Here is a 57,671-nt window from a genome sequence, read left to right as displayed (position 1 = left end):
ACACCACTGACCGCGACGGCAAACTGCGCGTTGCTCTCGACCTGCGCGCCACGCACCATCGCTTCGACAACTTCCTGGCTGACGGCGCCGACTGTGGTGAACAGCTCGTTTGGCACTCCAAGCTGCCAAAGCTTCTGCCGATTGGAATAAGTGACATAACCCGCTTCAAACCAGGCGGAGCTCCCGGAAATCCGCGTAATGGCCTCGGCGATGCCGCCTCCGGTGCAGGATTCAGCGGTGGTCACCTGGGCATCCAGCGCTTTCAGATGTTTGCCGAGGTTTGCGGCAAGCTGAGTGATCTCGTCCAACACATTTCTCCTTCATTGCTCGCGCCTTGAATGGGAACGGCTGCGCAGACAACCGTTCCTTCGTAATCCATCAAGATTCTTTCTTTTTCGGGCACGCTGGTTTTTTGATGGTTTCAACCGTGGTTTCCCTCGGCCGACGCTTGGCTTCCTCAATGGGAATGAAGCGCCCGCTACCTGAATCCCTTCCACGCTTATCAGCCATATAAAATTCCTTTTTATAAGAGCCAGCACTCTGTTGGCTGGCAACGCTACGAAGTCTATACAGCGATTTCGCTTCTGTGATCGCCCGGAAACGCAAAGTCACGAATCAGCCGCCACGCAGCGGGCCTGCGTGGCTGGAGCGCCCGTGGTAACCTTACGCCCATCGCAAATACCCGGACTGACCGGCCTCATGACCCCGACGGGGCTTCAGGTCATGCTCTTTGATTTGCCCCACATTCCCTAACGAACTTGCCTAACTATCTGATGAATAAAGCAATTTCCGACCTGTCCGCGCACACCCCCATGATGCAGCAATACTGGAGGCTGAAGAATCAGCATCCCGATCAGCTGATGTTCTATCGCATGGGCGACTTCTACGAAATTTTCTACGAGGACGCCAAGAAGGCGTCCAAGTTGCTGGATATTACCCTCACCGCACGTGGGCAATCGGCCGGCCAGGGCATCCCCATGTGCGGGATCCCCTACCACGCCGCCGAAGGTTATCTGGCCAAGCTGGTCAAATTGGGCGAGTCGGTGGTGATCTGCGAACAGATCGGCGACCCGGCAACCAGCAAAGGGCCGGTCGACCGGCAAGTAGTGCGCATTATCACGCCGGGCACAGTGAGTGACGAAGCGCTGCTGGATGAGCGCCGCGACAACCTGATCGCGGCGGTACTGGGCGATGAGCGTTTGTTCGGCCTCGCCGTGCTGGACATCACCAGCGGCAATTTCAGCGTGCTTGAAATCAAGGGCTGGGAAAACCTGCTGGCCGAGCTTGAGCGGATCAATCCGGTAGAGCTGTTGATCCCTGACGATTGGCCGCAAGGGCTGCCTGCGGAAAAACGCAAAGGCGCAAGACGTCGTGCGCCGTGGGATTTCGAACGTGATTCGGCGCTGAAAAGTTTATGTCAGCAATTTTCCACTCAGGACCTGAAAGGCTTTGGCTGTGAAAACCTGACGCTGGCCATCGGTGCTGCCGGTTGCCTGCTGGGTTACGCCAAGGAAACCCAGCGCACGGCATTGCCGCACCTGCGCAGCCTGCGCCATGAACGCCTGGACGACACGGTGGTGCTCGACGGTGCCAGCCGGCGCAATCTTGAGCTGGACACCAATCTTGCCGGCGGTCGTGAAAACACCCTGCAATCGGTCATGGATCGCTGCCAGACCGCCATGGGCACGCGTCTGCTGACCCGTTGGCTGAACCGGCCGCTGCGTGACCTGAAGATTCTCCAGGCGCGGCAAAGCTCGATCACCTGCCTGCTGGAGCGCTACCGCTTCGAGAACCTGCAGCCGCAACTCAAGGAAATTGGCGATATCGAGCGGATTCTCGCCCGTATCGGCTTGCGCAACGCCCGCCCACGAGATCTGGCGCGCCTGCGCGATGCGCTGAGCGCCCTGCCTGAATTGCAACAGGCGATGACTGATCTGGAAGCACCGCACCTGCAGCAGCTTGCGCAAACCGCCGGGACTTACCCGGAGCTGGCGCAACTGCTGCAGCGGGCGGTCATCGACAACCCGCCAGCGGTGATTCGTGACGGCGGCGTGTTGAAGACCGGCTACGATGCTGAGCTGGATGAATTGCAGTCGCTGAGTGAAAACGCCGGGCAGTTCCTGATCGATCTGGAAGCACGGGAGAAAGCCCGCACGGGCCTCGCCAATCTGAAAGTCGGCTACAACCGGATTCACGGTTATTTCATCGAGTTGCCGAGCAAGCAGGCGGAACAGGCACCCGCTGATTACATTCGCCGTCAGACTCTCAAAGGCGCCGAGCGCTTCATCACGCCAGAACTGAAGGCGTTCGAGGACAAGGCGCTGTCGGCGAAAAGCCGCGCGCTGGCCCGGGAAAAAATGCTTTACGAAGCGCTGCTCGAAGACCTGATCGGCCATCTCGCGCCGCTTCAGGACACCGCAGCGGCGCTGGCCGAGCTTGATGTCTTGAGCAACCTGGCCGAACGCGCATTGAACCTCGACCTGAATTGCCCACGGTTCGTCGAAGAGCCCTGCATGCGCATCGACCAGGGCCGCCATCCAGTCGTCGAGCAAGTCTTGTCCACGCCCTTCGTCGCCAATGACCTGGCGCTGGACGACAGCACCCGCATGCTGGTGATTACCGGTCCGAACATGGGCGGTAAATCCACCTACATGCGCCAGACGGCATTGATCGTGCTGCTGGCCCACATTGGCAGCTTCGTCCCTGCGGCCAGTTGCGAGCTGTCCCTGGTGGACAGGATTTTCACCCGGATCGGCTCCAGCGATGACCTCGCCGGCGGGCGCTCGACCTTCATGGTGGAAATGAGCGAAACCGCCAACATCCTGCACAACGCTACCGACCGCAGTTTGGTGCTGATGGACGAAGTAGGTCGTGGCACGAGCACGTTCGACGGTTTGTCCCTGGCTTGGGCTGCGGCAGAATGCCTCGCCCAGTTGCGCGCCTACACCTTGTTCGCCACGCACTATTTCGAGCTGACAGTGTTGCCGGAAAGCGAACCACTGGTGGCCAACGTACACCTCAATGCAACTGAGCATAACGAGCGAATTGTCTTTCTGCATCGGGTGCTGCCAGGGCCGGCCAGTCAGAGCTACGGCCTGGCCGTGGCCCAGCTGGCGGGGGTTCCAGCCAAGGTTATCGTGCGTGCCAAAGAGCACTTGCAACGTCTGGAAACCACCAGCCTGCCCCATGAACAACCCCGCACGAAGCCGGGAAAATCCGCTACGCCGATGCAAAGCGACCTGTTCGCCAGTCTGCCGCACCCGGTACTGGATGAGCTTTCCAAGGTCAAGATCGACGATCTCACGCCGCGTCAGGCACTAGAGTTGTTGTATACCCTGCAAACACGCATCTGACGTGAATGGTTACAAGCTGGTAGAATCCCGCGCGGTTTGGGATGCTGCCAGCTTTTAGCCTGGCTTGAGCAGATTAGCCGAGCCGCGTGGAAACGTAGCGACCTTAAGTTGAACGAAGCGCGTGCAGCCAGCCTGCCAGTGAGTCGTTCGGCCAATGCAGTGTTTTCACAAAGGCCGGGACACTTCCCGAACCTGGCAACCCTGTCTGGAAGGGCTCTGCTACCGCCGCCTGAGGAGAGAATTAGAAATGACCTTCGTCGTCACCGACAACTGCATCAAGTGCAAGTACACCGACTGCGTAGAAGTGTGTCCGGTGGACTGCTTCTACGAAGGCCCGAATTTCCTGGTGATTCACCCGGATGAGTGCATCGATTGCGCACTCTGCGAGCCAGAATGTCCTGCCAACGCCATCTTCTCTGAAGACGAGGTTCCGGCCGGCATGGAGAACTTCATCGAGCTGAACGCTGAACTGGCAGATGTCTGGCCGAACATCACCGAGAAGAAAGACGCTCTGGCCGATGCGGCTGAGTGGGATGGCAAAACAGGCAAACTAGCAGACCTGGAACGCTGATTTACCGAAGTATCAAAAAGGCCCTGATGGGGCCCTTTTTGTTATCCGGTCGGGCACTTTCGGCCAGACAAAAAAAGGGGCGGTATGAACCGCCCCCCTTTGTACTATTCCTTGCAATCCATTAATCATCATCCTGATGAATCGCATCCTGCGATGTCCTTTGACTGTCTTCCTTGACTGTCTGTGCCTGTCCGTTGGCACAGTTCTGATATTAGTATTTTTTTCGCGCAGCACAACCCTCAAAAACCTTTCAAAAAATTCCATCTCTTGTATTCCTAAAAAATAAAAATCTTTAATTTCAATAAGTTAAGATAAAATACCTGACAAAAATGGGCATCTATCGCCTTATCTAACAACAATAACTTACACATCGCGTACGTAAAAGCTTACAAGGAAAGTAATCAAAAGTAGCGTATCCGGGGACGTACTGGCTCGATAATGAGAATCAACAACCGACACGTATTTATAGGCATTTACAATTAAAAACGAAATAAAAAAAACACCCCATGCGGGGTGTTTTTTGTTCAGCAAAAATAACAGTGCTTAATTAGCGAGACGAGAAAAGTGTTACGTTATTGAAACAATGACTCACTGGACAAACCATTTTTTTCAAGAATCTCCCGCAGACGCTTCAGGCCTTCAACCTGAATCTGACGGACACGCTCACGCGTGAGACCGATCTCCAGTCCGACGTCTTCCAGCGTACTGCTCTCATGGCCGCGCAGGCCAAACCGGCGGATGACGACTTCACGCTGCTTGTCGGTAAGCTCGGAAAGCCACTGATCGATGCTCTGGGAAAGATCATCATCCTGCAACAGTTCGCAAGGATCTGTCGGACGATCATCTGTCAGGGTATCCAGCAGGGTCTTGTCAGAGTCCGGCCCGAGTGACACGTCCACCGAAGAAACCCGCTCATTGAGGCCCAGCATGCGCTTGACCTCACCCACCGGCTTCTCAAGCAGGTTGGCGATTTCTTCAGGAGAGGGCTCATGGTCGAGTTTCTGCGTCAGCTCGCGAGCCGCCCGCAGGTAGACATTCAACTCTTTGACCACATGAATCGGCAGCCGGATGGTCCGGGTCTGATTCATGATGGCGCGCTCGATGGTCTGACGAATCCACCATGTTGCGTAAGTCGAAAAACGAAAGCCTCGCTCTGGATCGAATTTTTCGACCGCCCGGATCAAGCCCAGGTTGCCTTCCTCGATCAAGTCGAGCAATGAAAGCCCGCGATTGACATAACGCCTGGCGATTTTCACCACCAGCCGCAGGTTGCTTTCGATCATGCGTTTGCGTCCCGCCGGATCACCACTTTGCGACAGACGTGCAAAGTGGACTTCTTCTTCGGGGGACAACAGGGGGGAGAATCCGATTTCATTGAGGTACAGCTGGGTCGCGTCGAGCGCCCGGGTGTAATCAATGTATTTGTGTTGCTTGAGCGAAGTGGAGTTTCTGGCCTTGGCTCGAACCGAAGCTTTTGCAGCTTTGTGCTGCTTTTCGTCCGATTCGGATTCCAGGACGACGCTGGCTTCCATAAGGAGAACCTCGTCATCGATGTCAAACTCCGGCGCTTCTTTGCTGAGAGCCATTGTTATAGTCCTTTGGTGAGTTCGACCTCAAGCTCTAGCGACGCCTATTTCCATGGCAACGCTTGAGCCTGTCCCTCTACGTCAGGAACAGGCTGGCAACAATCAACGACGTGGCAAGAATTGCAGTGGATCTACAGGTTTTCCCTGGCGGCGAATCTCAAAATGCAGTTTCACTCGGTCGGTTCCCGTTGACCCCATTTCGGCAATTGTCTGCCCTGCCTTGACCTGCTGCCCCTCCCGAACCATCAACCTGCGGTTGTGACCGTAGGCGCTTACGTAGGTATCGCTGTGTTTGATGATGATCAATTCGCCGTAGCCCCGCAATCCACTCCCGGCGTAAACAACTGAACCATCAGACGCAGCCAAAACAGGCTGTCCCAAATCACCGGCGATATCAATTCCTTTATTCAAACTGCCGTTTGAAGAAAATTTCCCGATCAAAATGCCACTGGAGGGCCACGTCCAGCCTGTCGGAGACGGTCCGGCAGGGCCTGTTCTCACGTCTCCGGAGGGAGGAATAACCACCGGTACAACCGAGATAGGCTTGGAAATTACCGTTGTCTTGACCGATCCGGAACTGCTGGTAGACGTGGAGGAAGTGCTCGACGCAACCCCCGGCCGACCTGCTGTCGCAACCGACGACGCGCTGGAGCCCGAGCGTCCATCAAAGCGAATCGTCTGACCCGGCCGGATGGTGTAAGGCTCAGGAATCTGGTTGCGGGCGGCCAGCGCCTTGTAGTCCCAGCCATACCGGAAGGCAATGGAAAAAAGCGTATCACCGCGCCGCACCACGTACTGCCCAGTGGTCACTGTAGGGCGCTGGGGCGCAGCGTTACTGTTGCGATCCACGACCCGAACGCCGCCGGATGGCGTACTGGAGCAGCCGACCAAAAGGACACTGAGAACGATGCCAGTCACCAGTCGCTGAAAACTTTTTGAACACATACGCTGCCGAATGACTGTGCGACTCACCCGCCACTCCCTTTACTGGTGACTGAATTTAAGCTGCCTATTGTGCCGTAATAACGGCGGCAGCTACTGCTTAAACTTTTTGAAGCGCTTGCTGCGCATCGCGCCGACTCGCCGACTCGCCGGACACTGCGCTCGGATCGAGCGGCTGCGACAGGTGGTAGACCAACGGCGATGATGAGAATTCAGTGGCCGGGCCAAAGGTTCTCAGGCCAACGGCCCATTGAGCAGCGGAACAAAGCGCACCGCCCCCAGCACATGCCGGGAAAAACCGTTTTCTTCACGAATGATCAGCATCAACTGCTGGACTTCGCCCGAACCCACTGGAATCACCAGCCGACCGCCTGGCGCCAGTTGATCGAGCAGCGCCTGCGGCACGTCCGTCGCCACTGCCGTGACGATGATGCCGTTGTAGGGCGCAAGTGCAGGCCAGCCTTCCCAGCCATCTCCCCAGCGAAATACCACATTGCGCAGGTTCAGTTCGACGAGGCGCTCCTTGGCGCGGTCCTGCAGCACCTTGATGCGCTCCACCGAGAACACGCGCTCCACCAGTTGCGCCAACACGGCGGTCTGGTAGCCCGAACCGGTGCCGATTTCCATCACCTTGTCCAGCGGACCCGCAGCAAGCAGCAGCTCGCTCATGCGCGCCACCATGTAGGGCTGGGAAATGGTCTGGTTATGTCCGATCGGCAAGGCCGTGTCTTCATAGGCGCGATGGGCCAGAGCCTCATCGACAAACATGTGTCGTGGGGTCTTGCGGATCACGTCCAGCACCTGCACGTTGGACAGCCCCTCGTCATACAGACGCTGAATCAGCCGCTCGCGGGTTCGCTGGGAAGTCATCCCGATTCCACGACGCAACAGGTCATCTTGTTCGCGCGACATCAGAGAAGGCCCTCCAGCCATTTGTTCAGGCTGCTGAACCCGTCCTGATAGGTACGATCGAGCTGCAACGGGGTAATCGATACATAACCCTGCATCACCGCATGAAAATCAGTCCCCGCGCCGCCATCTTCGGCGTCACCGGCAGCGGCAATCCAGTATCCCGAACGACCGCGTGGATCAACCACCTTGATCGGCGCTGCAGCGCGGGCGCGATGACCCAGGCGCGTCAGCTGGATGCCACGGACATGCGCCAGCGGCAGATTGGGAATATTCACGTTCAGGACCGTGCGCGGTGGCAGGTCGAGCTGTTCGTGGGACTCGACCAGCAGGCGCGCGTAATGCGCAGCCGTGGCCAGATTTTCCGGCTGCCGGGAGAGAAACGAAAAGGCAAACGACGGCCGTTGCAGAAACCGTCCTTCCAGCGCTGCCGCCACCGTACCGGAGTACAGGACGTCGTCGCCGAGGTTGGCACCCAGATTGATTCCGGACACCACCATGTCGGGCGGAGTATCCAGCAGGCCGTTGAGGCCCAGGTGGACACAATCGGTCGGCGTGCCGTTGACGCTGATAAAGCCGTTCGACAAGGTGTGGGGATGCAAAGGACGGTCGAGCGTCAGCGAGCTGCTGGCGCCGCTTTTGTCTTGATCGGGAGCGATAACCACACATTCGCTGTAATCGGCCAGCGCCGCATATAGCGCCGCGAGACCGGGCGCAGTTACCCCATCATCGTTTGAAATCAGAATACGCATGAGCTGTCCGTCTGCCCTACCGGTACCAGATCGACGAGTTCGCGCACCAATACAGTGGCGAAGCATCCAGCCGGGAGGACGAATTCCAGTTGCAGAATGTCAGACTCGGGATAATGCCACGTCAACCCGCCAATGGGCAGTCGCAGGATACGCCGTTCGTGATCCATTCCGGCTCGAATCAACCAATCGCGCAGTGACGCTTCGCGATTGGCGATGTCGTCCTCCAGCGTAGCAGTTGCGCCCGACGCCGGCGAAGGACCTTCGCCCCATTGCGGACCGGTCGGATGCAGGTCGAGAATCGCCAGGCGCGGATCGCTGCATTCGTCGATGCCGGCCGGGAAGAAACTGCGGCTGTCGGTAAACGCCAGCAAGTCGCCGACCTGAGCCCGCTGCCAGCTGCCATCAGCCACGCGTGCGGCCAACACCTGATTGAACAGGTAACTGCGTGCCGTGGAAAGCAGCCGCGAGCGAACCGCGCGCTGCTCTGGCAAAGCCTGGCGAGCAGCGTAATCGCGAGCTTCGCCCAGATTGCCGCCTTGATAACCGAAACGCTGGCTGCCGAAATAATTGGGGATCCCGGCCTGAGCGATCTGCTCAAGACGCTTGTGTAGCGCGTCTTTGTCGCCGGACAGCTGCGTGAGGCGCAGGGTAAACCCGTTGGCCGCATGCGCGCCGCGCTGCAATTTGCGTTTGTGACGGGTGGTTTTGAGGATCTTCAGCGTGTCGTCTTGTGCCGCTGCCAGATCAGGATCGGCCTTGCCCGGCAGTTGGATGCTGAACCACTGACGCGTCAGGGCCTGGCGGTCTTTGAGCCCTGCGTAGCTCACGGTTCTGAGCGGTACGCCAGCGGCCTTGGCCAGGCGACGAGCGGCTTCTTCGGTATTGAGGCCGCGTTTCTCGACCCACAGCCAGAGGTGTTCGCCGTCGCCGGAAAGCGGAATATCCAGCACTTCGTCGACCTGAAAATCTTCCGCCGTTGCCTTGAGCACGGCGTTGCCCAGCGACTCGCCATACGCGCGCGGACCCAGCAGTTCCAGTTCGGTCATGCGGACAGCAACAGGGCAACGGCGTGAACCGCGATGCCCTCTTCCCGTCCCGTGAAGCCGAGTTTTTCGGTGGTAGTAGCCTTTACGTTCACTTGATCCAACTCAACCTGAAGATCCGCAGCGATCAACGCGCGCATCGAATCGATATGCGGGGCCATTTTCGGCGCCTGGGCAACGATGGTGGCGTCGACATTGCCGACCTTCCAGCCTTTGCTCTGGACCAGCGAGAGCACGTGGCGCAACAACACCCGGCTATCGGCGCCCTTGAACTGGGGGTCGGTGTCCGGGAAATGCTTGCCTATGTCACCGAGCGCAGCAGCACCCAGCAAGGCATCGCTCAGGGCATGCAACAGCACATCGCCATCGGAATGGGCCAGCAGCCCGAAACCGTGCGCAATCCGCACCCCGCCCAAGGTAATGAAATCGCCTTCAGCGAAACGGTGCACATCATAGCCATGGCCAATACGCATAAAAAAACGCCCTGAAAAAAGTCAGGGCGTGATTCTACCTACTTTGGCGAAGGTTAGCTGTTTAAGGCGTCGCCATGATGCCGCAGGTGGTCTTCGATGAAGCTGGCGATGAAGAAATAGCTGTGGTCGTAACCCGGCTGCATGCGCAGCGTCAGCGGATGCCCGGCGGTTTTCGCCGCCTGCACCAGCGCTTCGGGCTTGAGCTGATTGGCCAGGAAATCATCCCGGTCGCCCTGATCCACAAGGATTGGCAACTGCTCCGAAGCCTCGGCGATCAGCACGCTGGCATCCCATTCGCGCCAACGGGCGCGCTCTTCCCCCAGAAAACGGGAAAAGGCTTTCTGCCCCCAAGGACAATCCATCGGATTGCTGATCGGCGAAAACGCCGAGACCGACTTGTAGCGTCCCGGATTACGCAAGGCGCAGACCAGCGCGCCATGGCCGCCCATTGAGTGTCCGCTGATGCCGCGCGCCTGGGAAGCCGGGAAATGCTCTTCGACCAGCGCGGGCAATTCGTTGACCACGTAATCATGCATCTGATAATGCCGCGCCCAAGGCTGCTGCGTCGCATTCAGATAGAAACCGGCGCCGAGACCAAAATCCCAGGCGCCGTCCGGATCACCCGGAACGTCCGCGCCACGCGGGCTGGTGTCCGGCGCAACGATGATCAGGCCCAGCTCGGCGGCAATGCGCAGCGCGCCGGCCTTGTGCATGAAGTTCTCGTCGTTACACGTTAGGCCCGACAGCCAATACACCACCGGCAACTTGCCGCCCTGCTCGGCCTGGGGCGGCAGGTAAACAGCGAAGACCATGTCGCAGCCAAGCACTTCGGAATGGTGTTTATAGCGTTTATGCCAGCCGCCGAAGCTTTTCTGGCAGGAAAGATTTTCAAGAGCCATGGTCATGGTCGTGAACTCCCAGCGGCAAGCGGCAAGTTTCAAGCTGCAAGAAGCGCACGGCCTGCTTGCAGCTTGTAGCTTGTAGCTTGCAGCTGCTTAAAAGTGAATGACCGTACGAATGCTTTTGCCTTCGTGCATCAGGTCGAACGCCTTGTTGATATCTTCCAGGCCCATGGTGTGGGTGATGAAAGTATCCAGCGGGATTTCGCCTTTCTGAGCCTTTTCGACATAGCTCGGCAGCTCGGTACGGCCACGCACGCCGCCAAATGCCGAACCGCGCCAGACGCGACCGGTCACCAACTGGAACGGACGGGTAGCGATTTCCTGACCCGACGGGGCCACGCCAATGATCACCGATTCGCCCCAGCCCTTGTGGCAGCATTCCAGCGCGGCACGCATCAGGTTCACGTTGCCGATGCATTCGAAGCTGTAATCCACGCCGCCATCGGTCATTTCAACGATCACATCCTGAATTGGCTTTTCGTGATCTTTGGGATTGATAAAGTCGGTGGCACCCAACTCACGGGCCACGTCGAATTTCGACGGGTTGATGTCGATCGCGATAATGCGCGAGGCCTTGGCCATTTTCGCGCCGATGATCGCCGCCAGACCGATACCACCCAGCCCGAAGATAGCGACCGTGGCACCTTCTTCCACTTTGGCGGTATTAAGCACAGCGCCGATGCCAGTGGTGACACCGCAGCCCAGCAGACAAACTTTTTCCAGAGGGGCTTCTTTGGGAATCTTCGCCAGAGAAATTTCCGGCACCACGGTGTACTCGGAGAACGTCGAGCAGCCCATGTAGTGATAGACCGGCTGGCCGTTGTAGCTGAACCGGGTGGTGCCATCAGGCATCAGGCCCTTGCCTTGGGTGGCGCGCACTTTCTGGCACAGGTTGGTCTTGCCGGACAGGCAGAATTTGCACTCCCGGCATTCAGCGGTGTAAAGCGGAATCACGTGGTCGCCCACTGCCAGGGAAGTAACGCCCTCACCAATCGCCTCGACAATCCCGCCACCCTCATGACCCAGGATGCAGGGGAATACGCCTTCGGAGTCGGCGCCGGACAAGGTGTAGGCGTCGGTATGGCAAACACCGGAGGCAACGGTGCGAATCAACACTTCACCGGCCTTTGGCGCTTCGACGTCGACTTCGACGATTTGCAGCGGCTCGTTAGGGGCGAAGGCAACAGCAGCGCGTGACTTGATCATCAATCTTCTCCAGCGAAGTAAAAACAAGCCGTCGAGTGTAAAGCAGTGCCGACTGGTTAATAATCCAGACAAAAGCAAAACATTATTGCTGCACAGGGATAATCGATGTACGCCAATCGCTGGGAAGGTCTGGATGAGTTCGTTGCCGTGGCTGAATGCGGGCAATTCACCGCTGCCGCGGAACGCCTTGGGGTCTCGTCATCGCATATCAGCCGACAGATCGCCCGCCTGGAAGAACGCCTGCAAACCCGTTTGCTGTATCGCAGCACCCGGCGAGTTGCGCTGACCGAGGCCGGACAGACATTTTTGCATCACTGTCAGCGTTTGCAGGATGGCCGCGAGGAAGCGTTGCGCGCGGTCGGCGACCTCACCAGCGAACCCAAGGGCTTGCTGCGCATGACCTGCGCGGTGGCTTATGGCGAGCGTTTCATCACGCCATTGGTGACCCGTTTCATCGATCTGTATCCGCAACTGCGGGTTGATATCGAGCTGAGCAATCGCACGCTGGACATGGTTCATGAAGGTCTGGACCTGGCGATACGCCTGGGACGGCTGCAAGATTCCCGTCTGGTCGCCACACGTCTGGCGCCGCGCCGCATGTACCTGTGCGCATCGCCGTCCTACCTTGAACGTTATGGTCGTCCGCATAGTTTGTCGGAATTGAGCAGACACAATTGCCTGATCGGCAGCAGCGACACGTGGCTGCTGCAGCAGAATGGACGGGAGTTTTCGCAACGGGTGCAGGGTAATTGGCGCTGCAACAGCGGCCAGGCGGTGCTGGATGCTGCTTTGCATGGAGTCGGCTTGTGTCAGCTGCCGGATTATTACGTGCTGGAGCATTTGCACAGCGGTGCGCTGATTTCCCTGCTCGAAACCCATCAACCGCCCAATACCGCCGTCTGGGCGCTATACCCGCAACAACGCCACCTTTCGCCCAAAGTGCGCAAGCTGGTGGATTTCCTCAAGGAGGGATTGGCGATGCGGGATGAGTATCGGGAGTAACCCGCTCGCCCGCATTTCTACTGTGGGAGAGGACTTGTCCTCGATGGCTGTAGTTTCAGCACTGCATGTGGGTCAGGCGGATCAGCGTCTTCTGGGCTGGCTATCGAGGACAAGTCCTCTCCCACACGGCCAGGCATTGCGACCACTGATATCTCCAACAGATTCAGCGTTTGAATTCAGTGCGCCGCTGGCGCAGCCACTCCAGATCTTCGGGCCGGGTGACCTTGATGTTGTCGGCGCGGCCTTCGATCAGTTTTGGCGACTGGCCTGCCCATTCGATGGCCGAAGCTTCGTCGGTAATGCTCACGTTCGAGACCAGGCCGTCGGCCAGTGCCCGGTGCAGCGCGCCGAGGCGAAACATCTGCGGCGTATAGGCTTGCCAGATGAAGCTGCGATCCACGGTTTCAGTCACGCGGCCATTGCTGTCGGCGCGCTTGAGGGTGTCGCGCGCGGGCACTGCCAACAGGCCGCCAACCGGATCATCGGCCAGTTCGCGCAGCAGATTGTCCAGATCCGAACGCGCCAGGTTCGGCCGCGCCGCATCGTGGACCAGCACCCAATCGTCATCACCTGCGCCTTGGGCATGAAGATGCAGCAAGGCGTTGAGCACTGAGTCCGCGCGCTCATTGCCGCCATCGACCCGCTCGATTCGCGAGTCCAGCGCACAGGGCAATGTCGGCCAGTAAGGATCATCCACAGCCAGACTGATCACCAGACCCTTGAGCCGGGGGTGATCAAGAAAACAAAGCAGGCTGTGTTCAAGAATTGTGAGGCCGCCCAGTTGCAGGTATTGCTTGGGACGGTCCGCTGCCATACGAGCACCAACGCCCGCAGCAGGAATTACTGCCCAGAAGGCAGGAAGGGAGTCATTCATTGTGCCAACTGATAAAGCGTTTCGCCGTCCTTGACCATGCCGAGTTCGTGACGGGCACGCTCTTCGACAGTCTCCATACCTTTTTTCAGCTCCAGCACTTCCGCATCCATCACGCGATTGCGCTCCAGCAAACCTTCGTTTTCGGCATGCTGATCAGCGATCTGCTGATTGAGGCTGGCCACTTGCGCCAGGCTCCCGGTACCAACCCACAGGCGATATTGCAGGCCCGCGAGCATCAGGAGCAAGACGAGGAACAACCAGTTAGGACTGCGCATTGAATATCAGGACCCAGTAAAAAAAGACAGCAGAGCCAACAACGGAAATAAGCGACTGAGGGCATTGAGCCTGGCATTCACCAGGCTCAATCATCCCCACAAAACCTGGGGATGTCCGCATCGGTGCTGCACGATCATCCGGCAAAGCGGAATGTTCTTACAACACCGGCTGTCTTTTTACCATCTCAGAGTCAGCCGCGAAACTCGGCGCGACCACGATATGGGGCCTTGGCACCCAATTGCTCTTCGATACGCAGCAGTTGGTTGTACTTGGCGATGCGGTCGGAACGGCTCAGGGAGCCGGTTTTGATCTGGCCCGCAGACGTGCCCACAGCCAGGTCGGCAATGGTGGAGTCTTCGGTTTCGCCAGAGCGGTGCGAGATGACAGCGGTGTAACCGGCAGCGTGGGCCATCTGGATGGCTTCCAGGGTTTCGGTCAGGGTGCCGATCTGGTTGAACTTGATCAGAATCGAGTTGGCGATCTTTTTATCGATGCCTTCCTTGAGTATCTTGGTGTTGGTCACGAACAAGTCGTCGCCCACCAGTTGCACCTTTTCGCCGATCTTGTCGGTCAGGATTTTCCAGCCAGCCCAGTCGGACTCATCCAGACCGTCTTCGATGGAGATGATCGGGTGCTTGCTGACCAGATCCGCCAGGTAGTCAGCGAACGCGGCGGAATCGTAAACGCCTTCTTCGCCCAGGGTGTATTTACCGTTCTCGTAGAACTCGCTGGCCGCGCAGTCCAGCGCCAGGGTCACGTCGGTGCCCAGCGTATAACCGGCATTGGCGACGGCTTCGGCGATGGCGCTCAATGCGTCCTCGTTGGAAGCCAGGTCAGGGGCGAAACCACCTTCATCACCGACGGCAGTGTTCAAGCCACGGGCTTTGAGTACGGCCTTGAGGTGATGGAAAATCTCGGTGCCCCAGCGCAGGCCTTCAGCGAAGGTCTTGGCGCCGACCGGCTGAATCATGAATTCCTGGATATCGATGTTGTTATCAGCGTGCTCGCCACCGTTGATGATGTTCATCATCGGCACCGGCATCGAGTAAACACCCGGCGTACCGTTGAGGTTGGCGATGTGCGCGTACAACGGCAGATCCTGATCCTGGGCAGCGGCTTTAGCGGCGGCCAGGGAAACAGCGAGGATCGCGTTAGCGCCCAGGCTGGCTTTGTTTTCAGTACCGTCCAGAGCAATCATGGCGCGGTCCAGGGCTTGCTGATCAACAGGATCCTTGCCCAGCAACAGGTCGCGGATCGGGCCATTGATATTGGCTACGGCCTTGAGTACGCCCTTGCCCAGGTAACGGCCTTTGTCGCCATCACGCAGCTCAAGCGCCTCGCGCGAGCCGGTTGAAGCACCGGACGGTGCGCAAGCGCTGCCGATGATGCCGTTGTCGAGGAGCACATCTGCTTCCACGGTGGGATTGCCACGGGAGTCGAGAACTTCACGACCTTTGATGTCGACGATTTTTGCCATTGTTGTGAACACTCCAAGATTGGACGAGAACGACGCAGCTGGAAAACATTCAGCGCACTGAGGCTTTGATTGCAGGGCAGGCCTCAGGGCGATAACCCCGATGAAACCATCGGGGGAAAAACGATCGAGCGGCACTTTACCGGAGGGTGTCTGCCCGGAGAAGCGCGATTTAAGCGGTTTCTACCACCGGAAAGCTTTTCACCAGTTCATCCAGAGCCTTGAGCTGAGCCAGGAACGGCTCCAGCTTGTCCAGACGCAAGGCACAAGGGCCATCGCATTTGGCGTTATCCGGGTCCGGATGCGCTTCGAGAAACAGCCCGGCGAGGCTTTGACTGATGCCGGCCTTGGCCAGTTCCAATACCTGTGCACGACGACCACCCGCGGAGTCGGCGCGACCGCCCGGCATTTGCAGGGAATGGGTCACGTCGAAGAATACCGGGTAGTCGAACTGCTTCATGATGCCGAAGCCGAGCATGTCCACCACAAGGTTGTTGTAGCCGAAACTGGAGCCGCGTTCGCAGAGGATCAACTGATCATTACCGGCTTCTTCGCACTTGTTCAGGATGTGTTTCATTTCCTGAGGCGCGAGGAATTGGGCTTTCTTGATGTTGATGACCGCGCCGGTGCGGGCCATGGCCACGACCAGATCGGTCTGGCGCGACAAAAACGCCGGCAACTGGATGATGTCGCAGACTTCAGCCACGACCACAGCCTGCTCAGGCTCGTGAACATCAGTGATCAGCGGGACATTGAAGGTCTTCTTGATCTCTTCAAAAATCCGCATGCCCTCTTCCAGGCCGGGGCCACGGTAAGAGTGCATGGACGAACGGTTGGCCTTGTCGAAGCTGGCCTTGAACACGTAAGGGATGCCGAGCTTCTCGGTAACGCGCACGTATTCTTCGCAGACCTGCATCGCCATGTCCCGGGATTCGAGGACGTTCATGCCACCGAACAAAACCATCGGCTTGTCGTTGGCGATCTCTATCGAACCTACACGGATTGTTTTCTGAGCCATGTTCTGGGTTTCCCGAATCAAGCGTTTTTCTGATGCTGAACCAGCGCCGCCTTGACGAAGCCAGTAAACAGCGGATGGCCGTCGCGAGGTGTCGAGGTGAACTCAGGATGGAACTGGCAAGCCACGAACCAGGGATGATCCGGTGCTTCAACCACTTCTACCAATGCGCCATCACCGGAACGACCCGAAACCTTGAGGCCGGCTTCCATCAGTTGTGGCAGCAGCTTGTTGTTCACTTCGTAGCGATGACGATGACGCTCGACGATGACATCCTTGGCATAGCAGTCGTGAACCAGGGAACCCGGCTCAAGCTGGCAATCCTGCGCACCCAGGCGCATGGTGCCGCCCAGATCGGAACTCTCGGTACGGGTTTCCACCGCGCCGGTCGCATCTTCCCATTCGGTGATCAAACCCACCACGGAGTGCGCGCTGTTGCGGTCGAACTCGGTGGAGTTGGCGTCTTTCCAGCCCAGCACGTTACGTGCGAACTCGATGACGGCCACTTGCATGCCCAGGCAGATACCCAGGTATGGCACCTTGTTTTCACGTGCAAACTGCACAGCGGTGATCTTGCCTTCCACGCCTCGCAGGCCAAAGCCGCCCGGCACCAGAATTGCGTCGACACCTTCTAGCAGAGCGGTGCCCTGGTTCTCGATGTCTTCGGAGTCGATGTAGCGCAGGTTGACCTTGGTGCGATTGGAGATGCCGGCGTGGCTCATCGCTTCGATCAGCGACTTGTAGGCGTCGAGCAATTCCATGTACTTGCCGACCATGGCAATGGTGACTTCATGCTCAGGGTTGAGCTTGGCGTCGACCACTTTTTCCCACTCGGACAGATCGGCGCCGCCGCACTGCAGACCGAAACGCTCGACGACAAAATCATCCAGGCCCTGGGAATGCAGGATGCCGGGGATCTTGTAGATGGTGTCGGCGTCTTCCAGGGCAATCACCGCACGTTCTTCAACGTTGGTGAACTGCGCAATCTTGCGCCGCGAGGAAATGTCGATCGGGTGATCGGAGCGGCAGACCAGCACGTCCGGTTGCAAGCCGATGGAACGCAGCTCCTTCACCGAGTGCTGGGTTGGCTTGGTTTTGGTTTCGCCGGCAGTGGCGATGTACGGCACCAGCGTCAAGTGCATCAGCATCGCGCGCTTGGCGCCGACTTCGAAACGCAATTGACGAATGGCTTCCAGAAACGGTTGCGACTCGATGTCCCCCACGGTCCCGCCAATCTCGACCATCGCGACGTCGGCATCGCCTGCGCCCTTGATGATCCGGCGTTTGATTTCGTCGGTGATGTGCGGAATGACCTGAATGGTCGCGCCCAGATAATCACCACGGCGCTCTTTGCGCAGGACGTGTTCGTACACACGGCCAGTGGTGAAGTTGTTGTTCTGGGTCATGGTGGTGCGGATGAACCGCTCATAGTGGCCCAGGTCCAGGTCGGTTTCGGCGCCGTCGTGGGTGACGAACACTTCACCGTGCTGGAATGGGCTCATGGTGCCCGGGTCCACGTTGATATAGGGGTCAAGCTTGAGCATGGTGACCTTAAGTCCCCGCGCCTCCAGGATGGCCGCCAATGAAGCCGAGGCAATGCCTTTCCCCAATGAAGAAACAACACCGCCCGTGACGAAGATGTAGCGCGTCATGAAAAACCCTAGAAGTCTGCGTTAAAGCGGTCAGAGCCGCCGGGGAAAGCGAAGGAAGGCCGAAGCCCCCGATTACCGACAAAATTCACGGTGTACTCCCGAACTGCTGCGTTGAAACGGACCGGCCTGAAGCCTGTCGATTGCGCGCCACATTTAAGAATTACCCAGCAAAAACGGGTTGGTAACCGGCAGCGACCGTCGATTAAAAAACAATCCACAGAAGCTGTATCAAGAAGGGAGCGTAGTCTACCGGAAATGGCCTTTCAGCTCAAACTTTGGTCATTCGTCGGCGCCTGCCATTGCAAACGCCAGCCGCCATGGGCATCGGCGTTGAGTTCCGGCAGGTTGGCGACGGCCAGTAACTGCCCGTTGCGGTACAGCAGCGGCAATCGGCCGCGGACAAACAGCGGAATACCGCGCTCATTGAGCAAACGCTTGAGATCCCGATGACCGCGACCTGGCAGATGCAGGATTTCCCCGCCCTGGCGATAGCGCACCTCGAACGGTCCCGCCGGAATATTTCCATCAATACGCAGCTGGCCATTGCCGGGAAGGCTCAACGGCCGGGCAAGATTGACCCACGCTGAAGCCGCCTGGAGCGGTTGCAGAAAATCGCCGCAAAGCCACCAGATACGGCCTTCGGCACGATGCAGTTCGCCGTCGGCCAGACGCCAGACCGGCCGGCCATCCTGCCCGGCATCACGTAAATCTTCCCAGCCGCGCCAATGGTCGCTGTCCGGCAAGCGCGTCAAGGGCGCGAGCCAATGGCGCAGCGCGTTACGCTGCCGTGCCGCCGACAATTCGACCAACGGCGCCAAAGCCAGCGACGGAATGGCAACCCAGGGCAGCAAGCTGTCGGAGCGTGCGGCCGTCATATCCTGCTCCGCCAGCTCGTTCAGCAACTGCTGCGCCTCATCCAGATGCGCCGCAGTCCGCGCCAGGTTTGCCGCCGCTTGCGGCCAGCGCGAGGTCAGCGCAGGCAGCACCTGATTGCGCAGATAGTTGCGGGAGAATTGCACGTCGTTATTACTTGGGTCTTCGATCCAGGCCAACTGATGCTCTCGGGCATACGCTTCAAGGTCAGCACGCGAGATTTCCAGCAGCGGCCGCAACAAGCTGCCCTCGCCCAGCGCACGACTGACAGGCATCGCCGCCAGCCCGCGCAATCCCGCGCCCCGCAGCAAGCGGAACAGCAGGGTTTCGGCCTGATCGTCCTGATGTTGCGCCGTCAGCAGCACCTCGCAGGGTTTCAGCGCCGCAGTGAATGCCGCATAACGGGCATCCCGCGCCGCCTGTTCCAGACTGGCCCCAGCCTTGACCCGCACGGCAATCACCTGCAACGAAACGCCCAGCGCATCACACACCTGCTGGCAATGCGCAGGCCAGGCATCGGCAACAGCCTGAAGACCGTGATGGACATGGATGGCGTAGATCGGCGGAAGTGTTTCGCGGCGGGCAAAATCAGCCAACAAGTGCAGCAAAACCGTGGAATCCAGGCCGCCGGAGAAACCGACATGCCAGGCGGGCGCGTGACGCCAGGGAGCCAGGGCTTGGGCAAGCCTGGCGGGGAGATCGTGAGGGTGTGTAGTCATTGGATCAAATATCAACAGTGGGACCGGATTTATCCGGGAAGAGTCCAGTACATCCACAGCATTTTTGTCGTCAAAAATGCCGCCTTCCCGGATAAATCCGGTCCCACACGTTCGGTGTTTGCCCGACGACAGCGTCGTGCCAGCAACTCGACGGAATCTCTTATGGAAACACCGCGAGGATCCGTATTACAAACCGTAACTCATCAAACGCTCATAACGACGGGCCAGCAACGCCTCGTTATCGAACTTCTTGAGCATCTGCAACTGGTCGCTCAGTTCCTGACGAATCGACTCGGCAGCACCGGCAGGATCGCGATGGGCGCCGCCCAACGGTTCGCCGATGACCTTGTCAACGATACCCAGACCCTTGAGGCGATCAGCGGTGATGCCCATGGCTTCGGCAGCGTCCGGCGCCTTGTCGGCGGTCTTCCACAGGATCGATGCGCAACCTTCCGGGGAAATGACCGCGTAGGTCGAGTACTGCAGCATGTTCAGCTGGTCGCAGACGCCAATGGCCAATGCGCCGCCGGAACCGCCTTCGCCGATAACAGTGGCGATGATCGGCGTTTTCAGACGCGCCATGACCCGCAGGTTCCAGGCAATCGCTTCGCTCTGGTTGCGCTCTTCAGCGTCGATGCCAGGGTAAGCACCCGGCGTGTCGATGAAGGTCAGGATCGGCATCTTGAAGCGCTCGGCCATTTCCATAAGGCGGCAGGCTTTGCGATAGCCTTCTGGACGCGGCATACCGAAGTTGCGGCGAACCTTCTCGCGGACTTCACGACCCTTCTGATGACCAATGACCATCACTGGCTGGCCTTCCAGACGCGCGACGCCACCGACAATCGCGGCGTCGTCGGAAAAGTGCCGGTCGCCGTGCAGCTCGTCGAACTCGGTGAAGATGTGCTGAATGTAGTCCAGGGTGTACGGACGACGCGGATGACGCGCCATGCGCGCGATCTGCCAGCTGGTCAGATTACCGAAAATGCTTTCGGTCAGCGTGTTGCTCTTTTCCTGCAGACGCGAGATTTCGTCGCCGATATTCAGCGAGTTGTCATTACCCACCAAGCGCAATTCTTCGATCTTGGCTTGCAGGTCAGCGATCGGCTGTTCGAAATCAAGAAAATTCGGGTTCATAGGCATCCGTCTTGGGTCGACGGCCAAGAGGCCGGCCGGTTGATCCGTGAGCGCCATACCTTACGGGAACTGGCGCATTCAGGTCGAGATTAAAAATTCAGGCTGAGTTCAGCGATACTGCAGGAAGACGTTCTCACGCCCGAACTGGTCACGCAGCGCTTGAATCAAGCTGTCTGCGGGATCGATTCGCCACGCTTCGCCAAACTGCAACAACGCCTTGGCATCCAGGCCGGTGTAGTCCAGGGTGATCGGGCAAGCGCCACGATGTTTTTTGCACAAATCGCCAAGCCAGCGCAGCCGGTCGCCCTTGAGCGCCTCGGCATGCACGGTCAGGCGCAGGCTTTCGGCAAGGTTGGTGCGCGCATCTTCGATACTCATGACGCGCTTGGCGCGCAGACGCAGGCCGCCGGAGAAGTCGTCATTGCTGACCTCCCCCTCGACCACCACCATTGCGTCGGTCTGCAACAGCGATTGCGCCGAGTGAAACGCTTCGGCAAACAACGAGGCTTCGATACGCCCGGAGCGGTCGTCCAGGGTAATGAAACCCATCTTGTCGCCCTTTTTGTTCTTCATGACCCGCAACGCGATGATCAGGCCCGCAACGGTTTGAGTATCCCGCGCCGGCTTGAGATCGATGATCCGTTGCCGGGCAAAGCGGCGAATTTCGCCTTCGTATTCGTCGATAGGGTGACCGGTCAGGTACAGGCCCAAGGTTTCTTTTTCGCCGCGCAGCCGATCCTTGAGCGTGCCTTCCTTGGTCTTGCGGTGGTTAGCATAGACGTCGGTGTCTTCTTCGACGAACAAACCACCGAACAGGTCCGCGTGACCGCTGTCATGGCTGCGTGCGGTTTGCTCGGCGGCCTGAATGGCTTCGGCCAGCGCCGCCAGCAACACCGCGCGATTGCGGTCGATATTGGCCTGGTAGGCTTTGGGCTCGCTTTCGAAATACGGCCCCAGGCGATCCAGCGCGCCGCTGCGGATCAAACCGTCCAGCGTGCGTTTGTTGACCCGCTTGAGATCGACGCGGGCGCAGAAATCGAACAGGTCGGTAAACGGACCTTCCTGCCGCGCTTCGGTGATCGCTTCAACCGGACTCTCGCCAACGCCTTTGATCGCGCCAAGGCCATACAGAATCCGGCCATCGTCGCTGACCGTGAACTTGAACTCCGAGGTGTTCACATCCGGCGCATCGAGGCGCAGCTTCATGATCCGCACTTCTTCGATCAAGGTCACGACCTTGTCGGTGTTGTGCATATCCGCGGAAAGCACCGCCGCCATGAACGGCGCCGGGTAATGCGTCTTCAGCCAGGCGGTCTGGTACGACACCAGGCCATAGGCGGCCGAGTGAGACTTGTTGAAGCCGTAACCGGCGAATTTTTCCACCAGGTCAAAAATGTTACCGGCCAGGTCCGGGTCGATATTGTTGTTGGTGCAGCCCTCGATGAAACCGCCGCGCTGCTTGGCCATTTCTTCGGGCTTTTTCTTACCCATGGCCCGGCGCAGCATGTCCGCACCACCGAGGGTGTAACCGGCCATGACCTGGGCGATCTGCATCACCTGTTCCTGATACAGGATGATGCCGTAGGTCGGGGCGAGTACCGGCTTGAGGCCTTCGTACTGGTAATCAACGTGAGGGTAAGACAGCTCGGCGCGACCGTGCTTGCGGTTGATGAAGTCGTCAACCATGCCTGACTGCAGCGGGCCCGGACGGAACAAGGCCACCAGTGCGATCAAGTCTTCCAGGCAGTCGGGCTTGAGCTTTTTGATCAGCTCTTTCATGCCACGGGATTCAAGCTGGAACACTGCCGTGGTTTCGGCTTTTTGCAGCAACTGGTAAGTCGGCGCGTCATCCAGCGGGATGAACGCGATATCCAGCGGCGGCTCATCGACCTTGGCGCGGTCGCGGTTGATCGTCTTCAGCGCCCAGTCGATGATCGTCAGGGTCCGCAGGCCGAGGAAGTCGAACTTCACCAGTCCCGCGGCCTCGACGTCGTCCTTGTCGAACTGGGTAACCAGACCGTCACCCACTTCATCGCAATAGATCGGCGAGAAGTCAGTCAGTTTGGTCGGCGCGATAACCACGCCCCCGGCGTGCTTGCCGACGTTACGCACGATGCCTTCAAGCTTGCGCGCCATCTCCCAGATTTCAGCCGCTTCTTCATCGACCTTGAGGAAGTCGCGCAGGATTTCTTCCTGCTCGTAGGCTTTCTCCAGCGTCATGCCGACTTCGAAGGGGATCATCTTCGACAGGCGATCCGCCAGGCCGTAAGACTTGCCCTGCACGCGCGCCACGTCGCGAACCACAGCCTTGGCGGCCATGGAACCAAAGGTGATGATCTGGCTAACCGCATTGCGCCCGTATTTCTCGGCCACATAATCGATTACGCGGTCGCGGCCATCCATGCAGAAGTCGACGTCGAAGTCGGGCATGGAGACCCGTTCCGGGTTCAGGAAGCGTTCGAACAGCAGGTCATATTCCAGCGGATCGAGGTCGGTGATTTTCTGGACGTAGGCCACCAGCGAACCAGCACCCGATCCACGGCCGGGACCGACCGGAACGCCATTGCTCTTGGCCCACTGGATGAAGTCCATCACGATCAGGAAGTAACCGGGGAAGCCCATCTGGATGATGATATCCAGCTCGAAAATCAACCGGTCGACGTACACCTGACGCTTGGCGTCGTAATCTTCGGTGGTGTCCTTGGGCAGCAAGACCGAGAGGCGCTCTTCCAGCCCGTCGAACGACACCTTGCGGAAATATTCATCGATGGTCATGCCATCGGGAATCGGGAAGTTGGGCAGGAAGTGAGTGCCGAGCTTTACGTCAATGTTGCAGCGCTTGGCGATTTCAACCGTGTTTTCCAGCGCCTCGGGCAAGTCACTGAACAGCTCGGCCATTTCTTCGGCGCTTTTCAGGTACTGCTGATCGCTGTAATTGTGCGAACGGCGCGGGTCGTCCAGGGCGCGACCTTCGCCGATGCACACACGGGTCTCGTGAGCCTCGAAATCTTCCTGCTTGATGAAACGCACGTCGTTGGTCGCAACCAATGGCGCGCCATGCCGATCGGCCAGGGCCACGGCAGCGTGCAAATGTTCTTCGTCGTTGGGACGGTTGGTGCGCTGCACCTCGACATAGAAACGGTCAGGGAACACCGCCATCCATTCGCTGAGCAATTTGTCGGCTTCGTCGGGATTGTTACCGAGCAGGGCCATGCCGATCTCGCCCTCTTTGGCGGCCGACAGCGCAATCAGGCCTTCGCTCGCCTGGGCAACCCATTCACGCTCGATGATCACCTGGCCGTTACGCTGACCCTCGATGAATCCCCGGGAAATCAGTTCGGTCAGGTTGCGATAACCCTTCGCGTTCATGGCCAGCAGGCTGATGCGGCTCAGCGCTGCGTCTTCGTCCTTGTTCGACAGCCACAGGTCCGCGCCACAGATCGGCTTGATACCCGCGCCCATGGAGGCTTTATAGAATTTGACCAACGAACACATGTTGTTCTGATCGGTCACCGCCACGGCAGGCATGTTCATGGCGGCCAGGGTCTTGACCAGTGGCTTGACCCGGACCAGGCCGTCGACCAGCGAATATTCGGTGTGCAGGCGTAGATGAACGAAAGAAGCCGGCATGGTGATCCTATAGCGCTAGAACAAAAAACGAAGGCCCGGATTGTACCGGGCCTTTGGCAAAACATCAGCCCACTGTCAGTCCAGCGGGAATGCCGATAATGACGGCATGTTGCTCAACATCATCATCTCGCGGGCTTCATAGGCTGCCCGTACCGGCGCAAAAGAGCGCCGATGAATCGGCGTCGGGCCCAGGCGCGCCAAGGCTTCCAGATGCACCGGCGTTGGATAACCCTTGTGCGCGCCCATGCCGTAACCCGGATAAATCAGTTCAAAAGCGGCCATTTCCCTATCACGACTGACTTTAGCCAGAATCGACGCCGCGGCAATCGCCGGAACCTGGGCATCGCCCTGGATCACTGGAGCACTGGGCACTGACAGTTGCGGGCAGCGATTGCCATCAATCAGTGCCAGCTTGGGCGTGATGATCAACCCCTCAACGGCCCGCTTCATGGCCAGCATCGTCGCGTGCAGAATGTTCAGCTCGTCGATTTCCTCGACCTCGGCCCTGGCGATGTACCAGCACAAGGCCTTCTCGCAAATTTCGTCGTAGAGTTTTTCGCGCCGGGCCTCAGTGAGTTTCTTCGAGTCATTCAGACCCAGAATCGGCCGGCGCGGATCGAGAATGACAGCCGCTGTTACCACTGCACCGCACAGTGGCCCGCGACCCACCTCGTCGACGCCGGCAACCAGTTCTTCGACCAGATTGAAATCCAGACCCATTTGCATTGTTCGCGCACTCACAGTGAAGGCGAGCGACCAATCAGGCTCAATACCGCTTCGGCGGCCTGATTGGAGGCATCGCGACGCAAGGTCCGGTGGATTTCATCAAAGCCCGAGGTCTGTTCCTGCCCGCCTTCAAGCAGCGGCAGCAGCGTCTGCGCCAGTGTTTCGGCGGTCGCGGCGTCCTGCAGCAGTTCCGGCACCAACAGGCGCTGGGCCAGCAGGTTCGGCAGGGAGACGTACGGGCTTTTCACCAAACGCTTGAGTATCCAAAAGGTAATCGGTGCCATTCGATAGGCAACGACCATTGGTCGTTTGTACAGCAAGGCTTCGAGGGTGGCGGTGCCGGACGCGATCAGCACCGCGTCGCAGGCGGCAAGCGCCAGATGCGAACCACCGTCGAGCAGCGTCAGCGGTAGATCACGTCCTTGCAGCAATTGTTCGATTTGCGCCCGGCGCTGCGGGCTGGCACACGGCAGCACGAAGCGCAGCCCCGGACGCTGGGCCAGCAGCAACTGCGCAGCATCAAGAAACAGGCTGCCCAGACGGCCTACTTCGCCGCCACGGCTACCCGGCATCAAGGCGACAACCGGGCCGTCTCCCAGGCCCAGTTCGGTGCGTGCCGCAGCACGATCAGCCTCAAGCGGGATGGTATCGGCCAGGGGATGCCCGACGAACTTCACCGGCACGCCCTTTTCTTCATAGAAACGCGCTTCGAAAGGCAGCAACGTGAGCATCAGATCGCACCCCTCACGAATCTTCAGCACACGTTTCTGCCGCCAGGCCCAGACCGACGGGCTGACGTAGTGCACGGTCTTGATGCCGGCACGGCGCAATTGCAGTTCGATATTGAGGGTGAAATCCGGCGCATCGATACCGATGAACACGTCGGGCTTTTCATTGATCAGCGTCTGGACCAGCACCTTGCGTTTGGCGAGCAGCTCGCGCAACCGCCCCAGCACCTCGACCAGTCCCATGACCGACAGCCGCTCCATGGGGAAACAGGAAACCATGCCTTCGGCTTCCATCAATGGACCGCCTACCCCGATGAATTGCGCATCAGGATGACGAGCCTTGATGGCGCGCATAAGTCCAGAACCGAGAATATCGCCGGAAGCCTCGCCCGCCACCAGCGCGATACGCAATACACCCGTCATGGTTAGCGAGTAATGCCGCGAGTCGACGATTGAATGGACTCGAGGAACACCGCCACTTCAGGAAACACTGCGGCAGGTTCGGCGAGTTCGGCAATTGCCTGATCGACCGTCAGACCTTGGCGATAAACCACTTTGTAAGCTCGGCGCAGCGCGTGGATGGCGTCTTCGGCAAAGCCACGGCGGCGCATGCCTTCGAAATTCATGCTGCGAGCCTCGGCGGGGTTGCCGAAGACCGTGACGAATGCCGGAACGTCCTTGCCAATCGCGGTGCCCATGCCTGAAAAGCTGTGGGCGCCGATGTGGCAGAACTGATGCACCAGCGTGAACCCGGACAGAATCGCCCAGTCATCAACATGGACGTGGCCGGCCAACGCAGTGTTGTTGACCAGAATGCAGTTATTGCCGATGACGCTGTCATGGCCAATATGCGCATAAGCCATGATCAGGTTGTGATCACCCAGCGTGGTCTCGGCGCGATCCTGAATGGTGCCACGATGGATCGTCACACCTTCACGAATCACGTTGTGATCGCCGATGACCAGACGAGTCTCTTCGCCTTTGTACTTGAGATCGGGCGTGTCCTCGCCTACCGACGAAAACTGATAGATGCGGTTGTGTTTACCGATCCGTGTCGGACCACGCAGGATCACGTGCGGCCCGATCACTGTACCCTCGCCAATTTCCACACCGGCTCCGACGATCGACCACGGGCCGACCTCTACATCGTCAGCCAGAATGGCTGTCGGATCGATGATTGCGCGAGGGTCAATCAAACTCATAGTTTACGTTCCGCACAGATAATTTCTGCGGAGCATACCGGCTTGCCGTCGACCGAGGCCTGGCATTCGAACTTCCAGATCTGACGCTTGCAGCTGATAAACTTCGCTTCAAGAATCAACTGGTCGCCCGGCAGCACTGGCTGACGGAAACGCAGCTTGTCGGAGCCCACGAAATAGTAGAGCGTGCCATCAGCAGGTTTTACGTCAAGCATTTTAAAACCAAGGATACCGGCTGCCTGGGCCATGGCTTCGATGATCAACACGCCCGGCATGATTGGATGCGCGGGAAAGTGACCATTGAAGAACGGCTCATTGATGCTGACATTCTTGTAGGCACGAATGCTCTTGCTCTCAACATCCAGCTCAACCACACGGTCCACCAGCAGGAACGGGTAGCGGTGAGGCAGGTATTCGCGAATTTCGTTGATGTCCATCATTTCGAGGGGAAGCCTGTAGTAAAGATTGGGAGTGCGCGACGGGTGCGCAGCACTCCTCTGCAAATCAAGGAGGCAATTTATCGGCTGTGCACGCTTGATATGAAAAAAGTATCAGCCATCAGATGAAGCATTAACGCCTGAGGTCACGGCCTCGACCATCTTTTCCAGCTTTTGCAGCCTGCGAGCCATGTCATCGATCTTGCGAATGCGTGCTGCGCTTTTACGCCATTCAGCGGCCGGTTGCATCGCCGTACCCGAAGAATAGGCCCCTGGTTCGGTGATCGAGTGCGTCACCATGGTCATGCCGGTGATGAAAACGCCGTCGCAGATTTCAATATGCCCCACAAGTCCGACACCGCCGGCAAGGGTGCAATGTTTGCCAATCTTTGTGCTTCCCGAGATCCCCACGCAGGCGGCCATCGCGGTGTGATCGCCAATTTGCACGTTATGGGCAATCTGGATCTGGTTGTCCAGCTTCACGCCATTACCGATGCGGGTATCGGCCAGCGCGCCACGGTCGATGGCGGTATTCACGCCAATTTCCACGTCGTCGCCTACCAGAACACCGCCAATCTGAGCGATCTTCTGCCAGATACCTTTGTCATTGGCGAAGCCAAATCCTTCACCGCCCAGCACCGCGCCCGACTGAATGACCACGCGCTCACCAATGCGCACATCGTGGTAAAGCGTAACCCGTGGGGCGAGCCAGCCGCCGGCACCGATTTCACAACGGGCACCGATGAAGCAATGCGCGCCAATGGTTACACCGGCCGCAATCCGCGCACCGCTTTCAATGACGGCGAACGCGCCAACACTGGCAGCGGCATCGACGAACGCATCCGCCGCGACGATGGCCGTTGGATGCACACCGGGTACAGCCTTGGGCTTGGGGTCGAACAAGTGAGAAATTCGTGCATAGGCCAGATAAGGGTCTGGGACCAGCAACGCATCCCCGACGAACAACTCCGCATCCGCAGGCTTTAGCAGCACGGCAGACGCGTGGGTGTCGGCGAGGAATTTACGGTATTGCGGATTTGCCAGGAAGCTGACATGACCAGGGCCGGCCTCTTGCAAAGTGGCCAGCCCGGTTATTTCTTTATCCTCGGCACCACGCAGGGTGGCACCCAGGAACTCGGCCAATTGGCCGAGCTTGATGGATACGGTCATGACTTACTTCAGCTGATTCATGCGCTCGATGACCTGGCGAGTCACGTCGTACTGAGGTTTGACGTCAATCACAGCACCACGCTCGAAGACCAGATCAAAAGCGCCTTTCTTGATCACTTCTTCTACAGCCTGATCCAGCTTTGGCTTGAGTTGCTTGAGCATTTCGCGGTCAGCAACGGCTTTGGCTTCGTTCAGCTCCTTGGACTGGAACTGGAAGTCACGAGCCTTTTGCTTGAATTCAAGCTCAAGACGCTCGCGCTCAGGCTGGGCCATTTTGTCGCCACCGCTGACCAGACGATCCTGGATGCCTTTGGCGCTGCTTTCCAGAGACTTCAGTTTAGTCAGTTGCGGACCGAACTTCTTCTCTGCGTCAACGGCGTATTTCTTGGCCGCGTCAGATTCCAGCAAAGCCATCTGATAGTTCAGAACAGCGATTTTCATGTCGGCAAACGCCGGGCTTGCAACAAGAACAGTTGCCAGCAGTACCAATTGAGTCAACTTACGCACGATCTACTCCTACGGAATTCGTTGTCATTAGCTAAGACCAGACCCTTAGAAGGTCTGACCAAGGGAGAACTGGAATACTTGAGTTTCGGTGTTGTCGTCCGGCTTCTTGATCGGCATCGCCAGAGCGAAGCTCAACGGGCCAAGCGCAGTGATCCAGGTGACGCCTACGCCGACGGAGCTAGCCAGACCGGAAAGGTCGACGTTGTTGCACTCGACTTTTTTGCCGTTAAGCGTCTTGGCAGAATCGCAATTGCTGTCGAAGACATTACCCACGTCCCAGAACAGCGAAGTGCGCAGGGAACGTTGATCCTTGATGAACGGCAGAGGGAACATAACCTCTACGCCACCCTGGACCAGCACGTTACCGCCGAACGGCAGTGGATCCTGGTCCGGATCAGCAAGTGTGCCCGGCTTGGTGCCGCTGCTTGGTGTGCTGCGCGGACCCAGGGTGCTGTCCTTGAAGCCACGTACCGAGTTGAAGCCACCGGCATAGTAGTTCTCGTAGAACGGCAGACCGGAGGTCGAACCATAACCGTCGCCATAACCCAGCTCGGTGTGCAGACGCAGGGTGTAGTTGTCGGTGATCGGGTGGAAATATTGTGCGCGATAATCAAGCTTGAAGAACGACAGGTCGCTGCCCGGCAAAGTGGTTTCCAGTACCAGACTTTGCGAGTGACCGCGAGTCGCCAGTACGCCTTTGTTCAAGGTGGACTCGGACCAGCCAGCAGACGCCTTGAAGTTCAGGTACTTGTCGCCTTCCTGGTCAACGAAGTCGAAAATCTCATCAACGGTATAGGTTCCGGTCTTGATTTCATCCTGCTGAACAGTCAAGCCGAAGGTCAGGCGCGATGTTTCGTTGATCGGGTAGCCCATGCTGATGCCAGCACCCAGGCTGTCAACGGCATAGCTTGCCACGTCGACGTCGAGGTCATCGTAATCGGTCGTGCGATAGAACGCGTTGTAACCCAGGCTCACGCCGTCAGCAGTCCAGTACGGATCGACATAGCTGAAGTTGTAGCGGCTCTGGTATTCGCTGCGGGTCAAGCCGATGCTGACCTTGTTACCGGTACCGAGGAAGTTGTTCTGGCTGATCGAACCACCGAGGATCAGACCGGCGCTCTGCGCGAAACCGACGCTGGCGGTGATCGAACCGGACGCTTGCTCTTCAACCGCGTAGTTGACGTCTACCTGATCGTCGGTACCCGGCACAGGCGGGGTTTCGACGTTCACTTCTTTAAAGAAGCCCAGACGGTCAAGACGGGTTTTCGATTGGTCGATCAGGTAGGTCGAAGCCCAGCCGCCTTCCATCTGACGCATTTCGCGACGCAGCACTTCGTCCGCAGACTTGGTGTTGCCACGGAAGTTGATGCGGTTCACGTAGGCACGTTTGCCCGGGTCCACCACGAAGGTGATATCAACCGTGTGGTCTTCGTCGTGCGGCGTTGGGACGCCGTTGACGTTGGCGAAGGTGTAACCCTCGTTACCCAGACGACGGGTGATCAGTTCGGAAGTGGTGGTCATGACCTTGCGGGAGAAGACCTGGCCCGGCTTGACCAGCAGCAGGGATTTGACCTGATCTTCCGGCACCTTGAGGTCGCCGCTCAGCTTGACGGATTTGACGCTGTATTTCTGGCCTTCATTGACGTTGACCGTGATGTACACGTTCTTCTTGTCAGGCGTGATCGATACCTGGGTCGAAGCGATATCCATATTGATATAGCCGCGATCGAGGTAGTAGGAACGCAGACGTTCGAGGTCGCCGGAGAGTTTCTCACGGGCGTACTTGTCGTCGTTCTTGAAGAAGGAAAGCCAGTTGGTGGTCTTGAGCTCGAAAAGACCAATCAGGTCTTCATCAGGGAACACCGTGTTACCCACCACGTTGATGTGCTGGATAGCAGCGACGGTGCCTTCATTGATGTTGATCTTCAAACCAACGCGGTTGCGCGGCTGAGGAACGACTTCGGTAGCCACTTCAGCGGAGTAACGGCCTTGGGCAACGTACTGACGTTGCAGCTCGTTACGCACACCCTCAAGGGTTGCGCGCTGGAAGATCTCACCTTCAGCCAGACCTGACTGTTTCAGACCTTTCATCAGGTCTTCGGTAGAGATGGCTTTGTTGCCTTCGATCTCGATGCTCGCCACAGACGGGCGCTCGACAACACTGATAACCAGCACATTCCCGTCACGGCCCACCTGGATGTCCTGAAAGAACCCAGTCTTGAACAGCGCGCGAGTGGCATCGACCAGACGACCATCATCCGCTTGCTCGCCAACGTTCAGCGGCAGCGCACCAAATACACTGCCAGCGGAAACCCGCTGCAGGCCATTGACACGGATATCGGAGATGGTGAAGGACTCAGCGTGAACTTCGGCGATCATCAGTGCGGCAAGAACCGCAGTTAGCAGCAGACGTTTCATGAAGTCCTTTCTTATTCCAACTGGCAATAAACAAACTGCCGCAAAATGCGGCAGATTCGCAACTCAATGAAGCTTTACAGTCGACCCAGATCGTTGACCAGCGCGAGCAACATAACACCCACCACCAGACTTATACCGATCTGAACCCCCCAACCCTGAACCTTTTCCGAAAGGGGACGACCACGCGCCCACTCGATCAGATAAAACAACAAATGCCCCCCGTCCAATACGGGAATAGGCAGCAAATTGAGAACACCCAGGCTTATGCTCAGATAAGCAAGGAAATTCAGGAAATCACCGATGCCCGACTGGGCCGAAGCGCCCGCCACTTTAGCAATGGTTATCGGTCCACTCAAGTTTTTTACAGATAGCTCGCCGAACAACATTTTCCTGAGGGAATCGAGGGTCAGCACACTCATGGTCCAGGTACGCTTCGCGCCCTCGCCCACGGCGGCCAACGGACCGTAACTGACTTCGCGCAACATCTCCGGCGGCCAGTCGATACCCTTGACTCCAGCACCCAGGTAACCGGCGGCGGCCTTGCCTTCGCCACGTGTCGCCAGGGTCAATGGAACATCCATTTGCGCGCCATCACGCTCGACGCGCAGGGAAATCTTCGCTTCAGGGCGTTCGCGCACCCGATCAACCACCTGCTGCCACTCGGTCAACGGTTGACCATCCAGGGCCAGCAGCCGATCACCGGTCTTCAGTCCTGCGGCCTGGGCCGGGCCTTTCGGGTCCAGCTCGGCCAATACTGGCGGAAGGGCCGGACGCCACGGGCGAATCCCCAGGGATTTGATCGGATCAGGCTCGTCGGCGCCTTTGAGCCAGTTATCCAGCGCGAGCTGACGCGGCGAGTCGACTGTCGAACCTTGTTCGCGCACTTTCAGGGCGATGGTGCCGCTTTCACCCAGACGCCGCACCAACTGCAGATTGACCGCTGACCAACCATTCGTGGGTTCGCCGTCAACATCGACAATTTCCTGACCGGCAGTCAGTCCGGCTTTTTGCGCGATGCTGCCAGCCTCGACCGCGCCGATAACCGGCCGCACCTGTTGACTACCCAGCATTGCCAGCGCCCAGAAAAACACAATGGCCAACAGAAAGTTGGCCACCGGACCGGCGATGACGATGGCGATACGCTGATACACCGTCTTGCGGTTGAAGGATTGATCGGCAAGCTCAGGCGGGACATCACCTTCACGCTCGTCGAGCATCTTCACGTAACCACCCAGCGGAATCGCCGCAATCACATACTCAGTACCCTTGCGGTCATGCCACTTGACCAGCGGCATGCCGAAACCGACGGAAAAACGTAAAACCTTGACGCCACAACGCCGAGCCACCCAAAAGTGGCCAAATTCGTGAAAGGTCACCAGCACACCCAGCGCAACCAGGGTGCCAACAATCATATAGAGCGCGCTCATCAACCTTCTCCAGTCACAGACTCAGCGGGCATTTTCGGTTGCCGTCGCCTGAGTCCGTGCTTTCTTGCGTGTGCTGTTATCGCGCGTTGCGGCTGAGCCATTGCTCGGCCAGAACGCGCGCTTTGGAGTCAACCTCAAATACTGCGGCCAGATCTTCGAGCTCAACAACCGGCTCAAGATTCAAAACCTCATCGATCATACTCGCGATCTCGGGATAGCGGATGCGCCGATCAAGAAATGCGGCTACCGCGACCTCGTTGGCAGCGTTAAGCATTGCCGGAGCGCTGTTACCCGCCTCGGCCGCCTGCCGAGCCAGACGCAGGCAAGGGAAACGATCTTCGTCCGGCGCCTGGAAATCCAGCCGCGCAATACTGAACAAGTCCAGAGGCGCGACGCCGGAGTCGATTCTTCCCGGCCACGCCAGGGCGTGGGCGATTGGCGTGCGCATGTCAGGATTGCCCAACTGGGCGATCACCGAGCCATCGACGTAATCCACCATCGAATGAATCACGCTCTGCGGATGAATGACCACTTCGATCTGGTCAGGACGCGCGTCAAACAGCCAGCACGCCTCAATCAATTCCAGACCCTTGTTCATCATGCTTGCCGAGTCTACGGAAATTTTTCGTCCCATCGACCAATTCGGATGAGCGCACGCCTGCTCAGGGGAAACATCGTGCAAGTCGGCCAGTGGCGTCTCGCGAAACGGACCGCCCGACGCCGTCAGCAGAATGCGCCGCACGCCCACCGGTGCCAGACCACGAGCGTAATCAACTGGCAGACACTGGAAAATCGCATTGTGTTCGCTGTCGATGGGCAGCAGCACCGCGCCGCTGTGGCGCACGGCCTGCATGAACAGCGCCCCGGACATCACCAGCGCTTCCTTGTTGGCCAGCAGGACTTTCTTGCCTGCCTCGACAGCCGCCAGCGTTGGCCGCAGCCCCGCCGCACCGACAATCGCCGCCAGCACGGTATCAACCTGCGGGTGCGCTGCGACGTCGCACAGACCACGCTCGCCGACCAACACCCGCGTGTCCAGGCCAGCAGCCGCCAGATCATCCTGCAACTTGCGAGCGATGTCCTGCGTCGGCAATACCGCAAAGCGCGGCGTATGCCGTATGCACAACGCCAGCAATTCGCTGGTGCGACTGAAGCCGGTCAGCGCGAACACCTGATAACGATCAGGATGCCGGGCGATGACATCGAGGGTGCTCAGGCCAACCGATCCGGTCGCGCCAAGGATAGTAATCAGTTGCGGACCACTCACAGGACGCCCCACTCAGCAGCCCACAGCAGCGCAGCGAAAACAGGAATGGCAGCGGTCAGGCTGTCAATACGATCAAGGACGCCGCCATGCCCGGGCAACAGATTGCTGCTGTCCTTGATGCCGGACTGGCGCTTGAACATGCTTTCAGTCAAATCGCCCACCACGGAAATGAACACGACGATGGCCGCGCCAAGCAGTCCCAGCACGAACTGCGAACCCGACCAGCCGCGAAATACGCCGACGATGGCGGTAATCACCAGACAGGCAAGCAAGCCGCCGTACACACCTTCCCAGCTTTTGCCGGGGCTGACCTTCGGAGCGAGCTTGCGCTTGCCGAACGCCTTGCCGGAAAAGTACGCACCAATATCAGCGCCCCAGACCAGCACCATCACCACAAGGATCAGCCAATTGCCCAGTGGCCACTGCTTGATCAGCACCAGCCCCTGCCAGGCAGGCAGCAGGATCAACAGGCCGATCGCCAGCTTGCAGGCGGCACTTGCCCAATGCGAGCTGGACGCGGGATAGGTCAGCACCAGATAAGTCGCCACTGCCCACCAGAGCACGGCGGCTACCAACACCCATGGCGCAAGGCCGGGCACCAGATAGAGCACGAACAACAAGGCGGCCACGGCCACGGCATAGGCAATTCGTGCGGACTGGGCAGGAAAACCCGCCAGACGCGCCCATTCCCAGGCACCCAGCACCACGACCAGACCGATGAACAACGCGAATCCAGCGCCCTCAAGGAGGAAAAAGCCACATAGTGCGATTGGCAGCAGAATCAGTGCCGTGATGATCCGTTGTTTCAGCATTAAGCCCGGGCTCCAGCTTCTACCTGCTCGCTCGTTTTACCGAAGCGACGTTGGCGCGAAGCGAAATCGGCCAGCGCAGCGCGCATGGCATCGTGTTTGAAGTCCGGCCAGAACAGGTCGGAGAAGTACAGCTCGGCGTACGCCAGCTGCCAAAGCAGAAAATTACTGATGCGGTGCTCGCCGCCGGTGCGGATGCACAAGTCCGGCAGCGGCAGATCGCCGGTTGCCAGACAGGTTTGCAGCAGCTCCGGCGTTATGTCTTCAGGTTGCAGATGCCCGGCCTGGACTTCACGCGCCAGGCGCTGGGCAGCCTGGGCGATATCCCACTGACCACCGTAGTTGGCGGCGATCTGCAGGACAAACCGATCATTGCCCGCCGTGCTCAATTCCGCTTCGCGCATGGCGGCCTGCAATTCAGGATGGAATCGCGAACGATCACCGATGATCCGCAAGCTGATGGCGTTGTCATTCAAGCGTCGGGTCTCACGGCGCAGGGCCGTGAAAAACAGCTCCATCAGCGCGCCGACTTCTTCTGCCGGGCGCTGCCAGTTCTCACTGGAGAACGCAAAAAGGGTTAGCACTTCGACCTTGGCCTCGGCACACACCTCAATCACCGCACGAACAGCATCGACGCCTGCTTTATGACCGGCGACACCGGGTAGCAGGCGTTTCTTTGCCCAGCGATTGTTCCCATCCATGATGATCGCTACATGACGCGGCACCGATGAGGGCCCGGCCAGCTTTGTCTTTTCCATGAAAGCCCCGAACCTTATACAGCCATCAGGTCAGCTTCTTTCTGCTTCACGGCGACTTCAATTTCAGCGACGAATTTATCGGTCAGTTTCTGAACGTCATCAGCACCACGACGCTCTTCGTCTTCACTGATTTCTTTCTCTTTGACCAGATCCTTGAGCTGACTCAGGGCATCACGACGGATGTTGCGCACGGCAACGCGGGCGTCTTCTGCTGCTTCGCGAGCCTGCTTGGTGAAGCCCTTGCGGGTTTCCTCAGTCAGGGCCGGCATGGAAATCAGCAGCAACTCACCCAGGTTGGTCGGGTTGAAACCCAGGCCGGAACTCTGGATCGCCTTGTCGACAGCGGCAAGCATGTTGCGCTCGAAAGCCACGACCTGCAGGGTACGCGAGTCTTTGACGGTGACGTTGGCAACCTGGTTCAGCGGGGTGTCTGCACCGTAATACGGCACCATCACACCACCCAGAATGCTTGGGTGCGCCTGACCGGTACGAATCCGGCTGAACGCGTGCGCCAGGGATTCCAGGGATTTCTGCATGCGCTCTTGAGCGTCTTTCTTGATTTCGTTGATCATTGTTGGCCTTCCTCGATCAGGGTTCCTTCAGCGCCGCCATGTACGATATTCAGCAGGGCGCCGGGCTTGTTCATGTTAAAGACACGCAGCGGCATCTTGTGGTCGCGGCACAGGCAAATTGCCGTCAGATCCATCACGCCCAATTTGCGATCCAGCACTTCATCGTAAGTCAGATGATCGAACTTCTCTGCATGCGGGTCTTTGAACGGGTCTGCGGTGTAGACACCATCAACCTTGGTCGCTTTGAGCACGACATCGGCATCGATTTCGATCGCACGCAAGCACGCGGCCGAATCGGTGGTGAAAAACGGATTGCCAGTACCGGCGGCGAAGATGACTACTTCCTTGGCGTTCAGATGACGCATGGCCTTGCGACGGTCGTAGTGGTCGGTCACGCCCACCATGGAAATCGCCGACATCACGATAGCCGAGATGTTGGCGCGCTCCAGCGCATCGCGCATGGCCAAGGCATTCATCACAGTGGCCAGCATGCCCATGTGATCGCCGGTAACACGATCCATACCGGCAGCACTCAGCGCCGCACCGCGAAACAGGTTGCCACCACCAATCACCAGCCCGACCTGCACGCCGATGCCGACCAGCTGGCCGACTTCCAGCGCCATCCGATCCAGAACCTTGGGATCGATGCCGAACTCTTCCGAGCCCATGAGGGCCTCGCCGCTAAGCTTGAGTAGAATGCGTTTATAGCGAGCCTGATAACCACTGCCCTGCTGAGCCATTGCGAATCTCTCCTGCGGCGTTTTCTGAAAAAAATCTGTGCTGGCACTTTAAGCCTGCGCTAACTCTAGCCTGACGCTGCTACAGCGTCGGAAGAATGCAGCCTTGTAAGCCACTTCTCCAAGGAAAACAAATACCTTTTCCTTTTTGCCTTTGACAAAGAGGCTGCGCGCGTGAGCGGGCAGCCTCTTTGGGGCGACAGTTGAAAAAACCGTCTTACTGCTTGGCAGCAGCCAGCTGTGCCGCAACTTCGTCAGCGAAGTTATCAACTGGCTTCTCGATGCCGTCGCCTACTTTGTAGTAAGTGAAGGAAACGATTTCAGCACCGGCTTTCTTGGCCAGTTCACCAACCTTGACTTCCGGGTTCTTGACGAAGGCTTGCTCAACAAGGCTGGCTTCGGCCAGGAACTTGGTGATACGGCCGCCAACCATTTTCTCAACGATTTCAGCTGGCTTGCCTTTGATCTTGTCTTCGTTCAGTTGCAGGAAGACGCCTTTTTCGCGCTCGATCGCTTCGGCCGAAACTTCCGAAGGCAGCAGGAACTCAGGGTTGCTTGCCGCTACGTGCATGGCGATATCTTTAGCCAGCTCGACGGTGCCGCCTTTGAGGGTCACAACTACACCGATCTTGTTGCCGTGCAGGTACGAACCTACAACGTCACCTTCGATACGGGCCAGACGACGGATATTGACGTTTTCGCCAACCTTGCCGACCAGTACCAGACGTGCCGCTTCCTGAGCTTCGATCAGCGGAGCGACGTCAGTCAGTTTGTCAGCGAAAGCTTTCTCGACGCTGGCAGCAACGAATGCCTTGAAATCGTCCTGCAGGGCCAGGAAGTCGGTCTGCGAGTTGACTTCGATGATGACGGCAGCTTTGCCGTCGTCCTTGATTGCGATAGCGCCTTCAGCAGCAACGTTGCCTGCTTTTTTGGCTGCCTTGATCGCGCCGGAAGCACGCATGTCATCAATGGCTTTTTCGATGTCGCCGCCAGCCTTGGTCAAGGCCTTTTTGCAATCCATCATGCCTTCGCCGGTACGCTCGCGCAGTTCTTTAACCAACGCTGCAGTAATCTCTGCCATTTCAAAATCCTCTTGGATAGGTCTTAAACCATTCCACCCGACGGATCGGGCGTACAAAATTCTTGAAAACACAGGATGGCAGCCGAACATGACAACCGCGTCATGGACACGCCGACACATGGTTTTCGAGGTGGCAAAAAGGGGGCCAAGCCCCCTTTCTGCGTACTGAGTCAACGCCAGGCGTTAGCTACTCAGCCTTCAACCACTGCTGCAGCTGGAGCTTCTTCGACGAAAACGTCGGTGCCGCCAGCAACATTGTTACGACCACGGATTACAGCATCAGCCATCGAACCCATGTACAACTGGATAGCGCGGATTGCGTCATCGTTGCCCGGGATGATGTAGTCAACGCCTTCCGGGCTGCTGTTGGTATCGACTACGCCGATAACAGGGATGCCCAGCTTGTTGGCTTCGGTGATTGCGATGCGCTCGTGATCAACGTCGATAACGAACAGCGCGTCTGGCAGACCGCCCATGTCCTTGATACCACCAAGGCTACGATCCAGCTTTTCCAGATCGCGAGTGCGCATCAGCGCCTCTTTCTTGGTCAGCTTGGCGAACGTACCGTCTTCAGCCTGGATTTCAAGCTCGCGCAGACGCTTGATCGACTGACGGATGGTTTTGAAGTTGGTGAGCATGCCGCCCAACCAGCGGTGATCGACGTACGGCGAACCGCAACGTGCCGCTTCTTCAGCAACGATCTTGCCAGCCGAACGCTTGGTGCCGACGAACAGGATCTTGTTTTTGCCCGAAGCCAGGCGCTCAACGAAAGTCAGAGCTTCGTTGAACATTGGCAGGGTTTTTTCAAGGTTGATAATGTGGATCTTGTTACGCGCGCCGAAAATGTATTTACCCATTTTCGGGTTCCAGTAACGGGTTTGGTGACCGAAGTGCACACCGGCCTTCAGCATATCGCGCATATTGACTTGGGACATGATAGTTCCTTGATAAGTCGGGTTAGGCCTCCACGTATCCCAATGACCAACCAGCGGCTTCGAGCCGAAGGCACCCAGGTCATCGTGTCGACACGTGTGTGGGTTTGGGCTTGCGGGGCATACCCCGGAAAGCGGCGCATTTTATATCATAAAAGTTCAGATAACGAAACCCGGATCAAGCGCTTGTTCTCACACACTTTTATTAGTGGCTTCGCGCCCCTATATAGGAAGCCATGATCACCCGGTCTTCGGCGGTCTGATAGAATCGCCGCTTTCCGTATTAGCTGCACGCTTGCCGTGCCGAGAGAGTTCGTATGACAGTCACCATCAAAACCCCTGAAGACATCGAAAAGATGCGTATCGCCGGCCGCCTGGCTGCCGACGTCCTGGAAATGATCGGTGCTTACGTCAAGCCTGGCGTTACGACCGAAGAGCTGGACCGCATCTGCCATGACTTTATCGTCAACGAGCAGAAAGCCATTCCTGCGCCCCTGAACTACAAGGGCTATCCAAAATCGATCTGCACCTCGATCAACCACGTGGTCTGCCATGGCATCCCCAATGACAAGCCACTGAAGAACGGCGATGTGCTGAACATCGACATCACCGTCATCAAGGACGGCTACCACGGCGACACCAGCAAGATGTTCCATGTTGGCAAAGTGCCAGAGTGGGCCGAGCGCCTGTCGAAAATCACGCAGGAATGCCTGTATAAAGGCATCGAAATCGTGCGTCCCGGCACTCGTTTGGGTGATATCGGCGAAGTCATCCAGAAGCACGCCGAGAAGAGTGGTTTTTCCGTGGTCCGCGAATACTGCGGGCACGGCATCGGCAAGGTCTTCCATGAGGAGCCTCAGGTCCTGCACTACGGCAAGGCCGGCGATGGCATGGAGTTGAAGGAAGGCATGACGTTCACCATCGAGCCGATGATCAACCAGGGCCGCGCCGAAACCCGTCTGCTGGGTGATGGCTGGACCGCGATCACCAAGGACCGCAAATTGTCCGCGCAGTGGGAACACACGATTCTGGTCACCGCTGACGGCTATGAAATCTTTACCCTGCGCAGCGACGACACTATTGCGCGCACTTCAAGCTCAGCAGCAGCCTGATGCTGTGATTCTCAAGCTCGCCCGATATAGATAGAAGGAAAGCAGTTCCATGCCGCAGGTGGATCCCGATTTGTTCGACCGCGGCCAGTTCCAGGCCGAACTGGCCTTGAAGGCGAGCCCTATTGCGGCCTTCAAGAAAGCCATCCGCAACGCGCGGGAAGTGCTCGATGCACGCTTCAAGTCCGGCCGGGACATCCGCCGACTGATCGAGGATCGGGCCTGGTTTGTCGATAACATCCTGCAACAGGCCTGGGATCACTTCGACTGGAGCGAGGAAGCCGACATCACCTTGCTGGCCGTCGGCGGCTACGGACGTGGCGAGCTGCACCCTTATTCGGACATCGACCTGCTGATTCTGCTGGAGAGCGCTGATCACGAAATCTTCCGCGAGCCCATCGAGCGTTTTCTGACGTTGCTGTGGGACATTGGCCTGGAAGTCGGTCAGAGCGTGCGTTCGGTCGACGAATGCGCCCAGGAAGGCCGCGCCGACCTGACGGTGATCACCAACCTGATGGAAAGTCGCACCATTGCCGGACCGGAGCGCCTGCGCCAGCGCATGCTGGAAGTCACCAGCACCACGCAAATGTGGCCTAGCAAGGAGTTTTTCCTCGCCAAACGCGCCGAGCAGAAAAACCGCCACCACAAGTACAACGACACCGAATACAACCTGGAGCCTAATGTAAAAGGGGGTCCCGGCGGTCTGCGCGATATCCAGACCATCCTGTGGGTTGCCCGTCGCCAGTACGGCACGCTTAACCTGCACGCACTGGCCGGCGAAGGCTTCCTGCTGGAAAGCGAGAACAACCTGCTGGCCTCGTCCCAGGAATTTCTCTGGAAAGTGCGTTACGCCTTGCACATGCTGGCCGGCCGTTCCGAAGATCGCCTGCTGTTCGACTATCAGAGCAGCATCGCTGCCCTGCTGGGTTATCAGGACAGCGACGCAAAGCTGGCCATCGAACGCTTCATGCAAAAGTATTATCGCGTGGTCATGAGCATCGCCGAGCTCAGCGACCTGATCATCCAGCATTTCGAAGAAGTGATTCTGGTCGAAGACGAAGGCGCGGTGACCCAGCCGCTCAATTCGCGCTTCCAGTTGCATGATGGCTACATCGAAGCGACCCGGCCGAACGTCTTCAAACGCACGCCGTTCGCCATGATCGAAATCTTCGTGCTGATGGCCCAGCATCCGGAAATCAAAGGCGTGCGCGCCGACACCATCCGGCTATTGCGCGAGCATCGGCACCTGATCAACGATGATTTCCGCCACGATATTCGCAACACCAGCCTGTTCATCGAGCTGTTCAAATGCGAAATCGGCATTCATCGCAACCTGCGCCGCATGAACCGCTACGGCATTCTGGGCCTGTATCTGCCGGAATTTGGCCATATCATCGGGCAAATGCAGCACGACCTGTTCCACATCTACACCGTCGATGCGCACACCCTGAACCTCATCAAGCACTTGCGTAAGCTGCAATACACGCAAGTGTCCGAAAAATTCCCGCTGGCCAGCAAGATCATGGGCAAGCTGCCCAAGCCGGAGCTGATCTATCTGGCTGGCTTGTACCACGACATCGGCAAAGGCCGCGGCGGCGACCACTCGGAGCTGGGCGCGGTGGATGCCGAGGCGTTCTGCGTGCGTCACCAGTTGCCGAGCTGGGACAGCCGGTTGATTGTCTGGCTGGTGAGCAATCACCTGGTGATGTCCACCACCGCCCAGCGCAAGGATTTGTCCGACCCGCAGGTGATCCATGATTTCGCCCAGTTCGTCGGTGACGAAGTCCATCTGGATTACCTGTATGTGCTGACCGTGGCCGACATCAACGCCACCAACCCGACGCTGTGGAATTCATGGCGCGCCAGCCTGTTGCGCCAGCTGTACACCGAAACCAAGCGCGCCCTGCGTCGCGGCCTGGAAAACCCGGTAGACCGCGAAGAGCAGATCCGCCGCACGCAAAGCGCCGCGCTGGATATTCTGGTGCGCAGCGGCACCGACCCGGACGACGTCGAGCAGCTCTGGGCGCAACTGGGCGATGACTATTTCCTGCGGCATACCGCCGGGGATGTGGCGTGGCACAGCGATGCGATCCTGCAGCAGCCGGTGGATGGTGGCCCGTTGGTGCTGATCAAGGAAACCACCCAGCGCGAGTTCGAGGGCGGCACGCAGATCTTCATCTACGCACCCGACCAGCACGACTTCTTCGCGGTAACGGTGGCGGCGATGGACCAGCTGAACCTGAACATTCACGATGCACGGGTTATTACCTCCAGCAGCAAGTTCACCCTCGACACCTATATCGTGCTCGACAACGACGGCGGCTCGATTGGCAACAATCCCGAGCGCATCAAGCAGATTCGTGACGGCCTGACCGACGCGCTGCGCAATCCGGACGATTACCCGACAATCATCAAGCGCCGGGTGCCGCGCCAGCTCAAGCATTTTGCATTTCCACCGCAAGTCACCATCCACAATGACGCCCAGCGTCCGGTTACGGTGCTGGAACTCTCGGCGCCGGATCGCCCCGGCTTGCTGGCGCGGATCGGCAAGATCTTCCTGGAGTTCGATCTGTCATTGCAGAATGCCAAGATCGCCACCTTGGGCGAACGCGTGGAAGACGTGTTCTTTATCACCGATGAAAACAACCAGCCGTTATCCGATCCGCAGCTGTGCAGCCAATTGCAGGACGCAATCGTCGAGCAACTCAGCGTCGATCAGGAACCCGGCGGCGAATGGCGCATCAGCATCTGATCCGCGCTTTTCATGAATCGATTCAATGGCGCTCGCCGATCCGAGCGCCCTGCTCTTGAGACCAAATCAATGAATAACGCGATGCAACTGCTGCAGCCCTACCCGTTCGAGAAGCTCCGTGCGCTGCTCGGCAGCGTGACGCCCAACCCGGAAAAGCTTCCGGTCGCGCTGTCCATCGGCGAACCCAAGCATCGCTCACCGGAATTCGTCGCCAAGGCCTTGGCCGACAATCTGGACCAGATGGCGGTTTACCCAACGACTCTGGGCATCCCGGCACTGCGCGAATCCATTACTGGCTGGTGCGAGCGGCGTTTCGGCGTACCGGGCGGCTGGCTGGATCCGGCGCGTAATGTGCTACCGGTCAATGGCACCCGCGAAGCGCTGTTCGCGTTCACGCAGACCGTGGTCAATCGCGGCGATGACGCGCTGGTGGTCAGCCCGAACCCGTTTTATCAGATCTACGAAGGCGCGGCTTTTCTGGCCGGTGCGCAACCGCATTACCTGCCGTGCCTGAGCAAGAACGGCTTCAACCCGGACTTCGACGCGGTCTCGGCGGATGTCTGGAAACGCTGCCAGATTCTGTTCCTGTGCTCGCCCGGCAACCCGACCGGCGCGCTGATTCCCCTGGAAACCCTGAAAAAACTCATCGCGCTGGCTGACGAATATGATTTCGTGATCGCCGCCGATGAGTGCTACAGCGAGCTGTATTTCGACGAACAAACCCCGCCAGCCGGCTTGCTCAGCGCGTGCGTGGCGTTGGGTCGTCAGGATTTCAAACGTTGCGTGGTGTTCCATAGCCTGTCCAAGCGCTCGAATTTGCCGGGCCTGCGTTCCGGTTTTGTTGCCGGTGATGCGGAAATCCTCAAGGCCTTTCTGCTGTATCGCACTTACCACGGCTGCGCGATGCCGGTGCAAACTCAGCTGGCGAGCATCGCTGCCTGGAATGACGAAGAACACGTGCGTGCCAACCGCGCGCTGTATCGGGAGAAATTCGACGCCGTGCTGGAAATTCTCGCTCCGGTGATGGACGTCCAGCGTCCCGACGGCGGTTTCTATTTGTGGCCGAATGTCGGCACCGATGACGCCGCGTTCTGCCGCGACCTGTTCGTCGAGCAGCATGTGACGGTGGTGCCGGGTTCGTATCTGTCGCGGGAAGTGGACGGTTTCAACCCGGGCGCCGGTCGGGTACGCATGGCGCTGGTTGCGCCGCTGGCCGAGTGCGTTGAAGCGGCCGAGCGGATTCGGGATTTCATTACCCGGTAAATGATGTGGTGTCTGCCGGTCCCACACGCGATCCAACCGTGGGACCGGCTTTAGCCGGGAAGAGGCCAGCACAAACGCCACATCACACAACTGCAATATCCTCTGCCTAGACTGCGCGCGGCCTCTTCCCGGAGGCAGATTGCAAGCGTTTTGGCGACAAGTTGCAATAAACCCGTCAACCTGTCGCAGCCGAAGCCGCTGGTCCATGGCATAATCCGTCACCGTTTTTTCTCGCACCGTTCCAAGGGGGCAAGCTCGTGGCTGATGAAATCAACAAGTTGCACCTTTACGGAATCAAAGCCTGCGACACCATGAAGAAGGCGCGCACCTGGCTCGATGAAAAAGCCGTGAGCTACGATTTTCATGACTATAAAACCGTCGGCATCGACCGTGAGCACCTGACGCAGTGGTGCAATGAACACGGCTGGCAGGTTGTGCTGAACAGAGCAGGGACTACGTTTCGCAAGCTCGACGACGGACAAAAAGCCGATCTCGACCAGGCCAAAGCGATAGAACTGATGCTCGCGCAACCCTCGATGATCAAGCGTCCGGTGCTCGATCTCGGCGACAAAACCCTGATTGGCTTTAAACCCGACTTGTATGCAGCGGCCATCCGATAAGCCAAAGCGCTATCGATGGTCCTTTAATCAGTAAGAGGTATTCACATGTCCGCTACCCTGTTCAGCCTGGCCTTTGGCGTCGGCACTCAAAATCGTCAAGGCACGTGGCTGGAAGTCTTTTACGCCCAGCCGCTGATCAATCCGTCCGCCGCGCTGATCGCGGCCGTGTCCCCGGTTCTGGGTTACACCGGCGGTAACCAGGCAATCACCTTCAACACCGATATGGCCTTGAAGCTGGCCGACGCGCTGAAGTCCGTCGACAGCATTCAGGCCGCGTTGCTGACCCGTCTGGCAGAAAGCCACAACCCACTGGTTGCAACCCTGCTGGCCGAAGACGCGGCACTGACTTCGACGCCTGAGGCGTACCTCAAGCTGCACCTGCTGTCCCATCGTCTGGCCAAGCCGCACGGCTTGAACCTGGGCGGGATCTTCCCGCTGCTGCCGAACGTGGCCTGGACCAGCCAAGGCGCTGTCGACCTGGGCGAACTGGCTGAACGCCAACTGGAAGCGCGTCTCAAAGGCGAGCTGCTGGAAGTGTTCTCGGTGGACAAGTTCCCGAAAATGACCGACTACGTGGTGCCGAGCGGCGTGCGTATCGCTGACAGCGCTCGCGTACGTCTGGGTGCTTACATCGGCGAAGGCACCACCGTGATGCACGAAGGTTTCGTCAACTTCAACGGCGGCACCGAAGGCCCTGGCATGATCGAAGGCCGCGTTTCGGCGGGTGTTTTCGTCGGTAAGGGTTCGGACCTGGGCGGCGGTTGCTCCACCATGGGCACCTTGTCCGGCGGCGGCAACATCGTGATCAAGGTTGGCGAAGGCTGCCTGATCGGCGCCAACGCCGGTATCGGCATTCCATTGGGCGACCGCAACACCGTTGAATCCGGTCTGTACGTGACCGCTGGCACCAAAGTGGCCCTGCTGGACGACAAGAACCAGTTGGTCAAAGTGGTCAAGGCGCGCGAGCTTGCCGGTCAACCGGACCTGCTGTTCCGCCGCAACTCGCAAACCGGCGCTGTGGAATGTAAAACCCACAAGTCGGCCATCGAGCTGAACGAAACGCTGCACGCTCACAACTGATCGATGCCGCGTCCGGGTTCGCGCCTGCTTTAACGGCAGGCCGAATCCGATTCACCGAGCTAAAACGATGCCCCTCGCTTCCCCTTGGCGCGCTGACTTCCCAGCCATCGCCGCCCTGCAACGGCAAGGCCAGACCTATCTGGACAACGCCGCCACCACGCAAAAACCTCAGGCATTGCTTGATGCCTTGAATCATTACTACGCCAACGGCGCGGCCAATGTTCATCGTGCCCAGCATTTACCGGGGGCGCATGCCACCCAGGCGTTCGAAGACAGCCGTGGCAAAGTCGCCGGTTGGCTCAACGCCAGTGAATCCGGGCAGATCATCTTCACCCATGGCGCAACTTCGGCGCTCAATCTGCTGGCCTACGGGCTGGAACATGAGTTCGCAGCAGGTGATGAAATCGCCATCAGCGCTCTGGAGCATCACGCCAACCTGTTGCCATGGCAGCAATTGGCACAACGCCGGGATCTGAAGCTGGTGATCCTGCCGCTGGCGGCCGATGGCTTGATAGATCTGGACGCTGCCGCTCAGCTGATCGGCCCGCGCACCCGACTGCTGGCTGTCAGCCAGTTGTCCAACGTGCTCGGCGCCTGGCAGCCGTTGCCTCAACTGTTGGCGCTGGCCAAGGCCAACCACGCGCTGACGGTGGTGGATGGCGCTCAGGGTGTGGTCCATGGACGGCATGATGTTCAGGCGCTGGGCTGCGATTTCTACGTATTTTCCAGCCACAAACTGTATGGCCCGGAAGGCGTCGGTGTGTTGTACGGGCGTCATGAAGCCTTGCCTCGTCTCAATCACTGGCAGTTTGGCGGGGAGATGGTCCTGACAACGGATTATCAACACGCAAAATTCCGCCCTGCCCCGCTGGGTTTCGAGGCGGGAACTCCGCCGATTGCCAGCGTCATTGGTTTGGGTGCGACGCTGGATTACCTGCAAGGCCTCGATCACGCCGCAGTGGTCGAGCACGAAGCCCGGCTGCACGCGATGCTTTTGCAAGGCTTGCAGCAGCGCAATGGCATCCGGATTTTGGGCGCGCCGCAACTGGCGTTGGTCAGCTTTGTCGTCGACGGCGTACATAACGCGGATCTGGCGCATTTGCTCACCGAACAAGGCATCGCGGTGCGTGCCGGTCATCATTGCGCCATGCCGTTGCTCAAGAGCATGGGCCTGCCCGGCGCGATTCGGGTTTCCCTGGCGCTGTACAACGATTCCGACGATCTGGAGCGATTTTTCAGCGCGCTGGATCAGGCCTTGGAGCTGCTTCAGTGAGCCTGCCCGCCGACGCGCAAACCGCACTGGAAACCTTCAACCAGCTTCAAGGTTGGGAGCAGCGTGCGCGCCTGATCATGCAATGGGGCGAACGCCTTCCAGCGCTGAGCGACGAAGAAAAAAGCGATGAAAATCTGGTTCACGGCTGCGAAAGCCAGGTCTGGCTGCTGGGGGATTTCAGCGAAGGCCGCTGGCAGTTTCGCGCCAGCAGCGACGCCCGGGTGATTCGCGGTCTGGTTGCGGTATTACTGGCGCGGGTCAATGGCTTATCGGCGCAGGAGTTACAGCAGGTTGATCTGCCGGACTGGTTCAACCAGCTCGGCTTGAGCCGTCAATTGTCGCCGTCGCGCAGTAACGGGCTTAACGCTGTTTTACAGAAAATGCATCAGATCGCAGCAGTCGCGGGCTGAGGCGGCGGCACCGAAACCGGCTTTGCACGCTCTGAAGGACGGCGCGTTCCCGCCACGATCTTGTCCACGGCTTTGGTCGCCGCAACCATGCCGAAGGTCGCTGTCACCATCATCACTGCGCCAAAACCACCGGCACAATCGAGCTTGACCCCGTCGCCGACAAAGCTTTTCTGCAGGCAGATGCTGCCGTCAGGCTTGGGATAGCGCAGCTGTTCCGAGGAAAACACGCACGGCACGCTGTAATGGCGGGTCACGGTGCGGGAAAAGCCATAGTCGCGGCGCAAGGTCGAACGGACCTTGGACGCCAGTGGATCATTGAAGGTGCGGTTCAGGTCGCAGACCTGAATCTGCGTCGGATCAATCTGCCCACCGGCGCCACCGGTGGTGATGATCTGAATCTTGCGTCGCTTGCACCAGGCGATCAGCGCAGCCTTGGCGTTGACACTGTCGATGCAGTCCAGCACGCAGTCCAGATCGGACGTGATGTATTCGGCCATAGTGTCGCGGGTCACGAAATCCGCCACCGCATGCACGATGCAGTCCGGGTTGATCGCGCGCAAACGTTCGGCCATCACTTCAACCTTGGGGCGGCCGACTGTGCTGTCCAGCGCGTGCAGTTGACGGTTGCTGTTGCTGACGCACACGTCGTCCATGTCAAACAGGGAAATCTCGCCAACGCCACAGCGCGCCATGGCTTCCGCCGCCCAGGAGCCAACGCCACCGATGCCGACGACTGCCACATGAGCCGCGCGCAGGCGTTCCAGGCCCTCGATGCCATACAAACGGGCGACGCCTGCGAAACGTGGATCTTCTGTGCTCATGACCAATACCCCGAAAACCGGCGCGCATTATAGGGTGTTGCGGCGGTGAGGGCATCCATGTGGCGAGTGATTGGTCAGAAAGCTGATCAACCGAAGCCGATGACAACCCTGTGGGACCGGATTTATCCGGGAAGAGTCCAGTACATCCACAGCATCTTTGTCGCCCAAAATGCCGCCTTCCCGGATAAATCCGCTCCCACGGCTGCGACGGCGCGCGGTTAATTTTCCTACAACATTTCCAGAAAAGAACTTCAACACGCGTAAGCTGCCAAAGTACCTGACAGCGGGCGTTCGCCGGCGATTCCCCGTTCCACCCTTTGGAACCTGAAGCATCTATGTCATCGCGTAAATTTGGACTCAATCTTGTTGTTGTCGTGGCCATTGCCGCGTTGTTTACCGGCTTCTGGGCGCTGATCAATCGCCCGGTTACCGCCCCGGACTGGCCTGAGCAAATCTCGGGGTTCTCCTACTCGCCGTTTCGCTCGGGCCAAAATCCACAAAAGGGCATTTACCCGTCCGACGATGAAATGCGTCAGGACCTGGAGTTGATGAGCAAGCAGACCGACAGTATTCGTACCTATTCGGTAGACGGCTCGCTGGGCGATATCCCCAAGCTGGCGGAAGAGTTCGGTTTGCGGGTCACGCTGGGCATCTGGATCAGCCCGGACGCTGAACGCAACGAGCGGGAAATCACCCGCGCCATCGAGCTGGCCAATACCTCGCGCAGCGTCGTTCGCGTGGTGGTCGGCAACGAGGCGTTGTTCCGCGAGGAAATTACCGTCAGTGAACTCAGCGCGTTGCTGGATCGGGTTCGCGCCGCAGTCAAAGTGCCAGTAACCACCTCCGAGCAGTGGCACATCTGGGAGAAATACCCGGAACTGGGCAAGCACGTCGATCTGGTGGCTGCGCACATTCTGCCGTACTGGGAATTCATCCCCATGAGCGAGTCCGGCCAGTTTGTCCTCGACCGCGCCAGGGAACTCAAGAAGATGTTCCCGAAAAAACCACTGCTGCTTTCGGAGGTTGGCTGGCCGAGCAACGGGCGGATGCGTGGCGGTGCTGACGCAACCCAGGCCGACCAGGCGATTTACCTGCGCACGCTGGTCAACAAGCTCAACCGCCAAGGCTACAACTACTTTGTGATCGAAGCCTTCGATCAACCGTGGAAAGCCAGCGATGAAGGTTCGGTGGGCGCGTATTGGGGCGTGTACAACGCCAACCGCCAGCAGAAATTCAACTTCGACGGCCCTGTGGTGGCCATTCCTCAATGGCGCGTACTGGCCATCGGTTCGGTGGTTCTGGCGATGTTGTCGCTGGCGTTGCTGTTGATTGACGGCTCGGCCCTGCGCCAGCGCGGGCGCACCTTCCTGACGTTTGTCGCCTTCCTCTGTGGCTCGGTGCTGGTGTGGATCGGTTATGACTACAGCCAGCAATACAGCACCTGGTTCAGTTTGCTGGTCGGATTCCTTCTGGCTTTAGGTGCGTTTGGCGTGTTTATCGTGTTGCTGACCGAGGCTCACGAACTGGCGGAAGCGGTCTGGACTCACAAGCGGCGACGCGAATTCCTGCCAGTCGAAACGGACAATGCCTACCGCCCGAAAGTGTCGATTCACGTGCCTTGTTACAACGAGCCGCCGGAAATGGTCAAACAGACTTTGAACGCGCTGGCGGCGCTGGATTATCCGGATTTCGAAGTGCTGTTGATCGACAACAACACCAAGGACCCGGCCGTCTGGGAACCGGTCAAGGCCCACTGTGAACTGCTCGGTTCGCGCTTCAAGTTTTTCCACGTGGCCCCGCTCGCCGGCTTCAAGGGCGGCGCGCTGAATTACCTGATCCCGCACACCGCGCCGGATGCCGAAGTGATTGCCGTGATCGATTCCGATTACTGTGTCGACCGCAACTGGCTCAAATACATGGTGCCGCACTTCGCCGACCCGAAAATCGCTGTGGTGCAGTCGCCGCAGGATTACCGCGATCAGCATGAAAGCACCTTCAAGAAGCTGTGCTATTCCGAGTACAAGGGCTTCTTTTATATCGGCATGGTGACCCGCAACGACCGCGACGCGATCATCCAGCATGGCACCATGACCATGACCCGGCGCTCGGTGCTTGAAGAACTGGGCTGGGCCGACTGGTGCATCTGCGAAGATGCCGAGCTCGGCCTGCGGGTCTTTGAAAAGGGCTATTCCGCAGCGTATGCGCACAACAGTTTCGGCAAGGGTTTGATGCCGGATACGTTTATCGACTTCAAGAAGCAGCGTTTCCGTTGGGCGTATGGCGCGATCCAGATCATCAAGCGCCATGCGTCGAGCCTGCTGCGCGGCAAGGACACCGAACTGACGCGCGGCCAGCGCTATCACTTCCTCGCGGGCTGGCTGCCGTGGGTCGCTGATGGCATGAACATCTTCTTCACCGTCGGCGCGTTGCTCTGGTCGTCGGCGATGATCATCGTGCCCAAACGCGTCGACCCGCCGCTGCTGATCTTCGCCATCCCGCCGTTGGCGCTGTTCGTGTTCAAGGTCGGCAAGATCATCTTCCTTTACCGTCGCGCCGTGGGCGTCAACCTCAAGGATGCGTTCTACGCCGCGCTGGCCGGGCTCGCCTTGTCCCACACCATCGCCAAAGCCGTGTTGTATGGCTTCTTCACGACCAGCATTCCGTTCTTCCGCACGCCGAAAAACGCCGCCAGTCATGGTCTGCTGGTGGCGATTTCCGAAGCCCGGGAAGAACTGTTCATCATGCTGCTGTTATGGGGCGCGGCGACCGGTATCTGTCTGGTGCAGGGCTTGCCGAGCGCCGACATGCGCTTCTGGGTGATCATGCTGCTGGTGCAATCGCTGCCGTATCTGGCGGCGCTGATCATGGCTTTCCTGTCCTCGCTTCCCAAACCAGTGGTGATTACCGAGCCGGCTACGGTTTGACATAAATCTCAGGCAAGACTAAACGGCGGCCTGTGGTCGCCGTTTTGCTTTAAGATAAGCGCCTTTTCGCGCTCTACGACATACCACCGGAGTCCTGTACATGACGGCCCCAGCCGACCTTTCGCCTACTCTTCAACTCGCCTGCGATCTGATCCGTCGTCCGTCGGTGACGCCTATCGATGCCGACTGTCAGGCAGTGATGATGCAACGCCTGGGCGATGCCGGCTTCAAGCTGGAGCCGATGCGTATCGAAGATGTGGATAACTTCTGGGCCAGCCATGGCACTACCGAAGGTCCGGTCCTGTGTTTCGCCGGGCATACCGACGTGGTACCTACCGGGCCGGTGAACGCCTGGCAGAACGATCCGTTCGATGCCTTGATCGACGCCGACGGCATGCTTTGCGGCCGTGGCGCGGCGGACATGAAAGGCAGCCTCGCGGCCATGCTGGTGGCGGCCGAGCGGTTTGTCGGTGATCACCCGAACCACAAAGGCTCGATTGCCTTTCTGATCACCAGCGACGAAGAAGGCCCGGCGCATCACGGCACCAAGGCCGTGGTGGAAATCCTCAAGGCGCGTAACGAACGCATGGACTGGTGCATCGTCGGCGAGCCGTCGAGCACCACGCTGGTCGGCGACGTGGTGAAAAACGGTCGTCGCGGTTCCCTGGGCGCAACCTTGACCGTGCGCGGCAAACAAGGCCACGTGGCGTACCCGCATCTGGCGCGCAATCCGATTCACCTGGCCGCTCCGGCGCTGGCTGAATTGGCCACCGAGCATTGGGACGAAGGCAATGCATTCTTCCCACCCACCAGCTTCCAGATTTCCAACCTGAATTCCGGGACCGGCGCCACTAACGTGATTCCCGGTGAACTGGTGGCGATCTTCAACTTCCGCTTCTCCACTGAATCCACGGTCGAAGGCTTGAAGCAGCGGGTCGCGACCATCCTCGACAAGCATGGCCTGGAATGGCACGTGGACTGGGCGTTGTCCGGTCTGCCGTTTCTGACCGAACCGGGTGATTTGCTGGACGCGGTTTCGGACAGCATTCGCGCCGTTACCGGTCGCGAAACCAAGGCGTCCACCAGTGGCGGGACTTCCGACGGTCGTTTCATCGCCACCATGGGCACCCAGGTTGTCGAGTTGGGGCCGGTCAACGCCACCATTCACCAGGTCAACGAACGCGTGCTGGCCAGCGACCTCGACGTGCTGACTGAAATCTACTACCAGACCTTGGTCAAACTGCTCGCATGATACTCACCTGCCCGATCTGCTCAGGCCCGCTTAGTGCGGTAGACAACGGCGTGGCGTGTCCGGCGAATCATCGTTTCGACCGCGCGCGCCAGGGTTATCTGAACCTGTTGCCGGTGCAGCACAAGAACAGCCGCGATCCTGGCGACAATCAGGCCATGGTCGAGGCGCGGCGGGACTTTCTCAACGCCGGGCATTACGCGCCAGTGGCGAAACGCCTGGCGGAGCTGGCCGCCGAACGGGCCCCGGCACGCTGGCTGGACATCGGTTGTGGCGAGGGTTATTACACCGCGCAAATCGCCGCCGCCCTGCCGCAAGCCGATGGCTATGCCCTGGATATTTCCCGGGAAGCGGTCAAACGCGCCTGCCGTCGTGATCCGCAGCTGACCTGGTTGATCGCCAGCATGGCGCGCGTGCCATTGCCGGACGCCAGCTGTCAGTTCCTCGCCAGCGTGTTCAGCCCACTGGACTGGAACGAAGCCAAACGCTTGTTGGCGCCGGGCGGCGGGCTGATGCGCGTCGGTCCGACCAGCGAGCATTTGATGGAGTTGCGCGAACGCTTGTATGACGAAGTGCGTGACTATGCTGATGACAAGCATCTGGCCCTGGTTCCTGAAGGCATGCAGCTGGAGCACAGCGAAACCCTGCGCTTCACATTGAGCCTGATCGACGGTCAGGCCCGCGCCAACCTGCTGGCCATGACGCCCCACGGCTGGCGCGCCAGCGCGGAACGGCGGGCCAATGTCATCGAACAGGCCGAACCGTTCGAAGTCACGGTTTCCATGCGCTACGATTATTTCGTGCGCCAATAACGACCCCAATGAAGCTGCCTTGCATTGGCGAGGCGCTCGACTGAATCCGCGAATGGATTTTTTCAATTTCTGACGAGGCATCCATGCGCCAACCCGACATCGAGATTTACCTGAAAGACGCTGACGTCGACTACAAGGCCGTTGCTACCTGGCTCAGCGAAGCCATCGGCCCTTGCACCGACTGGGTACAGAAAGGCCAGACCTGGAAATGCACGGCCGGCAACGTGCCCGTGACCTGGCTGCCCAAGGCTGTCGGCAAATGGAACAGCCTGTTCCTGGAAAGCAACCAGACTCCCTGGGAAGACGACATCGCCTGCGGCCGCGCTGCCTTCGCGGCCCTGAAAGTCGAAGTCCGCTGCGCGCCCGGCACCTGGGTTGAAGAAGAAAGCGACGAAACCGCCGACCGCTGGATCCGCATCAGCGTAGATGGCGAGGAGGAGATTGTCTGGCATACGGCGTGATACATGACCGGTGCAGGCTGCGTGGGACCGGCTTTATCCGGGAAGGCGGTCTTTCTAACGACGATATGCAGTGACTGAACCGGCCTCTTCCCGGCTAAAGCCGGTCCCACGGGGTCCTCATCGGTCAGATGCTTATGCGCTGCTTTCAGCCAACTACTTTACTGCCAGACCTGACGCCTTCGCGAGCAAGCTCGGCTCCCACAGGGATCTGAAGTGCGCTCCAACGGGCTGCCTTTCTCTGCCCTTTTGCCCATCCCCGCCAGATACGGCAAACTGGCGCCCTCGTGGGCTCCGCCCCTTTTCAGCAGAAGCCGTATGACCCGCTCTCCGTTCCGCCGTCTTGTGTTCGGCACGCTGCGCCGATTGTTGTATCTCTGGGTGCGCTCCGAGACCATTAATCAATCGTCATTCACCCTCAATCTCGACCGCAGTCGCCCGGTGTTCTACGCCTTGCAATCGCCTTCACTGAGCGATCTGGCGGTGATCGACACCGAGTGCCGCAAGGCGGGATTGCCTCGGCCCGTATTGTCGGTATCGCTGGGCGAGCTGGTCGAGCCAGCGGCGTTCTTCTACCTGACGCCAGGCCCGGACTGGCTGGGCCGTCAGGACAAGAGCGGCGCGCCGCCGACGCTGGAACGTTTGATCAGCGCTGTAAGCCAGAATGCTGCCGAGGATGCGCAGATCATTCCGGTCAGCGTGTTCTGGGGCCAGTCGCCGGATCGTGAATCGAGCCCGTGGAAACTGTTATTTGCCGATAGCTGGGCGGTCACCGGACGGCTACGGCGGCTGGTCAGCATCCTGATTCTGGGGCGCAAGACCCGGGTGCAGTTTTCCGCACCGATCCATCTGCGCGACCTGATCAACGAGAACAAGGGCCACGAGCTGACCCTGCGCATGACCCAGCGCCTGCTGCGCACGCATTTTCGCAACCTGAAGACCGCCGTCATCGGCCCGGATGTGTCGCACCGGCGCAATCTGGTCAAGGGGCTGCTGGACGAGCCGCTGGTCAAGCAGGCGATTCTGGATGAAGCGGAACGCGAGAAAATCCCCGTCGACAAGGCTCGCGAGCAAGCCCTGCGCTACGGCAACGAAATCGCTTCGGACTACACCTATTCGGCGATTCGTTTTCTCGAAGTGGTGCTGAGCTGGTTCTGGAACAAGATCTACGATGGCGTGAAGGTCAGCCATATCGAAGGCGTGCAGGACGTCGCCCAAGGCAATGAAATCATCTATGTGCCTTGCCACCGCAGCCATATCGATTACCTGCTGCTCTCGTACCTGCTGTTCCGTAACGGCCTGACGCCACCGCATGTCGCCGCCGGTATCAACCTGAACATGCCGGTGATCGGCAGCCTGCTGCGCCGGGGCGGCGCGTTTTTCATGCGCCGCACCTTCAAGGGCAACCCTCTGTACACCTCGGTGTTCAACGAATACATGCATACCTTGTTCACCAAAGGTTTCCCGGTCGAATACTTCGTCGAGGGCGGGCGTTCCCGCACCGGTCGTATGCTGCAACCCAAGACCGGCATGCTGGCGATCACCTTGCGCAGCTTCCTGCGCAATTCGCGGATGCCCATCGTATTCGTGCCGGTGTATATCGGTTACGAGCGGGTGCTCGAAGGCCGCACGTATCTGGGCGAACTGCGTGGCGCGACCAAGAAGAAGGAGTCGATTTTCGACATCTTCAAGGTGATTGGCGCGCTCAAGCAGCGCTTCGGCCAGGTATCTGTCAACTTCGGTGAGCCGATCAAACTCGCGGAGTTTCTCGACTCGGAACAAGCGGACTGGCGCACGCAGGAGCTGGGGCCGCAGTTTCGCCCCGCATGGCTCAACGAAACCACCAATCGCCTGGGGGAACGCGTTGCCCGCCACCTGAACGAAGCCGCCGCCATCAACCCGGTCAATCTGGTGGCGCTGGCCCTGCTGTCGACGCAACGCCTGGCGCTGGACGATCAGGCCATGGCCCGCGTGCTGGATCTCTATCTGACATTGCTGCGCCGGGTGCCGTATTCGCCGCACACCACGCTGCCCGAAGGTGACGGTCGCGCGTTGATCGAACGCGTGAAAGGCATGGATCTGCTCTCGGAACAAAAGGACGCGCTGGGCAAGATTCTGTATCTGGATGAACAGAACGCAGTCCTGATGACTTATTACCGCAACAACGTGCTGCATATTTTCGCCCTGCCCTCATTGCTGGCCAGCTTCTTCCAGAGCTCGTCGCGCATGACCCGCGAACTGCTGCTGCGCTACACCCGTGCGCTCTATCCATACCTGCAATCGGAGTTGTTCATCCGCTGGTCGCTGGAAGAGCTGGATGCGGTGGTCGATCAATGGCTGGAAGCGTTCGTCGAGCAAGGTCTGCTGCGTTTCGAAAATGACGTGTTTCTGCGGCCTGCGCCGAGCTCCCGCGAGTTCGTGCTGCTGACCCTGCTGTCGCGGGCGATTGCCCAGACGTTGCAGCGCTTCTACATGGCCACTTCGCTGTTGCTCAACAGCGGCCAGAACACCCTGAGCGCCGAAGAACTGGAAGACCTGTGTACGGTGATGGCGCAACGACTGTCGATCCTGCATGGCCTGAATGCGCCGGAGTTTTTCGACAAGAGCCTGTTCCGCCACTTCATCCAGACCCTGCTGGACCTGGGCGTCCTGCGCAAGGATGCCAACGGCAAGCTCAGCTATCACCCGCTGTTGGGGGAACTGGCTGAAGGCGCAGCGAAGCGTGTGCTGCCCGCGGAAATTCGGCTGTCAATTCGCCAGGTCGCCTTGCATCGCAACGAAGATATAACCGAAGCTGACCCGGCTGAGGAAATCCGCTAAATTCGCGCAACAAGCGCCGGTTCGAACCGGCGCTGCTGCCAAGATTCCCCTTGAAAAGGATGCTGCCATGCTTCGCTCCCCGTTTACCATTGCCAGCCTGTGCGCAGGCTTGCTGCTGTCGGCCAACGTTTTTGCCGCATCCTTGAACGATCTGTCCCAGGCGGATGCAACCGGCGGTCTCAAGGACGCGCTGACCCAAGGCGCGCAGATTGCGGTCAAGCAACTGGGCAAGCCCGGTGGTTTCAGCAACAACCAGGATGTTCGCATTGAACTACCGGGGAGTCTGGGCAAGGTTGCGAAGAAAATGAAACAGTTCGGCATGGGCGCGCAGGTCGACCAGTTGGAAACCAGCATGAACCAGGCCGCTGAAGCCGCGATGCCGCAAGCCCAGACGTTGCTGGTGGATGCCGTGAAAAAGATGACCGTGGCTGACGCCAAGGGCATCCTCGGCGGCGGCAAGGATTCGGCCACGCAATACCTGAACAGCACCAGTCGCGAGCAGATCCGCGCCAGGTTCCTGCCTATCGTCAAACAAGCTACAGACAAGGTCGGGCTCGCACAGAAGTACAACTCGTTCGCCGGTCAAGCCGCGACGCTGGGCGTTCTGGATGCCAAAAGCTCGAACATCGAAGGCTACGTGACCGAACAGGCGCTCAACGGCTTGTTCGAAATGATCGCCAAACAAGAAGAAACCATCCGCGCCAACCCGGCTGCGGCGGCGACGAGCCTGGCGAAGAAGGTGTTTGGGTCGTTGTAAGGTCTTGTGGGAGCGAGCTTGCTCGCGAAGCCAATATCAACCGCGACAGATGAAGTGCGCCCCAAAAGTTGGACAGCTGTTGATTAGGCTATCGCGGACTGGGCCCTGTACGCTACAGGGCTTAGCCCGCCCAGCTTCATCTTGATTCGATCATAGTTGTAATAACGGA

51 protein-coding genes (1 of these 51 running past the window's edge) are annotated in these 57,671 nt (G+C 58.7%); 16 read left to right on the top strand and 35 right to left on the bottom strand.

Annotated features, from left to right (window positions below):
• On the bottom strand, window positions 1-308 hold the 5' portion of the coding sequence (locus ACP7E4_RS22630) for a CinA family protein (protein ID WP_426117779.1). The gene continues 193 nt to the left of window position 1, outside the view; the window shows 308 of its 501 coding nt (coding positions 1-308); it begins with the start codon at window positions 306-308; its stop codon lies off the left edge, out of view.
• 70 nt (window positions 309-378) lie between these two features.
• Window positions 379-612 (bottom strand): hypothetical protein, encoded by a 234-nt coding sequence (locus ACP7E4_RS22625; RefSeq protein WP_426117778.1) that lies wholly within the window; start codon window positions 610-612, stop codon window positions 379-381.
• A 173-nt stretch (window positions 613-785) separates the two neighbouring features.
• Here ACP7E4_RS22625 and mutS point away from each other — a divergent pair, with 173 nt between their 5' ends.
• The gene (gene mutS, locus ACP7E4_RS22620; RefSeq protein WP_426117810.1) at window positions 786-3,353 is read left to right on the top strand and encodes a DNA mismatch repair protein MutS; all 2,568 of its coding nucleotides are present in this window, start codon (window positions 786-788) and stop codon (window positions 3,351-3,353) included.
• 247 nt (window positions 3,354-3,600) lie between these two features.
• Entirely contained in the window at window positions 3,601-3,924 is a 324-nt protein-coding gene (fdxA, locus tag ACP7E4_RS22615; RefSeq protein ID WP_047579240.1) for a ferredoxin FdxA, read from the top strand.
• Between the two features lie 572 nt (window positions 3,925-4,496).
• Here fdxA and rpoS read toward each other — a convergent pair.
• The 8 genes from rpoS to ACP7E4_RS22575 all read right to left on the bottom strand — a co-directional run bounded on the left by rpoS (window position 4,497) and on the right by ACP7E4_RS22575 (window position 11,737).
• Complete coding sequence (gene rpoS / locus ACP7E4_RS22610) at window positions 4,497-5,510, bottom strand: RNA polymerase sigma factor RpoS (protein ID WP_426117777.1); 1,014 nt, start codon at window positions 5,508-5,510, stop codon at window positions 4,497-4,499.
• A gap of 102 nt (window positions 5,511-5,612) precedes the next feature.
• Window positions 5,613-6,482: a peptidoglycan DD-metalloendopeptidase family protein gene (locus ACP7E4_RS22605; protein WP_426117776.1), complete on the bottom strand. Its 870-nt coding sequence runs from the start codon at window positions 6,480-6,482 to the stop codon at window positions 5,613-5,615.
• A gap of 204 nt (window positions 6,483-6,686) precedes the next feature.
• On the bottom strand, window positions 6,687-7,322 hold the full coding sequence (locus tag ACP7E4_RS22600; RefSeq protein WP_170826365.1) for a protein-L-isoaspartate(D-aspartate) O-methyltransferase: 636 nt from the start codon (window positions 7,320-7,322) through the stop codon (window positions 6,687-6,689).
• Window positions 7,323-7,363: 41 nt separating this feature from the next.
• The gene (gene surE, locus ACP7E4_RS22595; RefSeq protein WP_331150776.1) at window positions 7,364-8,113 is read right to left on the bottom strand and encodes a 5'/3'-nucleotidase SurE; all 750 of its coding nucleotides are present in this window, start codon (window positions 8,111-8,113) and stop codon (window positions 7,364-7,366) included.
• Window positions 8,101-9,159: a tRNA pseudouridine(13) synthase TruD gene (truD, locus tag ACP7E4_RS22590; protein WP_426117775.1), complete on the bottom strand. Its 1,059-nt coding sequence runs from the start codon at window positions 9,157-9,159 to the stop codon at window positions 8,101-8,103. The genes surE and truD overlap by 13 nt, the downstream gene beginning before the upstream one ends.
• Window positions 9,156-9,629, bottom strand: a complete 474-nt coding sequence (gene ispF, locus ACP7E4_RS22585) for a 2-C-methyl-D-erythritol 2,4-cyclodiphosphate synthase (protein WP_065834824.1) — start codon at window positions 9,627-9,629, stop codon at window positions 9,156-9,158. The genes truD and ispF overlap by 4 nt, the downstream gene beginning before the upstream one ends.
• A gap of 53 nt (window positions 9,630-9,682) precedes the next feature.
• Complete coding sequence (gene fghA / locus ACP7E4_RS22580) at window positions 9,683-10,528, bottom strand: S-formylglutathione hydrolase (RefSeq protein WP_426117809.1); 846 nt, start codon at window positions 10,526-10,528, stop codon at window positions 9,683-9,685.
• A gap of 96 nt (window positions 10,529-10,624) precedes the next feature.
• Window positions 10,625-11,737, bottom strand: a complete 1,113-nt coding sequence (locus tag ACP7E4_RS22575; protein ID WP_426117774.1) for an S-(hydroxymethyl)glutathione dehydrogenase/class III alcohol dehydrogenase — start codon at window positions 11,735-11,737, stop codon at window positions 10,625-10,627.
• 105 nt (window positions 11,738-11,842) lie between these two features.
• On the opposite strand from ACP7E4_RS22575, the gene ACP7E4_RS22570 reads away from it, so the two are divergent.
• Window positions 11,843-12,739: a LysR substrate-binding domain-containing protein gene (locus ACP7E4_RS22570; RefSeq protein ID WP_426117773.1), complete on the top strand. Its 897-nt coding sequence runs from the start codon at window positions 11,843-11,845 to the stop codon at window positions 12,737-12,739.
• A gap of 163 nt (window positions 12,740-12,902) precedes the next feature.
• Here the strand turns inward: ACP7E4_RS22570 and ispD are convergent, their stop codons facing one another.
• The 23 genes from ispD to rpsB all read right to left on the bottom strand — a co-directional run bounded on the left by ispD (window position 12,903) and on the right by rpsB (window position 39,157).
• Window positions 12,903-13,613: a 2-C-methyl-D-erythritol 4-phosphate cytidylyltransferase gene (gene ispD, locus ACP7E4_RS22565; protein WP_426117772.1), complete on the bottom strand. Its 711-nt coding sequence runs from the start codon at window positions 13,611-13,613 to the stop codon at window positions 12,903-12,905.
• Window positions 13,610-13,888 (bottom strand): cell division protein FtsB, encoded by a 279-nt coding sequence (gene ftsB, locus ACP7E4_RS22560; protein WP_426117771.1) that lies wholly within the window; start codon window positions 13,886-13,888, stop codon window positions 13,610-13,612. The genes ispD and ftsB overlap by 4 nt, the downstream gene beginning before the upstream one ends.
• Before the next feature lie 191 nt (window positions 13,889-14,079).
• A complete protein-coding gene (eno, locus tag ACP7E4_RS22555; RefSeq protein WP_426117770.1) occupies window positions 14,080-15,366 on the bottom strand; it encodes a phosphopyruvate hydratase in 1,287 nt (428 codons plus the stop codon).
• A gap of 169 nt (window positions 15,367-15,535) precedes the next feature.
• The gene (kdsA, locus tag ACP7E4_RS22550) at window positions 15,536-16,381 is read right to left on the bottom strand and encodes a 3-deoxy-8-phosphooctulonate synthase (protein ID WP_426117769.1); all 846 of its coding nucleotides are present in this window, start codon (window positions 16,379-16,381) and stop codon (window positions 15,536-15,538) included.
• A 17-nt stretch (window positions 16,382-16,398) separates the two neighbouring features.
• Window positions 16,399-18,030 (bottom strand): CTP synthase, encoded by a 1,632-nt coding sequence (locus ACP7E4_RS22545; RefSeq protein ID WP_426117768.1) that lies wholly within the window; start codon window positions 18,028-18,030, stop codon window positions 16,399-16,401.
• Window positions 18,031-18,293: 263 nt separating this feature from the next.
• Window positions 18,294-19,622 (bottom strand): tRNA lysidine(34) synthetase TilS, encoded by a 1,329-nt coding sequence (tilS, locus tag ACP7E4_RS22540; RefSeq protein ID WP_426117767.1) that lies wholly within the window; start codon window positions 19,620-19,622, stop codon window positions 18,294-18,296.
• Between the two features lie 186 nt (window positions 19,623-19,808).
• The gene (locus ACP7E4_RS22535; protein WP_426117766.1) at window positions 19,809-20,756 is read right to left on the bottom strand and encodes an acetyl-CoA carboxylase carboxyltransferase subunit alpha; all 948 of its coding nucleotides are present in this window, start codon (window positions 20,754-20,756) and stop codon (window positions 19,809-19,811) included.
• Between the two features lie 108 nt (window positions 20,757-20,864).
• Window positions 20,865-24,386 carry a DNA polymerase III subunit alpha gene (gene dnaE, locus ACP7E4_RS22530; protein WP_426117765.1) on the bottom strand — a complete coding sequence of 1,174 codons (3,522 nt, stop codon included), beginning with the start codon at window positions 24,384-24,386 and terminating at the stop codon, window positions 20,865-20,867.
• 75 nt (window positions 24,387-24,461) lie between these two features.
• Window positions 24,462-25,112 (bottom strand): ribonuclease HII, encoded by a 651-nt coding sequence (rnhB, locus tag ACP7E4_RS22525; protein ID WP_044901147.1) that lies wholly within the window; start codon window positions 25,110-25,112, stop codon window positions 24,462-24,464.
• A gap of 11 nt (window positions 25,113-25,123) precedes the next feature.
• Window positions 25,124-26,263: a lipid-A-disaccharide synthase gene (lpxB, locus tag ACP7E4_RS22520; protein ID WP_426117764.1), complete on the bottom strand. Its 1,140-nt coding sequence runs from the start codon at window positions 26,261-26,263 to the stop codon at window positions 25,124-25,126.
• 2 nt (window positions 26,264-26,265) lie between these two features.
• Entirely contained in the window at window positions 26,266-27,042 is a 777-nt protein-coding gene (gene lpxA, locus ACP7E4_RS22515) for an acyl-ACP--UDP-N-acetylglucosamine O-acyltransferase (RefSeq protein ID WP_426117763.1), read from the bottom strand.
• A complete protein-coding gene (fabZ, locus tag ACP7E4_RS22510; protein ID WP_020289472.1) occupies window positions 27,039-27,479 on the bottom strand; it encodes a 3-hydroxyacyl-ACP dehydratase FabZ in 441 nt (146 codons plus the stop codon). The genes lpxA and fabZ overlap by 4 nt, the downstream gene beginning before the upstream one ends.
• Before the next feature lie 111 nt (window positions 27,480-27,590).
• The gene (gene lpxD, locus ACP7E4_RS22505; protein ID WP_426117762.1) at window positions 27,591-28,646 is read right to left on the bottom strand and encodes a UDP-3-O-(3-hydroxymyristoyl)glucosamine N-acyltransferase; all 1,056 of its coding nucleotides are present in this window, start codon (window positions 28,644-28,646) and stop codon (window positions 27,591-27,593) included.
• Between the two features lie 3 nt (window positions 28,647-28,649).
• Window positions 28,650-29,153, bottom strand: coding sequence for an OmpH family outer membrane protein (locus ACP7E4_RS22500; RefSeq protein ID WP_020289474.1), 504 nt, complete (start codon window positions 29,151-29,153; stop codon window positions 28,650-28,652).
• 45 nt (window positions 29,154-29,198) lie between these two features.
• Entirely contained in the window at window positions 29,199-31,571 is a 2,373-nt protein-coding gene (bamA, locus tag ACP7E4_RS22495) for an outer membrane protein assembly factor BamA (protein ID WP_426117761.1), read from the bottom strand.
• A 74-nt stretch (window positions 31,572-31,645) separates the two neighbouring features.
• The gene (gene rseP / locus ACP7E4_RS22490) at window positions 31,646-32,998 is read right to left on the bottom strand and encodes a sigma E protease regulator RseP (protein ID WP_426117760.1); all 1,353 of its coding nucleotides are present in this window, start codon (window positions 32,996-32,998) and stop codon (window positions 31,646-31,648) included.
• Between the two features lie 76 nt (window positions 32,999-33,074).
• The gene (gene ispC / locus ACP7E4_RS22485) at window positions 33,075-34,265 is read right to left on the bottom strand and encodes a 1-deoxy-D-xylulose-5-phosphate reductoisomerase (RefSeq protein WP_426117759.1); all 1,191 of its coding nucleotides are present in this window, start codon (window positions 34,263-34,265) and stop codon (window positions 33,075-33,077) included.
• Window positions 34,262-35,077, bottom strand: a complete 816-nt coding sequence (locus ACP7E4_RS22480) for a phosphatidate cytidylyltransferase (RefSeq protein WP_426117758.1) — start codon at window positions 35,075-35,077, stop codon at window positions 34,262-34,264. Before ACP7E4_RS22480 ends, ispC begins: the two co-directional genes overlap by 4 nt.
• Window positions 35,077-35,832: a polyprenyl diphosphate synthase gene (uppS, locus tag ACP7E4_RS22475; RefSeq protein ID WP_065834806.1), complete on the bottom strand. Its 756-nt coding sequence runs from the start codon at window positions 35,830-35,832 to the stop codon at window positions 35,077-35,079. The genes ACP7E4_RS22480 and uppS overlap by 1 nt, the downstream gene beginning before the upstream one ends.
• 14 nt (window positions 35,833-35,846) lie before the next feature.
• Window positions 35,847-36,404, bottom strand: a complete 558-nt coding sequence (gene frr, locus ACP7E4_RS22470; protein WP_065834805.1) for a ribosome recycling factor — start codon at window positions 36,402-36,404, stop codon at window positions 35,847-35,849.
• Window positions 36,401-37,144, bottom strand: a complete 744-nt coding sequence (gene pyrH, locus ACP7E4_RS22465) for a UMP kinase (RefSeq protein WP_003172271.1) — start codon at window positions 37,142-37,144, stop codon at window positions 36,401-36,403. The genes frr and pyrH overlap by 4 nt, the downstream gene beginning before the upstream one ends.
• Before the next feature lie 214 nt (window positions 37,145-37,358).
• Window positions 37,359-38,222, bottom strand: a complete 864-nt coding sequence (gene tsf / locus ACP7E4_RS22460; protein ID WP_426117757.1) for a translation elongation factor Ts — start codon at window positions 38,220-38,222, stop codon at window positions 37,359-37,361.
• 191 nt (window positions 38,223-38,413) lie between these two features.
• Window positions 38,414-39,157, bottom strand: a complete 744-nt coding sequence (gene rpsB, locus ACP7E4_RS22455) for a 30S ribosomal protein S2 (protein WP_020289482.1) — start codon at window positions 39,155-39,157, stop codon at window positions 38,414-38,416.
• A 314-nt stretch (window positions 39,158-39,471) separates the two neighbouring features.
• Between rpsB and map the strand changes: the two genes are divergently transcribed.
• The 7 genes from map to ACP7E4_RS22420 all read left to right on the top strand — a co-directional run bounded on the left by map (window position 39,472) and on the right by ACP7E4_RS22420 (window position 47,661).
• The gene (gene map / locus ACP7E4_RS22450; protein WP_426117756.1) at window positions 39,472-40,266 is read left to right on the top strand and encodes a type I methionyl aminopeptidase; all 795 of its coding nucleotides are present in this window, start codon (window positions 39,472-39,474) and stop codon (window positions 40,264-40,266) included.
• A 49-nt stretch (window positions 40,267-40,315) separates the two neighbouring features.
• The gene (locus ACP7E4_RS22445; protein WP_426117755.1) at window positions 40,316-43,015 is read left to right on the top strand and encodes a [protein-PII] uridylyltransferase; all 2,700 of its coding nucleotides are present in this window, start codon (window positions 40,316-40,318) and stop codon (window positions 43,013-43,015) included.
• A gap of 69 nt (window positions 43,016-43,084) precedes the next feature.
• Window positions 43,085-44,278, top strand: coding sequence for a succinyldiaminopimelate transaminase (gene dapC / locus ACP7E4_RS22440; protein ID WP_426117754.1), 1,194 nt, complete (start codon window positions 43,085-43,087; stop codon window positions 44,276-44,278).
• A gap of 278 nt (window positions 44,279-44,556) precedes the next feature.
• On the top strand, window positions 44,557-44,898 hold the full coding sequence (locus tag ACP7E4_RS22435; protein ID WP_426117808.1) for an ArsC family reductase: 342 nt from the start codon (window positions 44,557-44,559) through the stop codon (window positions 44,896-44,898).
• Between the two features lie 45 nt (window positions 44,899-44,943).
• Window positions 44,944-45,978: a 2,3,4,5-tetrahydropyridine-2,6-dicarboxylate N-succinyltransferase gene (dapD, locus tag ACP7E4_RS22430; protein WP_426117753.1), complete on the top strand. Its 1,035-nt coding sequence runs from the start codon at window positions 44,944-44,946 to the stop codon at window positions 45,976-45,978.
• Window positions 45,979-46,045: 67 nt separating this feature from the next.
• Window positions 46,046-47,251, top strand: coding sequence for an aminotransferase class V-fold PLP-dependent enzyme (locus ACP7E4_RS22425; protein WP_426117752.1), 1,206 nt, complete (start codon window positions 46,046-46,048; stop codon window positions 47,249-47,251).
• On the top strand, window positions 47,248-47,661 hold the full coding sequence (locus ACP7E4_RS22420; RefSeq protein ID WP_426117751.1) for a SufE family protein: 414 nt from the start codon (window positions 47,248-47,250) through the stop codon (window positions 47,659-47,661). The genes ACP7E4_RS22425 and ACP7E4_RS22420 overlap by 4 nt, the downstream gene beginning before the upstream one ends.
• Here ACP7E4_RS22420 and tcdA read toward each other — a convergent pair.
• The gene (tcdA, locus tag ACP7E4_RS22415) at window positions 47,637-48,482 is read right to left on the bottom strand and encodes a tRNA cyclic N6-threonylcarbamoyladenosine(37) synthase TcdA (protein ID WP_331148976.1); all 846 of its coding nucleotides are present in this window, start codon (window positions 48,480-48,482) and stop codon (window positions 47,637-47,639) included. The genes ACP7E4_RS22420 and tcdA overlap by 25 nt on opposite strands.
• 335 nt (window positions 48,483-48,817) lie before the next feature.
• On the opposite strand from tcdA, the gene ACP7E4_RS22410 reads away from it, so the two are divergent.
• From ACP7E4_RS22410 to ACP7E4_RS22385, 6 genes are all read left to right on the top strand, one after another.
• Window positions 48,818-51,406 carry a glycosyltransferase family 2 protein gene (locus ACP7E4_RS22410; protein WP_426117750.1) on the top strand — a complete coding sequence of 863 codons (2,589 nt, stop codon included), beginning with the start codon at window positions 48,818-48,820 and terminating at the stop codon, window positions 51,404-51,406.
• A 100-nt stretch (window positions 51,407-51,506) separates the two neighbouring features.
• Entirely contained in the window at window positions 51,507-52,658 is a 1,152-nt protein-coding gene (dapE, locus tag ACP7E4_RS22405; protein ID WP_426117749.1) for a succinyl-diaminopimelate desuccinylase, read from the top strand.
• Window positions 52,658-53,467: a putative RNA methyltransferase gene (locus tag ACP7E4_RS22400; RefSeq protein ID WP_426117807.1), complete on the top strand. Its 810-nt coding sequence runs from the start codon at window positions 52,658-52,660 to the stop codon at window positions 53,465-53,467. The genes dapE and ACP7E4_RS22400 overlap by 1 nt, the downstream gene beginning before the upstream one ends.
• An 83-nt stretch (window positions 53,468-53,550) precedes the next feature.
• Entirely contained in the window at window positions 53,551-53,928 is a 378-nt protein-coding gene (locus tag ACP7E4_RS22395; RefSeq protein ID WP_426117748.1) for a hypothetical protein, read from the top strand.
• A 315-nt stretch (window positions 53,929-54,243) separates the two neighbouring features.
• A complete protein-coding gene (plsB, locus tag ACP7E4_RS22390; RefSeq protein ID WP_426117747.1) occupies window positions 54,244-56,745 on the top strand; it encodes a glycerol-3-phosphate 1-O-acyltransferase PlsB in 2,502 nt (833 codons plus the stop codon).
• A 67-nt stretch (window positions 56,746-56,812) separates the two neighbouring features.
• On the top strand, window positions 56,813-57,502 hold the full coding sequence (locus tag ACP7E4_RS22385; RefSeq protein ID WP_426117746.1) for a DUF4197 domain-containing protein: 690 nt from the start codon (window positions 56,813-56,815) through the stop codon (window positions 57,500-57,502).
• A gap of 83 nt (window positions 57,503-57,585) precedes the next feature.
• On the opposite strand, the gene ACP7E4_RS22380 is transcribed toward ACP7E4_RS22385, so the two are convergent.
• On the bottom strand, window positions 57,586-57,671 hold an 86-nt coding region (locus tag ACP7E4_RS22380; protein ID WP_426114669.1), incomplete at its 5' end, for an IS3 family transposase.

Origin of the sequence: Pseudomonas sp. DSP3-2-3, from assembly GCF_049898225.1 — a bacterium.
In the GTDB taxonomy this organism is placed as follows: domain Bacteria; phylum Pseudomonadota; class Gammaproteobacteria; order Pseudomonadales; family Pseudomonadaceae; genus Aquipseudomonas.
Note: the sequence above shows the minus strand (reverse complement) of the source record. Positions and strands in the feature narration are given on the sequence as shown.

What these genes read in the sequence shown, in the direction of transcription:
- fdxA (WP_047579240.1), top strand. Translation starts at nt 3,601, where the DNA reads ATGACCTTCGTCGTCACCGACAACTGCATCAAGTGCAAGTACACCGAC.
- rpoS (WP_426117777.1), bottom strand. Translation starts at nt 5,510, where the DNA reads ATGGCTCTCAGCAAAGAAGCGCCGGAGTTTGACATCGATGACGAGGTT.
- ACP7E4_RS22600 (WP_170826365.1), bottom strand. Translation starts at nt 7,322, where the DNA reads ATGACTTCCCAGCGAACCCGCGAGCGGCTGATTCAGCGTCTGTATGAC.
- surE (WP_331150776.1), bottom strand. Translation starts at nt 8,113, where the DNA reads ATGCGTATTCTGATTTCAAACGATGATGGGGTAACTGCGCCCGGTCTC.
- truD (WP_426117775.1), bottom strand. Translation starts at nt 9,159, where the DNA reads ATGACCGAACTGGAACTGCTGGGTCCGCGCGCGTATGGCGAGTCGCTG.
- ispF (WP_065834824.1), bottom strand. Translation starts at nt 9,629, where the DNA reads ATGCGTATTGGCCATGGCTATGATGTGCACCGTTTCGCTGAAGGCGAT.
- fghA (WP_426117809.1), bottom strand. Translation starts at nt 10,528, where the DNA reads ATGGCTCTTGAAAATCTTTCCTGCCAGAAAAGCTTCGGCGGCTGGCAT.
- ACP7E4_RS22575 (WP_426117774.1), bottom strand. Translation starts at nt 11,737, where the DNA reads ATGATCAAGTCACGCGCTGCTGTTGCCTTCGCCCCTAACGAGCCGCTG.
- ACP7E4_RS22570 (WP_426117773.1), top strand. Translation starts at nt 11,843, where the DNA reads ATGTACGCCAATCGCTGGGAAGGTCTGGATGAGTTCGTTGCCGTGGCT.
- ispD (WP_426117772.1), bottom strand. Translation starts at nt 13,613, where the DNA reads ATGAATGACTCCCTTCCTGCCTTCTGGGCAGTAATTCCTGCTGCGGGC.
- ftsB (WP_426117771.1), bottom strand. Translation starts at nt 13,888, where the DNA reads ATGCGCAGTCCTAACTGGTTGTTCCTCGTCTTGCTCCTGATGCTCGCG.
- eno (WP_426117770.1), bottom strand. Translation starts at nt 15,366, where the DNA reads ATGGCAAAAATCGTCGACATCAAAGGTCGTGAAGTTCTCGACTCCCGT.
- kdsA (WP_426117769.1), bottom strand. Translation starts at nt 16,381, where the DNA reads ATGGCTCAGAAAACAATCCGTGTAGGTTCGATAGAGATCGCCAACGAC.
- ACP7E4_RS22545 (WP_426117768.1), bottom strand. Translation starts at nt 18,030, where the DNA reads ATGACGCGCTACATCTTCGTCACGGGCGGTGTTGTTTCTTCATTGGGG.
- tilS (WP_426117767.1), bottom strand. Translation starts at nt 19,622, where the DNA reads ATGACTACACACCCTCACGATCTCCCCGCCAGGCTTGCCCAAGCCCTG.
- ACP7E4_RS22535 (WP_426117766.1), bottom strand. Translation starts at nt 20,756, where the DNA reads ATGAACCCGAATTTTCTTGATTTCGAACAGCCGATCGCTGACCTGCAA.
- dnaE (WP_426117765.1), bottom strand. Translation starts at nt 24,386, where the DNA reads ATGCCGGCTTCTTTCGTTCATCTACGCCTGCACACCGAATATTCGCTG.
- rnhB (WP_044901147.1), bottom strand. Translation starts at nt 25,112, where the DNA reads ATGCAAATGGGTCTGGATTTCAATCTGGTCGAAGAACTGGTTGCCGGC.
- lpxB (WP_426117764.1), bottom strand. Translation starts at nt 26,263, where the DNA reads ATGACGGGTGTATTGCGTATCGCGCTGGTGGCGGGCGAGGCTTCCGGC.
- lpxA (WP_426117763.1), bottom strand. Translation starts at nt 27,042, where the DNA reads ATGAGTTTGATTGACCCTCGCGCAATCATCGATCCGACAGCCATTCTG.
- fabZ (WP_020289472.1), bottom strand. Translation starts at nt 27,479, where the DNA reads ATGATGGACATCAACGAAATTCGCGAATACCTGCCTCACCGCTACCCG.
- lpxD (WP_426117762.1), bottom strand. Translation starts at nt 28,646, where the DNA reads ATGACCGTATCCATCAAGCTCGGCCAATTGGCCGAGTTCCTGGGTGCC.
- bamA (WP_426117761.1), bottom strand. Translation starts at nt 31,571, where the DNA reads ATGAAACGTCTGCTGCTAACTGCGGTTCTTGCCGCACTGATGATCGCC.
- rseP (WP_426117760.1), bottom strand. Translation starts at nt 32,998, where the DNA reads ATGAGCGCGCTCTATATGATTGTTGGCACCCTGGTTGCGCTGGGTGTG.
- ACP7E4_RS22480 (WP_426117758.1), bottom strand. Translation starts at nt 35,077, where the DNA reads ATGCTGAAACAACGGATCATCACGGCACTGATTCTGCTGCCAATCGCA.
- uppS (WP_065834806.1), bottom strand. Translation starts at nt 35,832, where the DNA reads ATGGAAAAGACAAAGCTGGCCGGGCCCTCATCGGTGCCGCGTCATGTA.
- frr (WP_065834805.1), bottom strand. Translation starts at nt 36,404, where the DNA reads ATGATCAACGAAATCAAGAAAGACGCTCAAGAGCGCATGCAGAAATCC.
- pyrH (WP_003172271.1), bottom strand. Translation starts at nt 37,144, where the DNA reads ATGGCTCAGCAGGGCAGTGGTTATCAGGCTCGCTATAAACGCATTCTA.
- tsf (WP_426117757.1), bottom strand. Translation starts at nt 38,222, where the DNA reads ATGGCAGAGATTACTGCAGCGTTGGTTAAAGAACTGCGCGAGCGTACC.
- rpsB (WP_020289482.1), bottom strand. Translation starts at nt 39,157, where the DNA reads ATGTCCCAAGTCAATATGCGCGATATGCTGAAGGCCGGTGTGCACTTC.
- map (WP_426117756.1), top strand. Translation starts at nt 39,472, where the DNA reads ATGACAGTCACCATCAAAACCCCTGAAGACATCGAAAAGATGCGTATC.
- ACP7E4_RS22445 (WP_426117755.1), top strand. Translation starts at nt 40,316, where the DNA reads ATGCCGCAGGTGGATCCCGATTTGTTCGACCGCGGCCAGTTCCAGGCC.
- dapC (WP_426117754.1), top strand. Translation starts at nt 43,085, where the DNA reads ATGAATAACGCGATGCAACTGCTGCAGCCCTACCCGTTCGAGAAGCTC.
- dapD (WP_426117753.1), top strand. Translation starts at nt 44,944, where the DNA reads ATGTCCGCTACCCTGTTCAGCCTGGCCTTTGGCGTCGGCACTCAAAAT.
- ACP7E4_RS22425 (WP_426117752.1), top strand. Translation starts at nt 46,046, where the DNA reads ATGCCCCTCGCTTCCCCTTGGCGCGCTGACTTCCCAGCCATCGCCGCC.
- tcdA (WP_331148976.1), bottom strand. Translation starts at nt 48,482, where the DNA reads ATGAGCACAGAAGATCCACGTTTCGCAGGCGTCGCCCGTTTGTATGGC.
- ACP7E4_RS22410 (WP_426117750.1), top strand. Translation starts at nt 48,818, where the DNA reads ATGTCATCGCGTAAATTTGGACTCAATCTTGTTGTTGTCGTGGCCATT.
- dapE (WP_426117749.1), top strand. Translation starts at nt 51,507, where the DNA reads ATGACGGCCCCAGCCGACCTTTCGCCTACTCTTCAACTCGCCTGCGAT.
- ACP7E4_RS22395 (WP_426117748.1), top strand. Translation starts at nt 53,551, where the DNA reads ATGCGCCAACCCGACATCGAGATTTACCTGAAAGACGCTGACGTCGAC.
- plsB (WP_426117747.1), top strand. Translation starts at nt 54,244, where the DNA reads ATGACCCGCTCTCCGTTCCGCCGTCTTGTGTTCGGCACGCTGCGCCGA.
- ACP7E4_RS22385 (WP_426117746.1), top strand. Translation starts at nt 56,813, where the DNA reads ATGCTTCGCTCCCCGTTTACCATTGCCAGCCTGTGCGCAGGCTTGCTG.